Source organism: Bradyrhizobium monzae, assembly GCF_021458635.1.
GTDB lineage: Bacteria > Pseudomonadota > Alphaproteobacteria > Rhizobiales > Xanthobacteraceae > Bradyrhizobium.
Map to the genome: position 1 here is coordinate 1 of NZ_JAIRDQ010000019.1, position 57,671 is coordinate 57,671.

The 57,671-nt window shown below is 57.3% G+C and carries 37 protein-coding genes and 2 pseudogenes (1 of these 39 running past the window's edge); 23 read left to right on the forward strand and 16 right to left on the reverse strand.

The annotated features are described in order from the left end of the window. Positions 1 to 128 precede the first annotated feature (128 nt). The 4 genes and pseudogenes from K3F49_RS37815 (at position 129) to K3F49_RS37830 (ending at position 4,154) form a co-directional block, all read left to right on the forward strand. Positions 129 to 308, forward strand: a complete 180-nt coding sequence (locus K3F49_RS37815; RefSeq protein ID WP_234685942.1) for a hypothetical protein — start codon at positions 129 to 131, stop codon at positions 306 to 308. Between the two features lie 447 nt (positions 309 to 755). Then, positions 756 to 1,425, forward strand: a pseudogene (locus K3F49_RS37820) (IS630 family transposase); the annotation flags it as partial. 153 nt (positions 1,426 to 1,578) lie between these two features. Continuing rightward, positions 1,579 to 2,928 (forward strand): LLM class flavin-dependent oxidoreductase, encoded by a 1,350-nt coding sequence (locus K3F49_RS37825; RefSeq protein ID WP_234685943.1) that lies wholly within the window; start codon positions 1,579 to 1,581, stop codon positions 2,926 to 2,928. A gap of 752 nt (positions 2,929 to 3,680) precedes the next feature. Further along, complete coding sequence (locus tag K3F49_RS37830; protein ID WP_234685944.1) at positions 3,681 to 4,154, forward strand: Lrp/AsnC family transcriptional regulator; 474 nt, start codon at positions 3,681 to 3,683, stop codon at positions 4,152 to 4,154. Between the two features lie 542 nt (positions 4,155 to 4,696). On the opposite strand, the gene K3F49_RS37835 is transcribed toward K3F49_RS37830, so the two are convergent. The 4 genes from K3F49_RS37835 to K3F49_RS37850 all read right to left on the reverse strand — a co-directional run bounded on the left by K3F49_RS37835 (position 4,697) and on the right by K3F49_RS37850 (position 11,388). Next, positions 4,697 to 6,010 carry a cytochrome c gene (locus K3F49_RS37835; RefSeq protein WP_234685945.1) on the reverse strand — a complete coding sequence of 438 codons (1,314 nt, stop codon included), beginning with the start codon at positions 6,008 to 6,010 and terminating at the stop codon, positions 4,697 to 4,699. Between the two features lie 13 nt (positions 6,011 to 6,023). After that, complete coding sequence (locus K3F49_RS37840) at positions 6,024 to 7,790, reverse strand: GMC family oxidoreductase (RefSeq protein ID WP_234685946.1); 1,767 nt, start codon at positions 7,788 to 7,790, stop codon at positions 6,024 to 6,026. A gap of 2 nt (positions 7,791 to 7,792) precedes the next feature. Then, positions 7,793 to 8,485: a gluconate 2-dehydrogenase subunit 3 family protein gene (locus K3F49_RS37845; RefSeq protein ID WP_234685947.1), complete on the reverse strand. Its 693-nt coding sequence runs from the start codon at positions 8,483 to 8,485 to the stop codon at positions 7,793 to 7,795. Positions 8,486 to 9,111: 626 nt separating this feature from the next. Beyond that, entirely contained in the window at positions 9,112 to 11,388 is a 2,277-nt protein-coding gene (locus tag K3F49_RS37850) for a dihydrodipicolinate synthase family protein (RefSeq protein ID WP_234685948.1), read from the reverse strand. 1,057 nt (positions 11,389 to 12,445) lie between these two features. Here K3F49_RS37850 and K3F49_RS37855 point away from each other — a divergent pair. Then, entirely contained in the window at positions 12,446 to 13,882 is a 1,437-nt protein-coding gene (locus K3F49_RS37855) for an MATE family efflux transporter (RefSeq protein WP_234685949.1), read from the forward strand. 297 nt (positions 13,883 to 14,179) lie between these two features. Here the strand turns inward: K3F49_RS37855 and K3F49_RS37860 are convergent. Beyond that, positions 14,180 to 14,500 (reverse strand): annotated as a pseudogene (locus K3F49_RS37860) (IS5/IS1182 family transposase); the annotation flags it as partial. A 152-nt stretch (positions 14,501 to 14,652) separates the two neighbouring features. On the opposite strand from K3F49_RS37860, the gene K3F49_RS39340 reads away from it, so the two are divergent. After that, positions 14,653 to 14,784 (forward strand): hypothetical protein, encoded by a 132-nt coding sequence (locus tag K3F49_RS39340; RefSeq protein WP_276575465.1) that lies wholly within the window; start codon positions 14,653 to 14,655, stop codon positions 14,782 to 14,784. 244 nt (positions 14,785 to 15,028) lie between these two features. Continuing rightward, positions 15,029 to 15,172, forward strand: a complete 144-nt coding sequence (locus tag K3F49_RS37865; protein WP_234685950.1) for a hypothetical protein — start codon at positions 15,029 to 15,031, stop codon at positions 15,170 to 15,172. A 1,640-nt stretch (positions 15,173 to 16,812) separates the two neighbouring features. On the opposite strand, the gene K3F49_RS37870 is transcribed toward K3F49_RS37865, so the two are convergent. Then, positions 16,813 to 17,580, reverse strand: coding sequence for a CmcI family methyltransferase (locus tag K3F49_RS37870; protein WP_234685951.1), 768 nt, complete (start codon positions 17,578 to 17,580; stop codon positions 16,813 to 16,815). 1,178 nt (positions 17,581 to 18,758) lie between these two features. Here K3F49_RS37870 and K3F49_RS37880 point away from each other — a divergent pair. The 3 genes from K3F49_RS37880 (at position 18,759) to K3F49_RS37890 (ending at position 24,352) form a co-directional block, all read left to right on the forward strand. Continuing rightward, positions 18,759 to 20,051, forward strand: a complete 1,293-nt coding sequence (locus K3F49_RS37880; RefSeq protein ID WP_234685952.1) for an 8-amino-7-oxononanoate synthase family protein — start codon at positions 18,759 to 18,761, stop codon at positions 20,049 to 20,051. A gap of 994 nt (positions 20,052 to 21,045) precedes the next feature. Continuing rightward, positions 21,046 to 21,831: an SDR family NAD(P)-dependent oxidoreductase gene (locus K3F49_RS37885; RefSeq protein WP_234685975.1), complete on the forward strand. Its 786-nt coding sequence runs from the start codon at positions 21,046 to 21,048 to the stop codon at positions 21,829 to 21,831. A gap of 46 nt (positions 21,832 to 21,877) precedes the next feature. Then, positions 21,878 to 24,352, forward strand: coding sequence for a CaiB/BaiF CoA-transferase family protein (locus K3F49_RS37890; RefSeq protein WP_234685953.1), 2,475 nt, complete (start codon positions 21,878 to 21,880; stop codon positions 24,350 to 24,352). Positions 24,353 to 24,749: 397 nt separating this feature from the next. Here the strand turns inward: K3F49_RS37890 and K3F49_RS37895 are convergent, their stop codons facing one another. Continuing rightward, positions 24,750 to 25,004, reverse strand: coding sequence for a hypothetical protein (locus tag K3F49_RS37895; RefSeq protein ID WP_234685954.1), 255 nt, complete (start codon positions 25,002 to 25,004; stop codon positions 24,750 to 24,752). A gap of 909 nt (positions 25,005 to 25,913) precedes the next feature. On the opposite strand from K3F49_RS37895, the gene K3F49_RS37900 reads away from it, so the two are divergent. The 5 genes from K3F49_RS37900 (at position 25,914) to K3F49_RS37920 (ending at position 32,517) form a co-directional block, all read left to right on the forward strand. Continuing rightward, entirely contained in the window at positions 25,914 to 26,942 is a 1,029-nt protein-coding gene (locus K3F49_RS37900; RefSeq protein ID WP_234685955.1) for a radical SAM protein, read from the forward strand. A 159-nt stretch (positions 26,943 to 27,101) separates the two neighbouring features. Then, entirely contained in the window at positions 27,102 to 28,493 is a 1,392-nt protein-coding gene (locus K3F49_RS37905) for a Gfo/Idh/MocA family oxidoreductase (protein ID WP_234685956.1), read from the forward strand. Between the two features lie 160 nt (positions 28,494 to 28,653). After that, positions 28,654 to 29,142, forward strand: coding sequence for a class I SAM-dependent methyltransferase (locus K3F49_RS37910; RefSeq protein WP_234685957.1), 489 nt, complete (start codon positions 28,654 to 28,656; stop codon positions 29,140 to 29,142). Between the two features lie 566 nt (positions 29,143 to 29,708). Then, entirely contained in the window at positions 29,709 to 30,065 is a 357-nt protein-coding gene (locus K3F49_RS39580) for a hypothetical protein (RefSeq protein ID WP_346657401.1), read from the forward strand. A 1,234-nt stretch (positions 30,066 to 31,299) separates the two neighbouring features. Then, the gene (locus K3F49_RS37920; RefSeq protein WP_234685958.1) at positions 31,300 to 32,517 is read left to right on the forward strand and encodes an MFS transporter; all 1,218 of its coding nucleotides are present in this window, start codon (positions 31,300 to 31,302) and stop codon (positions 32,515 to 32,517) included. Between the two features lie 447 nt (positions 32,518 to 32,964). Here the strand turns inward: K3F49_RS37920 and K3F49_RS37925 are convergent, their stop codons facing one another. Continuing rightward, on the reverse strand, positions 32,965 to 34,557 hold the full coding sequence (locus K3F49_RS37925; RefSeq protein ID WP_234685959.1) for a hypothetical protein: 1,593 nt from the start codon (positions 34,555 to 34,557) through the stop codon (positions 32,965 to 32,967). Between the two features lie 921 nt (positions 34,558 to 35,478). Between K3F49_RS37925 and K3F49_RS37930 the strand changes: the two genes are divergently transcribed. Next, on the forward strand, positions 35,479 to 35,631 hold the full coding sequence (locus tag K3F49_RS37930; RefSeq protein WP_234685960.1) for a hypothetical protein: 153 nt from the start codon (positions 35,479 to 35,481) through the stop codon (positions 35,629 to 35,631). 1,444 nt (positions 35,632 to 37,075) lie between these two features. Here the strand turns inward: K3F49_RS37930 and K3F49_RS37935 are convergent. The 4 genes from K3F49_RS37935 to K3F49_RS39345 all read right to left on the reverse strand — a co-directional run bounded on the left by K3F49_RS37935 (position 37,076) and on the right by K3F49_RS39345 (position 41,557). Continuing rightward, on the reverse strand, positions 37,076 to 37,873 hold the full coding sequence (locus K3F49_RS37935; protein ID WP_234685961.1) for a phosphocholine cytidylyltransferase family protein: 798 nt from the start codon (positions 37,871 to 37,873) through the stop codon (positions 37,076 to 37,078). A gap of 980 nt (positions 37,874 to 38,853) precedes the next feature. Then, on the reverse strand, positions 38,854 to 40,044 hold the full coding sequence (locus K3F49_RS37940) for a pyridoxal phosphate-dependent aminotransferase (RefSeq protein WP_234685962.1): 1,191 nt from the start codon (positions 40,042 to 40,044) through the stop codon (positions 38,854 to 38,856). 354 nt (positions 40,045 to 40,398) lie between these two features. Beyond that, positions 40,399 to 41,334, reverse strand: a complete 936-nt coding sequence (aepX, locus tag K3F49_RS37945) for a phosphoenolpyruvate mutase (protein WP_234685963.1) — start codon at positions 41,332 to 41,334, stop codon at positions 40,399 to 40,401. Between the two features lie 91 nt (positions 41,335 to 41,425). Beyond that, positions 41,426 to 41,557, reverse strand: coding sequence for a hypothetical protein (locus K3F49_RS39345; protein WP_276575466.1), 132 nt, complete (start codon positions 41,555 to 41,557; stop codon positions 41,426 to 41,428). A gap of 983 nt (positions 41,558 to 42,540) precedes the next feature. Here K3F49_RS39345 and K3F49_RS37950 point away from each other — a divergent pair. Further along, positions 42,541 to 43,617, forward strand: a complete 1,077-nt coding sequence (locus K3F49_RS37950) for a cytochrome-c peroxidase (protein ID WP_276575467.1) — start codon at positions 42,541 to 42,543, stop codon at positions 43,615 to 43,617. Positions 43,618 to 43,935: 318 nt separating this feature from the next. Then, the gene (locus K3F49_RS37955) at positions 43,936 to 44,442 is read left to right on the forward strand and encodes an avidin/streptavidin family protein (protein ID WP_234685964.1); all 507 of its coding nucleotides are present in this window, start codon (positions 43,936 to 43,938) and stop codon (positions 44,440 to 44,442) included. A 632-nt stretch (positions 44,443 to 45,074) separates the two neighbouring features. Here the strand turns inward: K3F49_RS37955 and K3F49_RS37960 are convergent. The 3 genes from K3F49_RS37960 to K3F49_RS37970 all read right to left on the reverse strand — a co-directional run bounded on the left by K3F49_RS37960 (position 45,075) and on the right by K3F49_RS37970 (position 48,293). Beyond that, positions 45,075 to 46,316: a cytochrome P450 gene (locus K3F49_RS37960; RefSeq protein ID WP_234685965.1), complete on the reverse strand. Its 1,242-nt coding sequence runs from the start codon at positions 46,314 to 46,316 to the stop codon at positions 45,075 to 45,077. Between the two features lie 514 nt (positions 46,317 to 46,830). Further along, entirely contained in the window at positions 46,831 to 47,001 is a 171-nt protein-coding gene (locus tag K3F49_RS39780) for a hypothetical protein (RefSeq protein ID WP_452101160.1), read from the reverse strand. A 71-nt stretch (positions 47,002 to 47,072) separates the two neighbouring features. Further along, entirely contained in the window at positions 47,073 to 48,293 is a 1,221-nt protein-coding gene (locus K3F49_RS37970) for a hypothetical protein (protein WP_234685966.1), read from the reverse strand. A 142-nt stretch (positions 48,294 to 48,435) separates the two neighbouring features. Here K3F49_RS37970 and K3F49_RS37975 point away from each other — a divergent pair, with 142 nt between their 5' ends. The 5 genes from K3F49_RS37975 (at position 48,436) to K3F49_RS39355 (ending at position 56,824) form a co-directional block, all read left to right on the forward strand. After that, positions 48,436 to 51,768 carry a hypothetical protein gene (locus K3F49_RS37975; protein ID WP_234685967.1) on the forward strand — a complete coding sequence of 1,111 codons (3,333 nt, stop codon included), beginning with the start codon at positions 48,436 to 48,438 and terminating at the stop codon, positions 51,766 to 51,768. A 160-nt stretch (positions 51,769 to 51,928) separates the two neighbouring features. Then, the gene (locus K3F49_RS37980) at positions 51,929 to 53,263 is read left to right on the forward strand and encodes a hypothetical protein (protein ID WP_234685968.1); all 1,335 of its coding nucleotides are present in this window, start codon (positions 51,929 to 51,931) and stop codon (positions 53,261 to 53,263) included. Positions 53,264 to 53,326: 63 nt separating this feature from the next. Then, positions 53,327 to 55,585, forward strand: a complete 2,259-nt coding sequence (locus K3F49_RS37985; protein ID WP_234685969.1) for a di-heme-cytochrome C peroxidase — start codon at positions 53,327 to 53,329, stop codon at positions 55,583 to 55,585. Between the two features lie 34 nt (positions 55,586 to 55,619). Next, positions 55,620 to 56,156, forward strand: coding sequence for a GNAT family N-acetyltransferase (locus tag K3F49_RS37990; protein ID WP_234685970.1), 537 nt, complete (start codon positions 55,620 to 55,622; stop codon positions 56,154 to 56,156). Positions 56,157 to 56,704: 548 nt separating this feature from the next. Further along, positions 56,705 to 56,824, forward strand: a complete 120-nt coding sequence (locus K3F49_RS39355; RefSeq protein WP_276575468.1) for an avidin/streptavidin family protein — start codon at positions 56,705 to 56,707, stop codon at positions 56,822 to 56,824. Positions 56,825 to 57,074: 250 nt separating this feature from the next. On the opposite strand, the gene K3F49_RS37995 is transcribed toward K3F49_RS39355, so the two are convergent. Continuing rightward, positions 57,075 to 57,671: the 3' portion of an HAD family hydrolase gene (locus tag K3F49_RS37995; RefSeq protein WP_234685971.1), read on the reverse strand. 129 nt of this gene lie beyond the right edge of the window; the window shows 597 of its 726 coding nt (coding positions 130-726); the start codon falls outside the window, past its right edge; it ends in the stop codon at positions 57,075 to 57,077.

Sequence of the window (57,671 nt, forward strand, 5' to 3'; positions counted from 1 at the left end):
AATACTGGTCAGCCGGTTCGACCGTCGGAGGTGATGCCGGCGTTTGGAGAGCGGTGCGAATGCGCGCGAGCCCGGCGGCCCGGCCGGTGTCAGGAGTCCGAAATGGTGAATTCCGCGGAAGCCCTTAGGTGGAAGTGGAGCAGAAGGCGACGAATAAACTCATCGGCTTCGAGCGCCATCACTTTCGGCTTGTCGTGGTCACGATAGCCCTTCTAACGGAAGCGGACATGTCCATTCTCACAGGCGAGCAACCGGCTCTCGGCGATCGCGACCCGATGGTCAAGCAGTGGCAATGGCACATCAGGTGACTCAGGCCTTCAGCGAAACTGGTCCCTCGTTTGCTGACTTCTTCGCCGCGATCTAGCATTTTTCGGTCCGCTCAGTCCTGCTCCCCGGACACGACGGAGACCCCCGAAGTAAGTTAGACCCCCTCCATGCACGCCCGCTGGATTTACCACCCTAACAACCCTACGGGCCGGCGATATCGCTATGGACAATTGTCGGCCGCCTCGTGGGCAAGGAAATCCGTTAGTTCCTCCAATCCGCCTGAGCCAAGCTGTTCTTCCGGTCTAGCCAAGCTTCTACATCTCCTCAGAAAGGCTGCGGCACGAAACCGTCAACGCGGGCTGCACCGCAATCGGCGAAGTCCTACAAGCTTTCACAACCGAGGAATGTGCCGACCATTTCAAAGATGCAAGCGACGAACCTAGTGTCATCAGGCATTGGAGATGCGAGAGACTATCAAGGCCTACTGTCCCGAGTCACAAGTGACGTTCAAACTCTCGAGTGATCCAAACTTCGTGGCTAAGGTGCGGATGTCGTGGGACTTTACGTCTCGCCGCCGGAGCACGCCATCGTTCTCTGCGTGGACGAGAAGTCGCAAATCCAAGCGCTAGACCGTAGCCAGCCGATGCTGCCGGAGGCATGACTACAAAAGATATGGCGCCACATCTCTGTTCGCCGCCCTCGATATTGCGACCGGACGCGTCATTGGTAAGTGCTACGGCGGCGCCGCCGAATTTCGCAAGTTCCTCGACGAGATCGAAGCAAGCGTGCTGGCCGAGTTCGACGTGCACCTGGTCATAGACAATTACGCCACGGACCAGACGCCGTTGATCCAGAGAAGGTTGGTAAAACGGCCACGCTGGCACGTGCACCTGACCCCGATCAGTTCGTCATGGTCCAACCAGGTGGAGCGCTTCTTCGCGCTCCTCACCGATAAGAAGATCAGACGTGGCGTCTATCGCAGCTTAGCCGCCCTCATGGCAGATATCGCCTCGTTCATCGAACGACGCAACGCCCATCCCAAACCGCTCCAATGGACCATCCACCAATGACATCCTTGCCTCTATCGAGCGCTTCTGTCGTTACAGTGCTCCGGAAAAACAAGACGCGATGTTGCGAACTTCTGGTTCAGGACGCTAGCCGCGCACCATCGTGTAGCGGAACGCCACGATGTGCGTCAACTACCAACACTGGCAATTGATCTAGATAACAGAAGCATGCCACTTCATCGGCTAACGGAGCGGAAGATAATCATGGTGCGCTAAGATAGTTTAGTTAAAAAGGAGATACAGCATGCGGCGTAATGAGGAGATGAAGCTCGGGCTGTTCCTCGCTCAGGCGGGGTATCATGAAGGTGCATGGCGCGATCCGAGCGTGCCAGCGAATGGCGGAGTTGATATCCACCATTATGCCAATCTGGCAGCACTTGCCGAACGTGCGGCATTTCACTTCTTGTTTCTCCCTGATAGCCCAAGCGTAGTAGAGCAAGATCGGGCAAGCATAGCTCGCGCAGGTCGAAATGATAGTTTCGAACCAATCACGCTGTTCTCGGCGCTTTCGTCGAGAACACAAGACATCGGTTTTGTCGCGACAGCGTCGACGACCTACTACCAGCCTTACCATCTCGCACGCATGTTCGCCTCACTTGACCTCCTATCGCAAGGACGTGCGGCCTGGAACATTGTCACCTCAGGATTTAAGTTCGAAGCCACAAATTTCGGCGAAGAGGAGCTTCCGGATCACGACACGCGCTATACTCGAGCGAAAGAGTTCGTGAAGGTCGTAAAGGGTCTTTGGGACTCATGGGAAGACGACGCATTCGTGCGCGACAAGGAAAGCGGTATTTATGTTGATACGACGAAGCTGCATTTTCTTAATCACCGAGGGGACTACCTATCAGTCAGGGGCCCATTGAACATCGCAAGGCCTCCGCAGGGCTATCCCGTGTTGGTGCAGGCTGGCGCATCCGATGCCGGACAAAGGTTCGCTGCAGAGTTTGGCGAAGTAATATTCAGCGCTGCGCCTTTCTTAGAGGACGGTAAGCAATATTACGTAACTCTCAAGGAGAAAGCGCGCGCACTTGGGCGGAGGGATGATCAGGTGCTAGTCATGCCGGGCATTGTGCCGATCGTTGGGAGGACCAAACAAGAAGCGTCTGAGAAGCTTCAAATACTACAATCGTACACGCACATCGACGTTCAAATGGAGACGGCCGATCGTTGGTTGGGTTTTGTTGCCGACTTACGTTCAGTGAATCTCGACTCATTGGTCCCTGAATCTCTACCGCAGACGAATTTCGTCCGGAGTCGGCAAAAGGTGCTCCTCGATCTGGCCACGCACCAGAAATTGACCTGGAGACAACTGATCCGCTTGGTATCGGACTGCCGTGGCCATCTGATGGTTGTTGGAACACCGGACGAGATTGCCAACAGGATGGTCAATGCATTTGATCAACGAGCGGCTGACGGGTTCAACGTAATGCCAGCGACTGTTCCTGGCGGACTTAAGGACTTTGTTGAGCTCGTCGTTCCCGAATTGCGCCGACGGGGCAAATTCAGATCCGGTTACTCCGGAAGAACACTAAGGGAGAACCTCGGTCTCACGCGGCCGCTCAATCAGTTCGCGCAGGCAAGTCGTCCATGAAATGTTCACATCTGCTGAGCAGGCTAGGCGTTTGGCACAGTGATGAGTTTTGAGGTTGCGAGCTTTCGGGGTCCGGACCTCGAGAGCTTGAAAGTTTCAGTTTCGAGACTGACCGAAGCCGCTAGCGGAGGATTTGAGGAGATGACACCAATTCTGGAGGAACCCGCAGGAGTGCGTTCGTTTTACATATCCCGCTCAATTATTCATGTTAGAAGTTATGCGACCGGAGACCTCGGGCGACGTTGCTAATACCGCCGAGTTCGACTTGACACCCTATGGGTTGGCTGTGCATGAAAAGCGTCTACAGCTTCGCCGTTTGTGCCGGACTGATCGGCTGAAGCACATGAGATGGCGAACGCATCACAGCGATGCCGATTTTGCCAAATGTCTCCTGCGGGGTCGGGGTCGCGCTCGTTCGGGGGACGCAGCATTTTGGTTAGGCTGCTAATTCCGAGTCTCTTCACATCGCTCCCCGCGATCGAGGAAAGCTTGTCGACGAATGAAGATCGTAGCAGGCCGATTGCGGCTGAGGAGCTTGCCTGATGGAAAGCCAGCCGCCCGACCTTGGGAGTTGACTGTGCAATGGGGGCATTCTTACGCAATCGCCAGCCGTATCATTCACGGACCAAAGCCTCGATCCATCAGAAGTCTCTCATGTCCTTTTTCTCGAATTTGTGGGCCTTTCGGAACCTGCTCGAGGAAATCGGCCAGATGAGACGTGCAGAGGCGTGCTTAAGCCCGAGGCTGCGGCCATGAAGATTACCAACAAGGATCGGCAATTGCTCGCGTTGTTGCAACAAAATGCGCGCGAGCCGATCGCGTCGCTGGCGCGCCAACTGGGCGTTTCACGCACCACGCTTCAAGAACGCATTAAAAGGTTAGAGGCGAACGGCGTCATCGACGGATACGCGCTACGCCTTGGCAAATGTCTAAAGCAAGACGCAATTCATTGCTTTACCTTGGCTGCTGTCGATCATAAGTGCGATGCGGAAGTAGGAGGTCAATTGAAGGCCATTCCCGCTGTGCAGACCGTGTATGTAATAGCGGGTAGTTGGGACCTCATCATCCACATCGTCGCTGGAACGCTGGAGCAATTGAGCGCCGAGCTCACTCGGCTGAACCAGATTAGCGGAATTATGCGAGCAGTATCTCACATAATCATAGGGACGAAGTTCGATCGCAACATCTACCGAGATAGCGCCTCGACCTTAAGCGGCAAGGTTTGACGCTGAGTAGGCGGTGATGGACGCAGGCTACAGCGTTGATGCCATGCATCAAGACGGGGAGTTTTCGCTTTTCAGAATGAAAATGGCCTTGAAAGTTGGTTGGAAATCGGTCTGGCCAAGCGTTTGGCATGGACGTTATCGGTTCACGCAGTCACGATAAAGAAGTTGAACGGATGGTAGTCAGCAAAAGCGGTCGGCAACTATCGGCTGCCGACAACTGCGTTGTCCTGCTCAAGCGAGAGGGCTATCTGGTCAACCAGAAGAAACTCGTGCGGCTCGCATTCTCATCCTTCGGCCGCTTGGCATCAGACACTTCGATGTGCCGTCGTATTAGGTCTGCCATTTGTAGGATCTTGTGCTGCCGATCCCGTGTTTGGGGCACAAGTCGGCCGTCCTTGCCTCGGCTTCCTGCTCCCGTAGATATGTTCTGCCGTGAACCGGCTCGGCTTCGTTTCATCCCTCCGAGGTGATGGGCTCTACCCGTTTTTGGGAGAAGCTTTCCGACCCCAGGGCATAAAGGGCTTAGCGAGGATAAGATGGTCCTAGTGGGACGCCAATTTCTGGCGCCGCACCGCTACTGCTGTCTTATCGACCGGGCCTGCATTGTTCGACCAGCTCTGGCGCAGGAAGGTGGCGAGATCGGCTATCTCCTTATCCGAGAGGCGTTGGCCAAACGCCGGCATGGCCAGCCGCATCGGACGGCTTTCCGTCGAAGGCATGCGGGCGCCTTTGAGGATTACGTCGATCAGGCCTCCGCTCTGCCGGGCCACCACGATAGGGTTGCCGTCAAGTTCAGGAAAGACGCCTCTGGCACCCTTGCCGTTGGTGAAGTGACATCCATTGCAATTATCGAGATAGAGCCTCGGACCCAGATCCATCGAAGGATCGGCGGAGTTCAACAACGCGATAGTCCGCTTGGACCTGTCGTCAATGCGGGCTGGTGGCTGCTCGGCCGCGTAGCTGATATGGCGGAGATAGGCTACGATCGCGTCGAGATCCTTGCCGGTTAGGTATTGCAGGGAATCCTGCACTACGGGCGTCATCTCTCCCGTAACGCCCGAGTGGTTGTTGCGTCCCGTTGCCAGAAAAGCCCTCAGCTCCTCGGCGCTCCACTTGGTTGCGGCCGATGCTGGGCCACGCAGGCTGGGCACCGGCCAGCCGTCGATTTCACCGCCTGTCAAAAAACCCTGCGCCGTCGCGTCGGTACCGTCCTGCGCAAGAAAAAACTTGCGCGGGCTGTGGCAAGCGCCACAATGCCCAAGTGTCTCGACGATATAGGCGCCGCGATCGAGCACCAGATCATTGTATCGAGGCTTGAATCTAGCCTCATTCAGGGCGAACCAGTTCCAGGCGCGGATACCCCAGCGCTGGTTAAAAGGGAACGATAGTTGTGTTTGCCTAACTGGGCTTGAGACAGGCTCTACTTTGTTCATGAAATAGTGGTAGAGCGCGCGTACGTCGTTTTCGGAAATTTTCCGGTAATTCTCATAAGGCATGGCGGGATAGAGATGGGCGCCATCCTTCCGTAAGCCGTCGTAGAGTACCGCGCGAAAGTCGTCGAGCGTATAGCTGCCGATCCCGGTCTCTCGGTCCGGCGTGATATTCGTCGACCAGATCGTGCCAAACGGACTGGGGATAGCGAGCCCGCCGGCAAATGGTTTTCTACCTTCGGCGGTGTGGCAAGGCGCACAGTCGGCTAGACGCACCAAATATTCACTCTTGCCGCCATCTTGCGTGAAGTCGCTGGCCACCAGCTGCTGCGCGGACGTTTTCGCGACAGGCACAAGGACAATCGGCGCAATGGCAATAAGGCCGAGGACGACAAGAGCCAGAACCGCTACGAGAAGCGTCTTCATCGCACCGGGCCCCTCAGATCAGTGGTCGCGGGCGGGGAAGGTAGTGTTTCCGGATCGCGGCTACCGACCAGTAGGCAAGGGCACCAACCGTTCCAGTCGGGTTATACTGGATGTTCTGCGGGAATGCGTTAGCCCCCATTACGAACACGTTGTGCACGTCCCAGCTCTGCAGATACCTGTTGAGCGCGGACGTGTTCGGATCCGTCCCCATGATGGCCCCTCCGACATTGTGTGTTGTCTGATACGGCCGGACGTCGTACATCGCGCCGTCGGATTTGTAGTCCGAATCCATGATGTCCGGGTTCATACTCTTGGCGATCGGCTCGATCTGGTTCTTCATGAACTGTGTCATGCGGATGTCGTTGGGCTTCCAGTTGAACGTCATACGCAGCAGCGGCCGTCCGTATCGGTCCGTATAGGTAGGATCGAGGTCCATATAGGAATCACTGTAGGACATGTTCGATCCGTGTGAGCCAATCGACATAGAATGGCCATACCACTCTTTGATCGCCTGTTTCCACTGGCCTCCCCAAGAGTGCGTTCCTTTGGGCAGGCGCATGGAGCGGATCGGCTGGCCGTTGGTCGTGCCAGCGCAGATATAGCTCCCGCCGATGAATCCCTGAGCGCCGAAATCGATGCGGTTGATGGCGAAGTCGTCGATGACGGTACCGTTCGATCCAGCACCAACGAACGGATTGAAGTCGATGCCCTTGAAGAATAGCGACGTACCGCCGGTCATCTGATAGGCATAGTTCTTGCCGGTAACGCCTTCGCCGCTGACCGGGTCATAGGACTTCCCTATGCTCGATAGCAGCATCAGATGCACGTTGTGGAGCTGGTATGCCGCCAGAATCACCAGGTCGGCAGGCTGAATAATCTCCTCACCTTCGGCCGTCAGATAGGTCACTCCGGTCGCGGTTTTGCGGTCAGGGGAAAGCTCCACCCGAAGGACTTCGGAATTTGCACGGTACTCGAAATTCGGCTTCCGCTTGAGCGCATCCAGAATGCAGGTCTGTGGCGACGACTTGGAATAGTTGAAGCATCCGAAGCGATCGCAGAAGCCACAGAAATTGCAGGGTCCACGCTGCATACCGTATGGATTAGTATAGGTCTGAGAAGCATTCGCAGAGGGCAGAGGATAGGGGTGATGTCCGATGCTCCGCGCCGCTTTGGCGAACATCAGCGCATCCACGGTCTGCGGCAGAGGAGGCATAGGATATTCGCCGGAGCGCGGCGCCTCGAACGGATTGCCATCCTCGACGATTTTCCCGTTGATGTTGCCGGCCTTGCCGGCAATGCCGGCGACTTTTTCGAAACGATCGAAGTACGGCTCCAGCTCCGAATAGGTGACGCCCCAGTCCTGTATGGTCATGCCTTCGGGAATGATGCCTTGGCCGAAATTCTCCACCACATACGAGCGCAGGCGTAGTTCCTCCGCCATCGGCCTGAACGAGTTGCCGCTCCAGCACACGCCGGCACCGCCGACGCCGTCGCCCGGCAGGAAAGAGCCCAGCGAACGATACGGGAGCGCGGTTTCCTCGATCGTGCGGCGTATTGTGAGCGTCGAGTTGCGCGGCTTCTGCATGGCGGCATAGCGGACTCCGTATTTCAGTTCGTCGGCAATATTGGGGTACCGGAAGTCGGGGATCGTATCGCGATCGTCGCCGCGTTCCAGAGCGAGAACTTCAAGCCCTTCCTCACAGAGCTCCATCCCGACGATCGCGCCAGTCCATCCCAGGCCGACGATGACAACGTCCTTCTTCTTCGCGGTCGTCGCCATGGTTATGCCCTCTCACCTGTAATGCTGACTGGGCCGAGCGGATAGGGCTTGTCCACTCCGACCCATTCGCGGAAGCTCGCCCGCGCGCCAGGAAAGTCAATATGGACCCAGGCAGCCATTTTGTAATTGCCGCCATACATTGGATCGGCGAAGTAGCCTTCCTTGTTGCTCTGCAGCAGAAGGTCGAAGAAGTTGGCGGCCGGCGTGGAGGCGAGCGCGATCTCATGCTTCTCGAGGGCAGTCAGGATATCGTTCTGCTCCTCGGGGCTAAGCTCGACGAACGGCCCGCCATGTTTGGCGCGGCACCAGTCGTTGAGTTTCGCAATGCCGGCCCGGTAAGCCTCGGCGGGGCGAAGCGGCGATTGATAGCCGAGTTGCGGCGGCGCGTTCGGGTCATGCGGACCCTGCATATACCAGTCCGCGCCTTTGCCGAAGTCGTCGGCCAGCTGCAAGTCGATGAAGACGGGAACGCGCGCCTCGATAGCTCCCGGACCATCGCCTTTCGACGGAATCAGCCGGGCTGTGGCGGCAAGGATGAAGGCCCACTCATCCGCGGTGAAGAACTGCGGCTGGTACTGTTCGAGCGGCACTGGTGCTGGTTCCTGCGCGCAAGCCGGCAGCGCGGATATGGCGGCACTGGCTGCTGTTCTCTTGAGAAAAGTCCGGCGGGTTGTGCTCAAGATTTTTGTGTTCATACGCGGTAACCTTTCTGGCTGGGCGAGCGTGTCATAAAATGCGCGCACCGAAGGGAAAAATCGTAAGCGTGTGGGTCGCCCCGCTAGCGGTTGATCTCGATTGCCAGAGGATATGCTGGTGATTTGTCCCTAGGAGTTCATGTGAGCGAACATATGTCTGACAACGAGTTTTTGAGGTTGTCACCACGGCGCCGGAGCGCAAGAGAAGAAGGATCGGGTCGTGAAGGAAACGATAGCGCCGGGGGTGAACGTGTCGATCATAAGGGTGTGCTCTCATGGGCTCGATCCATCGCAATTGTTTCCGTGTCGACGCAAAGCAACGACCTCGGTGATGGTCGCGCCGCTTTCCGGCCGACCGGTCAAACTCGTGCGCTTTGATGCCGTGGCGGGGAGATGGAGAAAATTCCGATCGGCGATCTCCGTGGTATGCGTCGGTGGCGGTATGGAGCCTAAGCGGCCTGCTGCGGTAACCTGGTCCGTTCAGCAGGCCTGATCCCGGGTGGGGCGGGGTTCACGCGATCAGCACGCCGGTCGACTTCCGACAAGGAGCAATCGGTTTGACGTCGCTGGTGCGCGATGGTAGGGCCGACCCATTTAGCCGAGCGCTCAATAATATTTCTTGATGATTATTTCTTCTCATAACGAGTGACGGCTTTCTGGAGTACCTCCGCGGCATAAATCACCCCATCGCTATCCGCCCAGATGCCTTCCGCGCCGCTGCCGTCATTCTTGTCCGGATCGGGCGTGGAATCGGTTATGAATGTAGTAACTCTACCGTCGACCGCGCTGCCAATGCGGATGCCGCGCCGCCAGCCTGGATGGTGGCCGTAACCTTCCGGAGTTCGCGACTCCGAATCCGCGACATACAGCGTATCGTGGTCGTCGATGTACAGACCGCTGGGACGGCCGAACTGGGTCCAACTGTCGAGCAGGATGCCTTCCTCATCGTAGATCTGGATTCGATTGTTCCCGCGGTCGCCGACGAAAAGACGTCCCTTTGAATCCATCGCCAGCGCATGGGGCACGTTGAACTGGCCGGGACAGCCGCCGGCGCCGCCCCATTGCTTGAGGAAGCGGCCTTTGGCATCGAACTTGACCAAGCGGGACGGCTTGTTGGGGGTATGACCGTCCGCTACGAAGATGGAGCCATCCGATGCGACGATTACCGCGTTCGGCTCGAGGAGGGTATCCGCTCCCTCAGCACTGACTCCCGCACGGCCGAGACGCTGCAGCACCTTACCACTGGAATCGAATTGGAGAACCTGCGCTCCTTTCCCGCCGGCTGCGCGAGGGTCGGTGACCCAGATGTTGTCGTGGCGGTCGATATATAAGCCGTGCGGGAACACGAACATGCCGGCTCCAAATGCCTTCACGAACCGGCCGCTCTCGTCGAATTCCATGATCGGATCGAGCGGGCTGTCTTGGCAGTTGTTGGCGCCGCATCGTTCAGCGACCCAAATATGTCCCTTGCTGTCAACCGCTACGCCGCTGGTCGAGCCCATATTCCGCCCGGGAGGCATCTTTAGGAATCCGCTGATCGCTTGGTATGGATTCGGATAGGCACTTGAGTCTGCGTTCGCGCGGGACAGTACCTTAGCGGTAGTCCCAGTGTCCCCTTGTACAGCGACGGTCAATCCCTTGAGCGGTGCTCCAACATCCATGTGGATCGCGGCCAGAGCCTCGCTCGGATTGCCCAAAGCCGTCCAGGTCGCTGGGTATGCGTTGAATTTTTGGACATAGGCAACAACGTCGGCATGAGCTGCGCGGTGAAGGGTGACCGTCTGTCCCGATGGCGACAGGACCTGCGCCGCGGCCAGGGAGGATTTCAGCATCAGAGAGGCAAAGAGGATGCCTACGACATGGCGGGCCCCGATGCGGGCCATCGAATCGCCTTTCTTTGGCCTCGCGAGTTTACTCCAGTGACTAATCGAGCGCGCTTCACTGCGCGATCGCGTTGAACCGCTCGGGATTCGACGCACGCGAGAATGATTTCTGCCCATTGGTGAGTTTGATGTACGGCGCGCGAGATTGATCTGCGATCCCCCCATCTCGAGGCTGACGACGTACTCCTGAGTTGCATCGTAACTCGTGCCACCCGCGTCGTCATCGTTTGATTTCTGTACGTCGCGCAACTTGTCCATGGCGACCTCTTCAATCGCCGTTTTCACGATATACTGTGGAGATCTCGGCGCACTGCTTGCTGAAGAAGGCATTGCCCCCGTCGAGAATGTCCCCACGCCGTTCTCGATCACCATTTCGAGATTGTCGATTGTACCGGAGCGCATATTTCGCTTCGGAAACGCCTTCATGAATTCGGTGTAACCGCGGTCCCCACTCGAATTCTTAACGTCGGCGAGACGCGGATCGTACTGCAGGTTCTTAAGTGACTGGATGTTGATGGGAGCCTCGCTGGTTTTGGGGATGTGGCAGAGGCTGATCGAGCGCTGGACCGCATCGAGCAGCATAGAATAGTAAACTGCCAAGCTTTCAGCTGGACAGACGTTGAAATGGAAGGGAGGAATCACGAGAACTCCACGGACATCCTCGGCATGCCAGGTTAAATCGATTGTCTGGGCGGTATGTGGCATCGCTGGGCTGATGATGATGTTCAGGCCGTTCTTGTTCTTCAGCGCGGTCTCGGCCACCAGCTTGCGCTTGGCCAGCGAGAAGGAGGGAACTTCGCTGGTGATGCCCAAGACCACAATGGTCTCGGCGTCGGCCGTGTTGTGCCATTCCATAATGGCGCGCATCACTGCAGGATCGAACTGCCAGATCTTGTCGCAAGGAGTGACGGTTGCCATCCAGTATAATGTCTTGCTTGCTCCGCCAAGGCGGGGCGCAGCGGTCCCCCTATCGAAACCAGCCGCTATGGCCGTCATCGCCGCGCCGCCGATCAATGTCATGACCTCTCCGCAAGTCTTATCCATAAAGTTCTCCTTTGAAGGTTCATTCCTGGAGTGAGATTACTGCACGAGAAAAAGCGGGCATCCACCCGGCGAATCGTCAAATTTTTTCCGATTTCCGGCCGATTCGACGGACTACCTTGGCAACAGCCAATACTTACTCCTTCATAGCCATAGTGAATGCGCAGGATTCATGCGTAACCCAGGAGACCGCCTGTATTGCGGGCCAGCAGCCGGGTAAACGACCTCGTATCAGGGGAAGTGGGGGCGGGAAGTGATCGCAAGGAGGATCGGAGAACGTGATAATATCTGAAGCGCGAGCTCGCCGTGCCGCTCTATCAGGGGAAGATCCAATGGAGCCGATTCCGGCTTCGTCTTGCGAGCCGGCAGAGTTCTTGAACAGCCTGCCACTAGCCAATCACTGCGGCACAAAATGAAGCGTCTCTGATACTGACTGTCGGAGTTGCGACATGCTGTCAGGGCCCACAATAAATTTGAAGAAGATAGCCTTTACAAATAAAGCTCTCGCATTTGACACAAGCCTTGAACTCGCAATTGGCACGAGCCTTGAAAAGGAATTGTCACCCAGCATCCCGTACTCAAGGAATTTCAGTTATGGCTGATAAGATTAGCGCCTCTCAGTTCACGCCTGCGTCGCGTGCGAATTCAACTCCCCCAGGGTCGCTATCCGTCCCGGTGCGCGCTAGGGCACGAATAGTGATCGACCACGTCAGGATCGCGGCTTCGCGCGGGCACCGATACGAGATGCCGGTAGTCGATCGCTTTCCGCGCCGACGACCTCCTGCATCTTCCTTGCGCCTAACACTCGCGAAGATGGAAGGGCGGTCTAGGAACGGAGCTGTTCGTCAGAGGGCAAGCAGACGCTGACCCCGCTTCAACGGCAGATCCAAGCCAATGGCTCGCCTCATCGCGCTGCGCAAGGCTGCGCATGAACCCGCATCCGTGGGGCTATCACAAATGCAGTGCAGGAAGAGGATCCTCTCTCGGTGCAGCAAATATCGTTCCTCCGCCGAGGCAAACCGGGCAGCATGATTCCATGGACAAGACAGCAGAAACAGATCCGGCATTAGCTTCGCGGCAATTAGTGACGAAACAGGCCGTTGGCCGTCACTTGGCCGTCGAGCTCAGCGAAACCGCGAAACTCGCGTTGCCTATGGCGCTGACGCAACTTGGGCAGATCGCGATAATGACGATCGACCTTGCCATCATCGGTCGCGCCGGCTTCAAGGCGGTTGCCGCGGCGGCGCTTGCCGGCAGAGTCTATTTTGTTGGCGTCGCCTTCGGCATAGGCCTGCTGGGCGCGATCGCAGCGTTTGCGGCGCAGGCGTTTGGGGCCGATAATCTGGGCATGGCGCGGCGCTCGCTGCGCATGGGGCTGTGGGCGTCGCTGGTGCTATCGGTCCCGATCGTTGCGTTTGGACTGTGCGGAGAGCAAATACTGCTCGCCCTTGGCCAAGACCCCGAAGCGGTGCGACTCGCGCAGCAATATCTGCTCGGACTGGCCTGGGGCGCGGCACCGGCGCTATGGTTTCAGGTCATCCGCAGTTTCATGGGCGCGGTCACCCGGCCGGAGCCGGTCTTGTGGATCACGCTCGCGGCCGTCCCCGCAAACGCTTTGCTGGTATATCTGCTGATGTATGGCAAGCTCGGCCTGCCTCGCCTCGACCTGTTTGGGGCGGGTCTTGCGACCACCCTGGTGAACTGCGCGACGTTTTTGGCCGGTTTGTGGTTCGCCACAATGCGCCGCCCCTTCCGTGACTACCACTTGTTTGCACGTCTCTGGCGTTTCGATTGGCCTTTAATGCGGCAGCTGATCGCGATCGGGATTCCGATCTCAATTGCCTCCTTGATTGAGTCCGGATTATATTCCGGCGCATCGCTCCTGGCCGGCCTGATCAGCACCAGCGCACTCGCCGCCCATCAGATCGCCTATCAGGTCCTCGCGATGCCGTTCATGATCTCTTTCGGCATCAGCATGACGGCGGCCGTGCGTATTGGCCATGCGGTCGGCCGCAATGACGGTCCCGGCATCAAGCGCGCAGGTTTGGTCGCAATGCTCCTCGGTGTTTTGATCGCCGCGATGCTGGCGCTTGCGGTGATCGTTACGCGTTTTGAAATAGCCAAGTTGTTTCTGGGCGAATCGACTAGCGATGCCTCCGCTACAATCGGACTGGCCGCAACGCTCCTTTCGGTCGGCGCAAGCTTCTTTATCATTGATGCCATGCAGATCATTGCGGCGGGCGGCCTGCGCGGACTGAAGGACACGCGAGTCCCCCTTCTGTTTGCCGGAATCGCTTATTGGCTGATCGGTTTGCCTGTTAGCTACATGCTTAGTTTGAAGATAGGTCTTGGCGCGATTGGTATCTGGATTGGCTTGGCAAGCGGGGCAAGTGTCTACGCGGGGCTTCTCGTCCTACGTTTCCGGCTGCTCGCAAACAGGTTTGCTCTTCACAGCCAAACTTTCATCGCGTAGACGCACGAATTTCGTAGATGTTGTCGGTCCTCTGAGAAGATCGTTGATAAAAACTTCCGCGGCATTCGCGCGACCCCTTAATCGGTGCGTTTCGATTGCTATCAACTCTCCAGTCAAAGCGATGCACACCGCGCTGATATGCTCGTGAAGTCTTGATCAGATAGAGCGGATCGAGCAGACTGAAGAGGTGATCTTCATTGGCCCTATAAGATCGCGGGTGATCGGCGTGCTGCCTGGATTTTTCAATGTTGGGTGCCGCATTGCAGGCGTGACCGTCGTGATCCAGCCGAATGCCTACTTGATGCGCTTGCGGATGCGCTGGCTGACGGCCTAACGGCCGCGCCGGGCGTTCGCCCCTCAACCGCAAAGCTGCGACCGCTGGTGTTGTTGTCAACATGGGGCGTCACGTTGGTCTAGCGCAGCTCGCTGACGGAGTCTTCTGCATAAGGCTTTGTCGGCGCCAAGCGTAATTGCTGTCGGTCGGCTGGTACGAGGCTCGACAACGTGCACCGCGGCCTTCGGTATGCAAGCCCGCCAGCGTCAGACAGGTGTCAACCAGCAGGCCGTGTGGTTTTTGATCAACTCATGTCCGACGAAACACAGCTTCGTCCTCTTACCTTACCCTTACGGCGTCGAGTTCGGTTGGCTCGAGAAGGCGACCAGTATCAAATTAAGCGTCCGACTTTGTGTATCTATGCGGTGGTTGATGCCGATGTCGCGAACCCGACTGAGCATCGCGGTCATTCCAGCGATATGCAGGCAAGAAAAATGTGTTCATCGAAAACTTCGATGGCGGCTCGCGCGATGAGCCGTCGAACGAAACGCCGTTAAGCCCTATCGAGCACGGCGTAAGCAGCCGGCGCAAGATTGTCGAGATCACTGGCGGTCGGATCGTGTTGTAGTCGTTCCTTTCAGAACGACAGCACCTCGCGGGCGATTGCATCAATCCCGACACCCAACGGCGGGACGATGAGCTACATTCTGGGGTTTCACGCCCCGTCCCAATCTTCACCAAGCCAATTGGGCTCACAACGCAGTCCTATGTTCGCGCTTTAAGGTGACGGGCGGCCCGCCCCTCGGCAAGCTCCCATCGAGGGTTGCGCCGGATGAGCTGGTGCCGAGCCTCAAGCATGGGGAACGGGCCTGATGGACGATAAGATTGTCGAGGGACTGGATGTGCATAAGGCGACGATTCCGGTTGCGTTCGCTGAAGGGACGCGTGGTGGTGAAGTCCGCCAGTTGGAGATCATCCCCAATCCAATCAGATCGCCAAGCTTGCTGAGAAGCTGACCAGAGGCAAGCGGCGAAGTTCAGTCTTGCTACGAAGCTGGCCCCTGTGGCTATGGCCTGCATCGGCAACTGACGGAATTGGGTGCAGAGGGGCAGATAAGGGTGCATTCTCGACGAGCTTTGCGGAGCCACCGGCTGACATCGCAAGCACGCGGTTCGGGCGCTTGCTATGGATGTCGCAATTTCGCTGGCGGCAGCGAAGGCTCGATCTATGGCGCCCCGATCGGGGATACGCTGGTGGACCCCTCCGATCGGATCTGCGGCAAGCGGCTCAGGGGAACGATTTCCGACGTTGCTGCCTTCGCTGAAGCGGCATGGTCGGCTCAAGCCCGACCAGGCCGATCGCTGGTACCCGGCGTCAGCGCAACCTCGATTGATCGCCTGCTGGTCGATAGAAAATTGCCGCGGCCGGCGATAAGCGCTGGCGGATTGTCTTCTACTCGACGGCGCGGCTTGAAGTGCCGATCCGGACGTTCAAACGACTGGCACGATCCGCCGCCGGGGTTCTGCGAGGCCGACATGGTGGCCCATGGCGGCACATCCGCGGCTGGCTCGTCCATTCAGACTTTGACGATGATCGACGTCGCTACAGTTGGACCGAATGCATGCCGCTGGTGACGTGCGAGAGCGGGTTTGTCGTGCGAGTCATGGAACGCGCACAGAACCTGTTCCTCTTGCTCATTCGCGGCGCCCACTCCGAAACGACAGCGCGTTTATGAACGATGTCGTCTTTCGCTGGTGTGGCACGCAAAAGATCGAGGTGAAACACTCGCGCGCCTACAAGAAGAATGATCAGGCGTTCGTCGAGCGGAAGAATGGCGCGGTCGTCCGGTCGCTTGTGGAGACGTTCGCTTTCATGGCGTCGAGACGGCCCGCGTGCTGGAACGCTTGTATGCCGCATTCGCGACTGCACACCAACCTCTTCCAGCCGTCCTTCAAACTGAAGGACAAGCGACGCGAGAGCGCGAAGGTGATTGCGCTATCATGTTCCAGCCACGTTCTATCAACGCGCTCTAACGCGTCCGAGGTCGAGCAAGGCTATCAAACGGCGGCTTCGAGAGCTTATCGCACGCTCGGTCCTGTAGCTCTGCTACAAGATGAGAGACGCCCAGACGGAGCTTGGCCCGCGCGTCGGCGCCTCCGCGGGAAAGCTCGCGGCAGCACTCCGGCGACCGAACGCGGCAGCGTTCGCGAAGGGGCTCGGCAATGATGTACATCTGAGGGAGCCGCGCATCATCCATCGGCGCATGCACAAGCCATACAAAAATCGATGCTCGATCCGCACCTCGCCGACATCGAGCGCTGGCTCGCGGCCAAACCCCGTCTGACCGCGCTGGCCATCCTCGGTCGTCTTGCCGAACACTGCCCAGTTCGGGCCGCCGCAGCACACAATCGTGCAGCGCTTGTTTGCGATCGCTCCGATCCAACGCAACCGAGGTGATCATAGCGCGCATGGCCTGGGGTGTACGGCACCGGCCACCATTGGTAATCTTGGGACTGGAGTCGGCGCCGCGTTTGATGGGTACTCCGCGACGTCTCCAGTCTGGTCGCTGGTGAAGTCCGGAGCCGAGCCTCGCCACATCGATCGACGGCACAATCAAGGCGACGATGTTCCAAGGCGGCACCCCACCAGCCCAAGCTCATGATTTTCGAAACCATGCATTTGTAGCGGCGGTAACATTGGTCCCAAACGCGTCGGTGTAATAAGTATCGACTAAAAATCCTGCATGCTCGACCGACTGAAAGCCATCTAGCAACTCCTTATTTAGCATTATCATAACATCTTCAATTACATAATAATCTCCTGACAGTAGAAACTGGCTGAGATAAGTAAATATCGGAAATACTTGTACGTGCGCGTCGTCAATTACAAGCCATGGATGAGGTAGCCTCATCAGCAGGTTTTTGTCCAAGGTCTTAGCGTCCGAAAGGTCAACCTGATGAAAGGTAAGAAGTGGATGTTTCGCACTTTCATGGATACGTTTCGTGTGCAAATCAAAGGAGTGAACTTCACCTGGATTTTCACAAACGATTGACATCTGATCAGCAAACCACAGTCCGCTGCCACCTTGAAAGGAACCGAGCTCCAGAATTGTTCTCGGCTGAAGTTCCCAAATGAGCCTGGTGTACATAGCCAGATCATAAGGGGTCTTGTAGTTTATTAACCCTTTGTATGTGTGTGCCAAGGCACCGACTGTTGTGGAGCGCTTAAAGCCCCATGGGTCAATAGATGATCTCCATCCTCGTGCTGTTGGCTTTACAAAGCGGCCAGAATGGTCAGCATTCACGACACTGCTCATTTCCTCAAACGCCAATGCATGACTAAGCAGTCCGACCACCCCTGTTTGACCAGGGTAATTCGTCTGGGTGGCCTCCCAAAGGGCCTTGTATCCGGAAGCGAGTTTCATAGGTCTATCTCCGTATTTACGCCTCTCGTTGTCTCACGAAAGTGCGTGGCCTTGATCAGTTTGACCGCGGTGATGCGGCCGCGTGATCTTGTTGTAAAATTGTCAGCCGGCGACAAGGCTCAACGCTGTCTTCGAGCTTGCAGCAATCTCTTGGTCGGCTCGAAGGTGACGGGCAGCATCAGGGTGGATTGACCAGAATCAATCGGGCAAGTCTCATCGGGAACTCCGGCGACGAGAGGCGCCGCGATCAATGCCGCGGAGGCTCCTTGCTCCTCATCCCAGCAACCGGCGTGCCACTCGCGGAATGTAGTGTTCGCCTGCTTGACGAGAGCAAAGCACGCATATGTGCTAGCAAGCTCTTGGAATGGCCACGACGCTTCGAAGGGTTCTCGACATCGGCGTCATCGACTAGACATCGATGGTACGATAAAGATCATGCGCGGTGACAAGTCGAACAACGGCATCTGTCTGACACCTGTTGCGCCGCATTGCATGCCGCCTGCCGCTCGGCGGCCGACCTGAGCAAACAGGTGACCGTCGACACGCTACGCGACGCAGCTTCGCGAGGCATCTGCAAACATTGTTCTTCGATCTCGATGACGCCCGCGCCAAGGCTGCTAACTTGAGTTGCCGACCACAATCGGCGGCCTCACTCGTTGCTGAAATACCCCTTCGGCCTATGCCGCCCACTTAACCGCAACAGACGACCAGCTACGCAACCCCGACCAGCTCCGCTGATCGTCCGTGCTCTAAGGAACAACTTACGCGCTTCGTCGCGGAGAACGGCATCATCTTGCTGCATGGCGACAGCCGCTTCGATCTCGACAAAGATTACTCGCGCTGAAGCCGAATTCTTCGTTGAGGTATTCACAAGCTGTCTCGATCCTTACCGAGACATGCTGGACGCTTTAAAGGTGTGCGCGACACTTGCGCAATACGTTGTCCGCGCCTTGCGGCGTGATGCCGTCATGGTGATGTTCCGTTTGCCCCATCCGATCTGGTAGCTGCCCAAACGACACAGCCAGTGGTTTAGTTCGTTTAGATAAGGGGGCCGAGAGCCGCCTGTTAGATGTATAAAGAGCATCCAGTCCGAGCCCAATGTCGTCAAGTCGCCTATTGTGGCCCACCTCATCTAAACGATCGGCGGTGCATGCTTGCCAGATGAAATGGGGAATGAAATGCAACAGCGGAGCCTGCTCTCTAATGGTAGTCGGCCGACCGGAAATTTTCGCAACACAGCCTACATGATCAACAAGAGTCGCCCGTATTTCGATGCAGCCCACGCGGCTGGCCTGATGGCCGTCCAAGGACGTTCCACCACTGGGCGCACCGTTGTCTTGGGTACTGGCCCACTTGACAGTCGACCGGAGGTGATCGATTTCGTGCGATGCTCCTACTTGGGCTTGGACAATCACCCCTTGATCGTCGCTGGCGCGATCGAGGCGATCGAGGCGCATCAGTCGTTGCACTGGTCCTGCGCACGAACGCGGCTGAATTTCGATCTTCTAGCAGAGCTTGAACAAACCCTATCCGAGATGTTCTGCGCACGTGTGATCGCGTGTTCGACCGTAATGCTCGCCAATCTAGGCGTGATGCCTCTTCTTGCTTCGGGCCAGTTGACGGGCGGAAGGAAGCCGGTCGTCGTCTTCGACCGCATCGCGCACATCTCGCTTGCTTATCACAAGCCGGTAGTCGCCGATGAAACCCGGGTGGAAACGATTGAGCACAACGACATGGAGGCTCTTGAACGCTTGTGCCGAGAGCATCCGGTGGTCGCCTATGTATGCGATGGTGTTTACTCCATGGGAGGGAACTCGCCCATCAAGGAACTGCGCCGGCTCCAAGAACGCTATGGCCTCTTCCTCTATATCGACGATGCTCACGGGATATCGCTGTTCGGACGCCAAGGCGAAGGATTTGCTCGCTCTCAGTTTCCCGAAGTACTGGGTGACCGTACGATCATAATAGCCTCGCTAGCCAAGGGCTTCGGCGCATCGGGCGGCATGGTGATGCTTGGAACGGCCGATCAGGAGGCTCTCTTTCGACGATATTCTATTCCTTATGCGTTTTCTGTAGCCCCCAACCTGGCAGCGGTGGGCGCCGCGCTTGGATCGTGCAAGATTCACTGCTCCGCAGAACTTAGCGAACGGCAAAAGCGTTTGGCTCAACAGATCAAGGTCTTCGACCATCGTATTGCAACCGTCGAGCGAGGAAATCCATTTCCGATCAGAATGATCCCGATCGGATCGGAAGCCGAGGCAATTGCAGTCGCTAAAGAGCTCATCGATGCCGGCTTCTATACTTCGGTGACGTTCTTCCCGACGGTCGCACAGGGAAAAGCAGGAATTCGGGTGTGCATTACGGCCGATCATGAAGAAAGCGATATAGAGCGGCTCTGCGACTGCATCCTGGAAAAGCTGCCCGACGCAACAGCCAAGCCTCATATGCCATCTGCCCCTGCCCTCAGGTAACGACGGGCCATTCATTGGAGCAAATCATGGAGCAGCGTGGTACGACCAAATTGCGATCACTTCATGCGGACAAGCAGGATGTAGCCTCGGCAATCGGCGATCCAGGATTCACTCCGAAGGCGTCTCGCGATCATTGAGGCCGCCGTCCTCGGCGCGTGCGTACGCCGGCACTAATATTCTTGCAGAGTTCACCTGCACCCAACTGAGATATACACCTGTGGTAGGCCAGCGAGCACTAAGAAAACATGTCAAGCTCGCGAGATTAGCGCGATGCATTGGCACTAATATCACGCTCGCGCGCCATCCAGCTTGTCAGCTCGTCGCAGCCGACGCAATCCGGCGATCCGGAATGGTCGTAAGGGGGGGCGAAGCCAACCGAATTCGGCGAGCTCCTGACGGGAGGCCTCGCGCTCGAAGGTTCGCCTCTCTCGATCTTAACACCACTTCATGTCAAGTCCGACTTCGGGGGCGTCAAAAATCTTCCGAAGGTGTGGGCGTTCCGAGTCGCCATTCTCGAGCTCATTCGGCCGGATTTCCTGGCCTTGTGTGTTGGCCGTATCTGTGCCTGCATCGGGCGGATCATCGCGCTTATTGCTGTTGCTGTATGCAGGCTGCACTGCATCACGAGCTTTCGAGAAGAAATGTTGGCGACTGCTGCGTGCCGCAACCTCCAACAAGCCCGCAGCTGCATGCTCCGAGAAATCCTCGCAGGGATCGCTACCGGTTTCACTACTCTCGACGACAAACCGCCCGTCCCACCGCTCGCGCCGATTGCTGCGCTTTCATCGGGGCGAATCCGAAGCACAGTGAATCCACAAATGGCGATGGCTAGCCAATGGAACCGAACACGCGAGGGATCCATCTGGGGCAACGTTTGGCCGTTTGGCAATGGATTGACGCAACTGCAAGAATACCTCCGCCTGCTGCGGTCGCCTCTGTGCGTTTCCAGCGCTGTGGGCTGGCCCGATACGGGTGTTAGGACTTGTTGGTGATCATGATGACATCAGGAAAACTGAGCGGCGGAAACCACCGACGCGTTGCTCTCGTGACCGGAGGAGCACGCGGGATTGGGCTTGAGATTGTACGTCGGTTGTTGGCCGATGGATATCAGGTTGCTTTCGTGGCGACGAAAGCAGCGCACGTGGAGCGGGCGCTTGCAAGTCTTAGCTGCCCGGAGCGGCTCTATGCTGAGGCGGTCGACGTGACGCGACAAAACGAGGTGGAGCGATTTGCTGATCGAATCCGGTCGCGCTGGGGCGACATCGCAGTGTTGGTGAACAATGCAGGCATCTCCCCGAAGCGCGCGGACCAGGATGCTCCCTGGCTTTCGCAGATGCCCCTCGAGGAATGGGCGCGTGTCATCGATGTCAATCTCAAAGGCCCCTTCATTCTTACAAGGCTCTTGGCACCAGAAATGATCGCGAACGGCTATGGTCGGATTATCAATATCGGGTCACTCGCTGGCCGTGCGATGCCGTTGATCGCAGGGCCGCATTATGCCGCTTCGAAGGCCGGGCTGGTTGGGTTAACCCGCGCTGCTGCGCGAGATCTGGCCCCACATGGTATTACGGTCAATTGTATCGCTCCAGGAAGGATCCTCAGTGATCTGACCGGGCCACCTGAGGCCGCGGTCAATCGTTCCGCGCTTAGCCGGATTCCGGTCGGCCGCTTTGGAAAGGCCGAAGAGGTAGCGCACGTCGTAGCCTTTCTGGCCTCGCCAATGGCCGGCTTTATCACCGGCGCGACCATCGATATCACGGGCGGTGAGTTCGCCGCATAGGCGATGGAGATCGCGCCTGCCGCGAAAGCTTAGGTGCTCGAATAGAGTGGCTGAAGAAGAGGAACCCTCGATGGGAGTGTTATCGCATCTGCGGGTGATCGAGATCGGTAGCTCGGCCGCCACCAGCTATTGCGCGCGCTTGTTTGCCGATTTCGGCGCGGACGTTCAGAAAGTGGAGCCGCCAACCGGCGATCCACTGCGCCGCAGCGCCCCACTCACGCCAGGTGACCAGAGCGCGTGGTTCGCATTCCTGAACTTCAACAAGTCGAGCATCGTCATAGATAGCGCCGAACCCGGCGCGATCACACGCCTAACGGCGCTGATCGAGGATTGCGACATTCTGATCGATGGCCGCGATGTTGATCCTGCGAATTGCCCGTCCTTAGATATCGCGGCAATCCGGTGGCGGCATGCCGGGTTGATCTACCTCGAAGCAAGCTGGTTCGGCCGCTACGGCCCGTACGCGGGATTTGCCGCAACCGATTCGACCGTCCGCGCGCTCGCCGGCCTGATCAAGCTGGTTGGACCGGCCGAGGGTCCGCCAGTGCACGGGCCGGATTTCCAAACGGGTATCCTGGCCGGACTGTGGGGCTTTGTTGCTGCGGCTTCATCGGCGGTTGCGCGAATGCAAGGTGGGGCAGGGCGGTCGTGGTCGCTCAATATTTTCGAGTCGAACCTCGCTCTGTCCGAGTATCTCATGTCCGAAGCGTTTGCGCGTGGCGATGTGATGCGCCGCATTGGCGTTAACCGCTTCTGGCCGATCTTTCCGGCCGGCATTTACGAAACCAAGAAAGGTTGGCTCGGCGTTACCACGATAACGCCGGTACAGTGGCAGGCGTTCTGCGATATGCTCGATCTGGCCGAATTGCGTGATAATCCGGCTCTGGTCCTCGGCGAGGATCGTCTGCGACAGATGGAGCCGATCGAACGACAGTTTATGCCGAGATTGCAGACGCGGACAGCGCAGGAGTGGTTTGCGGAAGGCCTGAAGCGCAAGATCCCGATTGTGCCGGTGCCCGAAATATCCGATCTGGTTCAGGAGGCGAAGAAAAAGCTGCACGGCGCAGTCGTGCCTGTCCTGCTCGGCGACGAGGAGGGCTTGACTGCTGGTTCGACGCAGCGACTGACGTTGACGCCGCCGCGTCGAGGCGGCAGGGTTCCGGCGCCGGGCGAGCAGCAGTCTTTTGCCGGCCTTCGAACACAAGGGGCATTCACTTCGCCTGGGCAGTCCGTCCGCATCGATGCCGACGGACTGCCCTTGTCTGGCGTTCGCGTCATCGACTTCACGATGGGCTGGGCGGGCCCCTTGTGTACGCGCACGCTGGCTGATCTCGGCGCGGATGTCATCAAGATCGAGGCCATCCAGTATCCTGACTGGTGGCGCGGCGTCGACCGACGGCCCGCCTACGTCGATAGTCAGATGTACGAAAAGACGCTACGCTTCTGCATTATGAACCGCAACAAGCGCGGCATGACGCTCGACCTGACACGGCCGGAAGGCCTCGCTCTTGCCAAACGGCTCTTGGCCAGAGCGGATGTTGTCGTCAACAATTTTTCGGTCGATGTTCTGCCAAAACTTGGGCTCGGTTACGACGTGCTCAAAACGCTCAATCCTCGGCTGGTCATGATGTCGATGTCAGCTTTTGGTGCGGACAGCGTCAACCGCGATTGCCGGGCCTACGGCTCGACCCTCGAACAGGGATCAGGCTTGACCAGCGTGATCGGCAAGCCTGATGGTCCCCCTGTCATGAGCCACGGTGCCTTTGGCGATCCTGTTGGTGGATTAAACGGCTGCGCTGCAGTTCTGGTCGCCCTGATCCACGCCCGCAGCACCGGGCAAGGACAGTTCATTGACCTGGCGCAGATCGAATGCATGATGCCGTTCTCGGCGCCGTGGATCACCGTCAACTCGATCGCCGGTGTGTCGCCGCCGAGATACGGCAATCGGCACCCGCAGTTCGTGCCGCACGGCTGTTTCCAATGTGAAGGGCTGGACAACTGGATCATGGTGGCAGCCACGGACGAGGCTATGTGGCACAGGCTTGCCATCCTTATCGGCCGGCCAGACTGGGCCACAGACGCATCGCTGACATCTGCGGAAGCTCGCCGCGGCATCGAGGACATGATCGAGAGAGCCATCGAAGCCTGGACGCTCACCCGGGATGCGGATCAGGCTATGTCCGAATTGCAGGCCGTAAGCGTTGCGGCCGGTGTGGCCCGCCTGCCCATTGACCTACTCAAAGATCGACATCTCCAGTCTCGTGCATTTCTGCAGGAAGTCGAACGCGCGTTCATTGGCTCGCATCCGCAGCCCTCGATGCCCATTCGCGAAGGTGCAGGACCGTATGCGATCCGCACACCGGCGCCGACACTGGGACAACATAACAATGAGATCCTATCAGGTTTTCTCGAACTCTCCGACGCCGCGATCGCAAACCTGGTGAGAGAGGGCATCATCGGCACGCGGATGCTCTCGCAAGCGGAGCTTTCAAAAGCAAAGAAAGTGTCGTCAGACCGATAAATCGACGTTAGCCAAAATTCGCGAACCCGCAGACTTCGCAATCCGACCGGACGGCCAGCAATTCATGCGGGGCAAGGCAGAGTCAATCGTTGCGTTAAGGAGCCGTGCGCTCGTATCCGCGTGCGATGATGCGGGGTAGACCGGCGCGGCGAGCGCGTGAGCCGTGGGTGACGTCGGGTGGGAATTGCCTCAGACTTAGACCACTTTTGTGATTCTGCAATCGCAAGCGGATGTTGCGTATCGCAGGTGTGGGCTTGCGTGGTGTTGATCGCACCAGCGCCCACGTGGCACGAGCGGAAGTGCGTGGCGCACCAGACGCTTTGGGCACGCCGAAACGTTATTGTATCCGTCAGTCAAGCCTCATGCGGTCGCCCTGCTCAATGTACGCGCCGGGTGGTCAGGCCACGCGCCTCGTGCCCGCGCCTTCCTGACTGGCGGAGATATCGAGTTCGATTTCCTGCGACAGCTCGATGATGGCTTCTGGATGATGGCCATTCTTGCGCAATGCGTATTTGAATGCCTGGGCGCGGTTCACGAAGAGGCCGCCAAAAAGCCCGGTCTGTTCGCAAGCAATCCAGTTGCCACGGCGATTCTTGCCAACAAAAACGGTCGGCGCTGCGGGCCGGCACGAAGGATGTTCGTCGAGCTTCATAATCGTCACCCGTCTAAGCTCGAATAATATGCTCCTCAGCCGATCTCTGCCAAATCCATAGCATTCGAAGGTCGTCAGCGCAGGATCGTTGGGTTACAGCGCTCGAATATCGGCCTCTCGTTAGAACTGTCAGCTTACGCCGACGTGCAACACCGCGTCGTAGTCCGTTTCTACGTGCGAACGGCAGAGATCGGTTCGGATTGACGAAGGGTGCGGCGACAGTGACATCGATATTCGTTGCTTTGGCGTTGCGACTTACAAGCCCCGTCAGCGCATTCATCAGGCTCGACCAGGCGACTCTCATTTTGCAGCTCCCGAAATAAACTCACTGTATTGGCGGCGGCTCCTTCGCTCTCGTTTCAGCAATCGGCGTGCCACTTGCGGATCCTAATGCTGGCCTTCCTTTGCGAGCGCGTGTTTGACGCCGTCCCTTGCGAACGCTAAGTGCGTCAACGGCTTCGCGAACTCTGGGAGCAATGGAATGTCGGTTACGTGACAAATTATTCTGGTTACACCGACGTGACGGATTGCCATTAGGGTCAGAGAAGTGGTTGCGCGATAACGCATAGAATAAGAAGAGCTGCGCCGACGAGCCGCCGACATACCGCCGCTTGCCGACCGTGCTTTGCTCACCGGATTGATTCGTGGTCGGTAAGGACAAATGACGCACGAGCAGCGCCGCGGCCAACAGCGCCGTTGTGAGCCGGGCGGTCTGTCGCGGGGTCGTAGATCGGCTCGGCGACCGTGGGGCGTGCTGTGCGTCTGTCTGAAACCAAACGCGCTTGATGTCGCGAATCCGCCAAGCTGATTGGAATGCTACATTGCACCATCAAAGTCGTCAGCGATTCGGCGCGCCGCGTTGGCATAAATCCTGCTGCAACCTTTCTGGGAGAAAGCTAGGAGGATGCCATGCCGAGCGACCATCCGCTACCCATTGTCTTCAACCACGCGAGAATTTGCGTATCTTTCTACTGCAATCTTCATTGCGAGCACTGCTACGTTCCCGAAGAGTATCGAGATCAATACAAGAGGCTCTTGGAGCCATCACAATTATCTATCGAGGAGATGACGGAGTTCGTCGACCTTCTCGTCGACAAATATTCGCTGAAAAAAGTCTCTTTGACGGGTGGCGAGCCGCTCCTCAAGCGCGTGTTTCCGCGCACGGCAGCCGTGATAGCCCATGCGAACAAGCGAGGCCTTCAGGTGCAATTGAACACAGGAGGGCTCGGCCAGGTGCCAATTTATGACGTCGCCTCGTTCTTTGACGATCGCGAGAAGCTGACGTTCCAGTTCAGCTTTGACGGTGCGAAGCGGAACACGGTGGACCGCTTCCGGGGCAAGACGGGTGTTTATGATTCTGCGCTCCGGCAGATGGCTGAGGCGGCCAATTGCGGGGCCTTGGTGCAGGCCAGGATGACTGCCAACCGGCACAACATCGGCGAGGCACTCGACGCCTACCGGCTCCTGTCGTCAATCGGCGTCTACTCCTTCAGGGTCAAGCCGATGTTCGCCTCGGGCGTTGCCCTCGGCAATGAGGATGCGCTCTTGGGCTCGGCTGACGAAATTCGAGAGCTGCAGGAAGCCTTGATGGAGATTGCTGCGCAGCCCAGCTCAGCGCGCCTCGAACTGCCGCCGCCGATTTTCGTCGATACGTCGCAGACGCGGCCAAACGTCCGATATACCGAATGCGACTGTGGTGCCACGGCGGTCTATCTCTCGACAAACGGCGATTTGTATCCCTGTTCCTTCGTCGTCGGGGATCCCGATAGCCGCGAGTTCCTCCTCGGCAATGTCCGATCACCGGAATTCGACCTGGAGAAGGTTTGGCGCACCTCGCCGGCCCTCAAGAAATTTCGGGCGAACAGCGGCTGCGGCCAATGCCCGAGCCAGGTCGCCCTCCTGAAGAATGTCGAGAACCGTGCGCATGCCTGTGCATGACCAAGCGATCGATGAACGGAAGGCATCTCCATATCGGCGGTTCTCGGTGCGCAAGGAGGCAGTATCCCACCTTGTCAGCGTCCGTCAGGTCGACTCGGTGTCTGCCCTCATCGCGTCAGAAGTTCTGATTGAGGCAGAAGCGAGAGAGTATCAGAAGGCATGCGAGGGGATATCATTCTCGTCGGGCTCGGTGCTTATGCCCGGGCGAAATATATTCCTCTGATCGAGGATGCCGTCGCCAGCGGTCGAGCATCGGCCTTCCATATCGTCGAGCTCGACAGTGCACGAGACGACGTGGATGCCTTTTTCCGGACCCGCACCTGCAAGCCGGCGAGCCTCTCATGGGTACCCGATCTCCGGCGACGGGCGATCTGGTATTCCGGCCATGGGGAGGACGTCCTGACGGCCTTGGCACGTCCAGGCACGAAAGTGATCGTCTCGACCGAACCCAAGGCTCATTTGGGCTACCTTCGCGCGGCTCTTGGACTTGGCCTTGATTGCCTGGTCGACAAGCCCATCGTTCTGCCCATGGGGTCGAATGGACGCCCTGCAGCGGACCGTCTGGTTGGTGCGGTAGTCGACCTCAAGGAGATCTGCGATCGGACTGGCGTCCGTTGCGTGGTCATGGCGCCGCGCCGCTACAACGCAGTGTACGAATTGATTGGACGCTATACGCGCCGCGCCTCCCGAAACCTTGGCACGCCGGTCACCTATATTGGTATCGAGCATCACGCGGGAGTGTGGAACACGGAGGAGGAGATCCTCTCCCGGGAGGACCATCCTTACCGCTACGGCTACGGAATGCTTTGCCATTCCGGTTATCACTACATCGACATTCTCTCCGGCCTCCTGGCTCACAATGAGGACCACTTCGGGAGGCTAGCGGTCGAGCTGAATGTCCACCGGGCGACCGCCGCCGACCACGTCGGGCAGATTGGCCCAGATCCGGTGCGCAAGCTTCGCGGCGCTGCGCCAGTCGCTCGACTGTTTCCCGCGCCCCCGTTCTGGGGTGAGACGGATATTGTCTCGTCCGGAGCCGCAAGGCGTACCGGAAGCCGCGATACCGTCTGTCTGTTTCGGCTCGACCTTCTGCAGACCAGCGTGTCGCTTCGCAATTGGCGGCAACTGCCAACCGATGTTTACAACAAAAACGGACGCTACGGGTCCGAGACCATTCGCTTAAATATCGGTCCCTTCGCAGCGATCGAGGCCAGGATCTTCAAGCGCGCACATTTGAGCACGGAAGCTCATCCGCAACTGAGAAGAGAGGCGCACATCACGCTCTGGCGGAATGCCCCTTTCCTCGGCGGCGCAGCTTTACGCGAACGGGTTTATCCCGCGCGGGACACACTTATCCGAAACGCTGATCTGGGCGCTGGCCGTAAAAGGCTGTTTGACGATTGGCTGGCGGGACGGAGCGACAAGAGTTCCCTCGATTCGCACGCGCGGACGATATCGCTCTTTGCTCACTATTTGGCAGCGCTCACGACGGATGGAGCGAACAGAGATCAAGCGCCCCCATTACGCACTGTCAGCAAAGTGCCGGCATGAATGTCGTCGCTTCGGCTTCAGCGCGCCGTCGGCATTCTGGGCTCGCCGTGTTCGCCGGAAACGGTCTGACCTTGGCCATCGTTGATGGTGACCGGGAAGGGAAGGCGCTTGGCCGTGGGTACGGCATGCCAGATGTATTGTCCGACCAACTGCGAGACGAATGATGAATAGTGACCGTCACGACGTCCTATTTGACGATAGCCATCCTCTGCCCAGCAACTACCGGGCATACAGGCAGTCTGTTCATGTTCGGCTGGTCCAGTTGCTTCGACAAAATCCGGGGTACCGCTTTCTCGAGATCGGCGTAGGACCGACGTTCAGGCAGGAGCGGTTCAGGGCGATCAACAAGCTCGACATCCGCTATGTGGGCCTGGACTTCGAACATGTCTGCACCCAACGCCGGGCCGACCTGGTCGCGGCCGGCATCGCCGATCGAAACATCACCTTTCTGGGAAATGCGTTAGGAACATACCTGTTCAACCTGATTCGGCTCGCCAGGAATCGAGAGACTTTTGACATCGTCTATCTCGATGGTAGCCATTCAATCTATGTTGATTTGGCGGCCGCGATTGCAGCAGTGCGGATGTTGAAGCCTGGCGCCTTGTTCCTTTTCGATGGCGTGAGGTTTTGCTTCGGAAGGAGATATTGACCCAGCCCACAGCTCAATATGCGGATGCCAATGAGACCGGGCACTTGACCGCGGATGGGGCCAGCGAACCTCACGTCACGATCATCACCCGGGACTATCTGATCCCTTTATTCAGCTTTGGGGTGGAGCGGTCGTGGTCGGATCCTGATTGGATCGCACTCCGAGCGCCCAAGTCAGCTCTGTGGATGCAGATTAGACTGTGTTGCGCCATCCGCCTCCCGATGGACGTCTGCGGCACGTCAAATCACAAACGGTGCCGTTCGCCATTTTGGTACGCGCGAAATTGTGGTCGCAGTTGCTTCGATATTAGACCGTCCGTCCGTCTCCACCGGTCCGATGGCTCGCCTTACACCGCGCGGTCGGAGGGGTACCCGAACGATCCGAACTCAGACTTCGATCAGGCACTCGGAGCGTCGCGAATCGTGCAAATCAGCAACTAACATCCTACGAACGTCACCGGCACGGCGCTTGCTATTGACATGCAGCACCACCGCGATGCCCTCCTGCTCTACTAGCGTGCTTTGCTTCCCAGGAAGAACTCAGGTTCCGGCGCCGGGAGCACATCGTTGCCGTCGTTTGATCGAGAACAATATGTTTTCACTGACAGATCCCGCCTTATGGCAACGGCGATCGGCGGGTTCACCACCGTCGCGGAACATCGGTGCGCCCGCCTGATGGGCCACCCGAACCTGATAGTGGATTGTGCTTGCAGCGGAGCCAAGGCGGCCAGCGACGAATCGCTTTCCGCGCCGCGCCGTTGGGCAAGGCTCTGCGACCGCCATATTTTTCATTCGGGTCAGGTCTGGAGCCTTAAGCAAGCGGTTAACGTAATGGCCAACATCCAGCTTGGCGCCAAACCTAGCGACAGCGAAGCGAACGGTATTGTCGCATTTCTGGAAAAAGCTAGCCGGCCGGCTGTCTAAGGTCGAGTATCCCATGCTGCCTACGCGCACCAACGCGACGCCACTGCCTTCCTTAGGCAAATGGTACGGTTCATCACGGTAGCGGTTTTGCGCGCTCTTGAATGGAAGGAATACGGCACTCGCATTCGAGCGTCATTTCTGCATGAAGTCGCAAAGGGGCGCACGGTGGGAACACGGCACGAAAGCAAATGCCAGTCAGAAGCCCGACCAGCGCGCAGTTGTGACCAAGCGCAGGTCGGCTACACATGAAGACTGACTTATAACAGCGCCCTAACGTGGGTGAAAAGTCGCTCACCTCGGCCCTCTCAGCGCAATCATGGCGCCGAGCGCCATAGTCCGCGCGTACAGCGGGACATGGCCCCCAGCGTGCTTGCGCATAAATTGGAGTCCGCCGCGCCGCCGTCGAAGAAGATCTGTTTTTGCTTGTCAATATCGGCGAGAGGTCTGCTGCCTTTCACGAGTTTCCGCAACAAATACTTGCATACCTGACTCATAGACCAGCACTCAGCGTTCAGCATTTCCAAATTTTTCTCGTCGTAGAAGGCGAGGTCATCGTAGTAGCGCCCATCTCTACTTCCTCGACGTGAGCAGGGGCCTTCCTGCTCCTAGCGGTTCGACGGGTGCGTTGGGCAAACGCTCATCGCCGCGTCAGACTGGCTCAGCGACGTCATCTGTCGTGAAGCCGCGGCCGCACCGACACATATCGCTCAGAAGCGATCTGTCGCAGTTACGTCCGGTCAGCCTCGCTTACTCAATCATCGAATACCAATATTCCTCACCAGAGTAGGTAGTGTTTCCATCCATTGTTGGTGCTGTACCATCGGTTACGAACGTGCCGCCTGGGCGCGATGCAGCTCATTACCCGGGGACAAGTAGAGTAATGAAAGACTTATTTTCCGGGACGGGATTGATCGAGCCATCTCTACCCGGGGCATACCACTATGCGTGACTGGAGCCTCGCTCTTTCGCGTCCATGCCATCATGCAATTCCCTGATGACTATCGTGACGTTCTTCCCGCGTCGGCTGGAGCAACTCCAATGGAGCGGCTTACGTGCTTGGTTGGGGAGAAAAGCGCCACTTTGCCGGATGGCGCTGCCACTTCGATCGCGGCACCGCTGAACCGTGGCGGCGCCGAGTTGATCTGCTCACAGGCTCTCTCGACGCCTATCGGCGTATGCAGGGAGGTGCGCACATGATGAGCGATTCAATAATCGAGACATGCGGCCGCCAAATATGAGAGCTGAACCGAGGAGAAGCTTAGCCACGACCTGGAACGGGAACGTCGTCGCGGCACTTGGTGCTGTCGAAATTATCAGCTACGGCACGCTCTATTATTGCGTGTCTGTTGTTGCCGAGGATATTGCACGTGATCTCGAAATCACACGCGAATGGATATTCGGTTGCTTTTCACTCGCTTTATTTGCGGGTGCGCTGATGTCGTTGATAGCCGGCCGTCTTATGGACCGATACGGCGCCGGCAGAACGATGGAGCTCGCCCTAGTTGCGGCGGCTGTTAGCCTAGGAATGGCCGCCGTTTCCTGGAATGCGGTCGTATTTGCCATCGCGCTGTTCGGTATGCAGATAGCCGCCACCTTTCTTTTCTATGAGGCTGCCCTTGTGTTCTTGGTCCAGCGAGATGCAGGTCATGCAAAACGGCAAATGACTTTGTTGACGTTGATCGTTGGGTTCTCGTCAACACTATTCTGGCCGCTTACCTCCTTGTTGCTCACTTTGGTATATTGGAGAGGAGTCTTTGGGATCTATGCCGGCGTCAACGTTTTCATTGCCCTCCCGCTTATGTGTGCGATTAGCAGGCGTTCTGCGGGCCCTGGAGATCAGAATGATGTTAGGGAGTTGCAAGTCAGCTCGAACGCCTCTCCCAAGACGTTCGATCTCGTCCTGATGACGATCGGATTTTCGCTCACCGCGTTTGTCTTATCAGCGCTCCTTGGCAATATGATCGCAATCCTCTTATCCATTGGTTTAGGTCTGGAGGGAGCTTTATTTTCAGCGATCTTCGGGCCGTCACAGGTTCTAATACGGCTTTTGGCAGCTTTCACCGGAAAAATCTCCGCAATTCGACTCACACTTCTTTCGTGCATTCTGCTCTGCTCGGCGACGATGATCGTGGCGCTGATATCACATTCTATCCTTGGAGTTACGGCCTTTCTGATCTTGCTTGGGTTCAGCTCCGGTCTAAACAGCATCTGTCGCGGGACGCTGCCTTTATGGATGTTCGGGCAGGTTGGGTACGGAAGTCGAGTTGGGCTAATAAGTGTCTTCCGGTTGTCAACGGCATCTTTTGCGCCGCTTCTCTTCAGTGTAATCCAAAATCGATATGGCGTCTCGGTTGCTTTGGCATCCCTTTCCGTCTGCGGCGCGGGAAGCATCCTCGCTTTTGTGCTCGTAAGCATCCGATCAAAACGACATTCGTCGAGCTTGAATGAATGAGAACGGGGCGCGAATTTTCAAGAGAGAGTCCGCACGAACCCGCCGGCTTTGAGTGAAGACGATCGTTCGGGGGATAACAAACAGGGAAGTCCATCCATCGTTGGTAATCACTCGGCTTTGGCGGAGCAACGCTTCTCTGACACCCTTGAGGAGGCGTCTTGCCACGGCCGAAAAGCAAGGACTTGAGCAGATAGCACTTCGTTTCCAATGAAGAACTTGAGCGAGCTCCGTGGTGATACGTTCCAGGCTAGCCGTGTTTCACCCTCGTTGTTCAGACGTTTCAACCAGCGTTTTCGATAGGCCGTGCACCATTGAATCTGAAGTTGGAGTAGTGATCTGATGAGACGGATTGGCTCTTTGGTTGCAGGACTACCGTTGGATTTGCGCGGGTTGATCTGCTTGAACCGTACGGCGCGGTCCGCGGCCACACCTCCATGTTGCGAAGAGTCATTTCAGGCCCGACTCCCCTGGTACGACAACCGTGACCTCGGTCTGTTCCTGAGGAACGAAGAGCTGTCTTGCACGCCATTCAGCGAAGCCGTACTGACCTTTGAACACAGGTCCGAGATGTTCTTTGGCGGCGCCGCCCAACCGAACGTTTCCAACGATGGATCCGTCGCCTGCGAACTCGCCCTCGAACCCGTAGAACAGCGAAATCGGTATCTGTACGTGCGCCGCCTCGAAGTGGACGCGGCGGCCATGAACGCAGCCTGATACGACTCCGCTGGACGATGCAGTGTGGTGCACGCCCGAGATGAACTCGCCTTTCTGCTGAATGTTGAGATGGTGTGTCGCAGAACCATGAAGGAATTGCATTTCGACGCACCAACTCCCTGAGACATTGACGTCCGCAGGCGGGTTGGGAGTCGGTTGAGCGATGGACTGGGGATTACGAAATGCGGCTGCCAAAGCGCGGCCGACGATCTCGGCCTCGTCGTCCGAGAGATTCACGGGATCCAGTATGATGGAGGTTGGCGTTGACCAGAAATCGTGGATCAGGATCCGCGGTCGCTGTCGCAAGAGCGCAAGCCTTAGCTCCTCCGCATTAAACGGAATGAGGTCCACATTCCAGATGACCCGAAGCCGAGTAGCTGCCACAAAACCGGCCCAAGACAGCACATCCGTGGTAACACCTTGCAGCAAGCTTAGGCGCGCCTGAATCCGCATCAATCGCGGAAGCCACTGGTCGCGCTCGTCTTTTGCCGACTGAAAATTGATCCAGCGGTCGAGCGCGAGTGTGGCCCCGACCACCTCCTCCTTACCGATCTTCATCGATCGGCCGAATGCCTGGTGAGGCGCTCCATTCCACCAGATCGCTTTGCAAAGCCGCTTCTTGCCAATCACGAGAGCGGTGGATTGTGGTCCACGGATATACTTGCCGCCTGCGTAAACCACCAGGTCGGCTCCGTTCTGGATCCAGCGATCCGGATTTCCAGGCGAAAGGCCAGCAGCATCCACGAGAATGGGTACGTCATGTGCGCGCGCGAAAGGGAGGAGCGAGCGTAGGGGCAATGCCGATGCATCATCCGCGCGACCGAGCAGGCAGATCATGGCGACGCTCCCATCCAATGCCTGCGCCAACTCCGCCATCGTGGAAACGCCGGCAATCTGGGCGCCCGCGCCGCGGATGGCCTGTTCGTAGGGAAAACGTTGATCAACGGGAATCAACACCTTGTTCCGTAGCCCTGCGGTGTCCGGTAACCGCAGCATGAGCTCTGGATTATTTCCGGCAATGCACGCCGCGGTGGCTAACGATAGTGATGCTGCAGTGCCCGCGGTGACGACACCCCATTCGGCGCCAGTAAGTTCAGCCATCCGTTGACCTACGGCTTCGGCCAGCTCGTCCATGTCGACGAAAGCCGCGGCAGCAGCAGCCATTGCGGAGATGACCTCGTCGCTCGGATTGCTTGCTCCATAATTCGTACGCACACCCGCGCATTGAATAAATGGCTCGACGCCGAGCTCTCGATAGATCCACCCGCGCGGGCGGTCTTGGTCCGACCGATCGGGTGATTGCAGGAATTCAGACCGCGTATTCATGCCGGCCCGCTCGTTGGAAGTACGATGAATGCCGCAACATAAAGTGAAGTGTGAAGGGCAAGATGCCGGACGCAAGACGTCTTGGGCACTCGAGGGTGCAAAGTACTGGACAGCAAGCGAGGCGAGGACGAACGCAAACAGCCCTCAGGAAGAGCAGCTGGGGGATCGAGTCGCCGACGACGCAACGGGACGATGCCGCGTATACATAGCCGTGTTCGGCAAGGGCACCCGAATAAACGCCACGTGAGCGACAGCGACCTGCAAGATGCAGATGCTGACGTCGCCTGAGACCCCCTAGGCTGGGATGAGAAGTTGGAGAAGCGGCCATCGGACCACCTTCCGGACTTCGCAAAGCAGCGATGCCGCATTGCTCTGCCAAGAGTAGGGTGGTTGTGGCCGCCAGAATAGATTCGTGACGGAGCTGAACTAAGATTGCTGCGGGCCTCCGTGGACAATGCCACCGAACTCGTCGAGGCTCCTTCCCATTTTAGCACCATCTGGGTCCCAATCCTGGTGATTCGACGGCCCAAAGCGACCGCGGCTACGGCCACTCAAGGTGCTCAGAGCGTGAGGAATAGGCCGGCGGAAGGAAGAAGAAGACCGCCGGTTGCCATGATATTCGCTGGATCCCAACGGTATTTCAGCACGAGACCCTCTAACTTCGTGGTGCAGGGCCATACGGCAGGAAAGCAGCTATTCGCTCCTGTGAAGATGCGCTCTGCTAAGCGTAGATATTCGGCGCCCTCAATTTCATGCCACTTGCGATGGCCAGATGGCGCTGCGAGCTGCAGCCCATGGGTTTCACCAAATAGGCAAGAAGGGCCGTCCCCCGATGACACCGTCCGTTGCTACAGCGCAACAGGTTCATCCGTCTTGAAAGGCTTTGGGGCAATCCGCGACAAGGTTCCTGGGATTTGCCTCATGCGGAAAGCCGAGGCGAAGCCGCCACAAGTTCGCTTGGCCTATCACCAGGTCGCGCAACGCATCCTCCTCGACATACGGCTGGCTCAGGCGGAACAGATTGACGAACTGGTTGTGCGGTTGCGCCAAAATGTTGTCTCATCCTATGAGTGATGTTGCATGCTCAATTCCTCGCAGCTGATGTCTGATGCGCTCCAAAGGTCGCTGGCGCACCGATGCCACGCGGCCGCTATCCAGGTCAATTCCGGTCCTTGGTAGTTGACTGCATTGCAATTTTCTCCGTCTCAAAAGATGGCGCAGGAGACGCGAACAAGCGCTGACGATCACAAGATGCTTGATTGATCGTCATCGGTGGCACGACATTCAATGACGTATTCTTAGGCCGCTCGATGGCTGCATCCATGATATGCTTCGCACTCAAGGCGCCGCGCTCCAGGCAAGTTGTGCCTTGATGTGCTCGGTCATGACCTTTGGTTTCCGGTCCGTTTTCAAGTTTTGCAACGCTGCGCTACTTGCTAGATTGAACGAGGCCCATACCGACTCGGGTCGGCGGCTTTGACGTTCCGAGCTCCAGGATGGCGTCGCTGGTGAGTTCGCTGCTGTCATAGCTGACCACTATCTTCGACCTGCCATGTCAATCGGCCGTTCCAGTTCCTGCGGCCATCCGGCTGCTGGAAAGCGAAGCGGCAGGCGCGTTACCTTGTCGGGGAAGGGGCATCTCTGGAATCCTGCGTAATCGCGCAAAAAAGAACTGGATTTCTGCGTGATGGGCACTGCGTTGCGGGCTTGCAACCAAAGGAACTGCTATTCGGATTAGGAAAGTTTCTTCAGGTGAGATCGCTAAGGGGCGGTGCGGCCAAGGAAATTATGCTGCACGCACGTATATCGTCTGGCGTTACGCGCCTGGAGCACGGGCTTGCTGAAAGAGATTTCGCTCACGAAGTCAAAAGATCGAGGCGGTCCATCAAGGCTTTCTGAGAACCCACACCGGGTGCGCATGGAACCAGTAGACCGGAACAGCAAGCCGGCGCCGCACAGGTTTGGCTGTGGATGCAACATGCAGACTACGGGTGGAGGTTATCTGTTGAGGGGCTGAAGCCATGTCTGATCGATTTCCAATCTTCGACGTTGTCTTGGAACAGCGCAGACGAAGGTGGGTATGGTCGGTCCGCACGACCGGAGGCACGCTGGTCATGACAGGTTCAAGAAGCAGCCAATCCGCTGCTCGTTATGAAGCTAACAGGGCGCTTTTTCTGATGCTGTTGAGCGCACCATACCGTTCGTGGCCCTCGGGACGAGACATCCGGACCAATCAGCAGGTTCGCGCGCGGCGTTCGCTTCCGCCCAAACTTTAGCGTTGCTTGATCTTCGGGAAAGGCGCGCTCGTAAGCCGTTTCCTTTGGATCACCCAGGTTTTAGCGCTCTAACCAGACCAGCTCCCGCCGGTTGTTAGAGGCTTCTCTAAACAGCTCGATATGGCTACCGCTGCAGGTCTGAGGCCCGACAATGGCATCGTTGATAGCCAGCGCCGAGAGGCGCCAAGCCTAGCTGGTGTGTGCTGGATCGACAAGTTGACGAAAGGTTCTAGCCTCACGTGTCAAACAGTCCGATGCTCCAACTGCTGGCTGACGACAGGCGACGCGAACAAGCGTTCAGCGGTTCGCAGATCCTCCGCGCTGTCTATCTCATACCAACGAATATCGTCACAACGCGCGGCAGCGAGCTGTAGCCCGCGCTTTTCGACAAGATAGGCGAATAGCTCCTCAGTGTACGCCTGTGTGGCACCCGAAGCGATCATGTCATCCAGGGCAGGGACAATCATCCCTGTCAGTGTAACGAAACTAAGCCGAAATAGATTCATTGTCTTGAATAGACCCGGGCCGTTCCCGTTGAGGTCCGCGGCCGTCTGCCTCATTCGAAACGTGGAAATAAATCCGTTCTCCGAGAGCACTACGGCGGACCCCTGCATGCTGGAATCGAATGGGGCAACCGCAGCAACGTCCATAGAATCGGCAAGGTTAAGATGGCGGAGCGCGTCCTCCTCAAAGAAGACATCACCTTCCAAAAGATAGCAGTCATCACAAAGGAGCGCATCACGCGCGAGCCATAGGGAATAGGCGCTGCCGGTACGGTCAAAAACGGTTGACTCGACATAGTTGATCTCGAGCCGGCTGAAACGGCTGCCGCAAGCGTATTGGATGGCGTCCTTACGATAGCCAACGACGATCGTCACCTCTTCGACCCCGACGGCTTCCAGGTTACGCAGCGCGTTGTGGAGAATCGGAGTGCCGTTAACTTCGACCAGGGGCTTCGGCCGCAAATCCGTTAGCGGCCTGAGACGAGACCCGAACCCAGCGGCGAGAATGACGGCTCTCTTGGGAGGAGTGATGATCATTTTCTTTCCGTTCATTCGTTGCGCGAGACCGGGACGATTCCGCCGAGGAGCGCCCGGATCGAAGAGACTGACGCCCGGCGCAATCTTGAATCGTGTGTGCTCGCGGATCCCGGCAGCGTCGCTAGATGCGCTTCCATGATGAAAGAGAGGGTGCGCTTGAAGCAAACCGCAGCGCGCAACATTCTACAGGTAAATAGTTGACGCATCGATCAGGCTCGTTAGCAAGAACTGATCGTGGTCGAGTTTGCATGCCGAATTCCCAGCTGGAGATGTATGCCGCATTGTCCGGACATCACCAATAACTGGCATGCGTGTGTCATCCGGATCAACGACTAGCGCTGGTAGTTGACTGCGATGCTAGCCTTCCTTGTCACTGAACAAAGACCCGGTAGATGTTGCCAACCGTACAATCCCTTTTCTTGTAATGATGTAGGCGTTTGGTTAAACGAGCGAAAAGTCTTGTGGGTCCCGCGACGGCAGCGGGCGTACCGCATCGGAAACAGTTGGCTCGCTGCGATCCTGCCTTCAATTGCGTATTTCGCTTTAGTCTGTCCACGCCCCGCTAAGCCGACGATCAGGTAAGGCTGCCGATCACGCGACAGCGGAGACGCTGGGGCCGCATACATTGCTTGCTCGGCGATGGCGAAGACAGATATCGCGCCGTGACAGAGCGGAGCAGATGTCTACCAGGCTGCAAATTCGTTAGCACCGATAATAGGTGCGGTTCAATAAGAGGGCGGCCTATCGCGCCACATTGTATGAAGAACATCCCTCAAAAAAGGGCAAAACGACGCAAGAAGACTCAACGAAAAGACGTAACGTAGTTAGGCCAATTGCCTTCGTCGCGCGTCAGGCAGTCGCGCCGTCAGAAAGATGGGAGCTTGGATCAAGAGTGCTGATGCCCAACAAGCGCAGTGCGCGGTTTGGGATGTGGCGTACCTTTAGCCTCTTGAATTGCAGGCACCTTGCCGGGTCGCTGTTCAGTTCCACGCGTTAAGAGCCACGGTCAGACGCCGCAAGCCTTGGTCGAGTAATTCCAGGTCGATGCCGTAGGAGAGGCGGATCCCGGCGGGGTCGCCAAAAGTTGTGCCGGAAACCGTTGCGACACCAGCCTCCATCAGCAAGGCGTTTACGACGTCGTCTGCGTTGATGTCGCGGCCATTGCGATTGGCACATCGCTGCAATTCGGTAAGATCAAGATAGAAGTAAAATCCGCCCTGAGCGGCCGGCCGAGGCACCAATGTCAGCGCTGAAAGGATGGATAGCCCAAGCGATCGCGCTTTGGCGACCTGGCGCCGGAGTTGCAGTTGGAAGGCAGGATCGCCGCGCTCCAGGAAGTGGAGCAGCGCATGCTGTGCAATGACATTGGGATTGGAGGTCGTATGGCTTTGCAGCGCCTTAACCGCGCTGATGACAGGCGCGGGTCCGGCGAGATAACCAATCCGCCAGCCAGTCAGGGCTAACGACTTGGAAAACGAATTAACGATCAAAGTGCGATCGCGTACCCCTGGCGCTACCGAGACGATCGAGTGATGGGTATGTGGGTCGTGGGCGAAAGCCCCGTAGCACTCATCGAAGATGATCCAGAGGTCCCGGTCAATGGCGAGTTGGGCAATGCCAGCCAGCGTGCCGCGGTCATAGATCGCGCCGGTTGGATTGTTTGGCGTATTGACCACAATCGCCTTAGTCTTCGATGTCACCGCTGCCGCAAGGTCCACAAGCCGCGGCACATAGTTACTATTCCGGGTCTCGATAAAGACGGGTGTACCTCCAGCAATGACGGCCTGGGCTGGGAAGGTGGTCCAGTAGGGGGCAGGAATCAACACTTCGTCCCCGGGCGACAGAAGAGCCATGGCCGCATTGAAGAGCGCTTGTTTGGCACCGCTCGTCACCGCAATTTCGTCGGCCGACCAGGGCTGAGCGGTCTCCGCTGAAACCTTGCCAGCAAGCGCTTGGCGTAACTTGAGCAGCCCGACCGTATCGGTGTAGCGGTTGAGATTGCGATTTATCGCGGCGATAGCGCCAACGCGCACCGATGGCGCGAGCTCGCTCCAGATCTCTCCAGCGGTCAAATCGATGATGTCCCTGCCGCTCGCGGCAGCTGCCTTGGCTGCGATCCGCGCCGCGGCAGTGCCCGAGGATTTAAACAAGGCTGCTCGTTGCGCCAACATGAGCGCCTTCCTCTCAACAACCCGCACCTATGGTTGCGGCAGTGACGTGAAGTTCGCTTGGGTCATCACCAAAAGCGAGAGCTGCGGCTCACCAGAGGCAATTCACCCCTCTGGGTCGGCCGTTCTCGGTGGGCGAAATGAGCACGACGTTCGTCTTTGGCGCCGGGCCAGCGAAATTGATGAACTGTTCGAGCATGATACGGTGGTGATCGTGAGGGCCATCGCGCCGTCGCGCTCCTTAATGATGCCTCCAGGATCAGGAAGGCCAACAAATACTTTGATCGAGACTGTATGTGGGTACGATTGCATGACAATTGTTTGTCCAAAACGAGTATCTTGCTGGACGGATGAAACCTATTGCTGTTGATCAGGAGGGAGATATCTCGCCTCCGCACAGGCGAGTTCGTCGTACCTCAACAAATCGAAAACCTCGTCGAGTGTCGCGATGTCCGGTTCAATGCCGGCAATACTTTCCTCGGCGATAATGCGGCCGCACACGTTCCCCATTGCCGCTATTGCGGCACGCATGGAGTGGTTGGCCCAGATCACGGTGGAGATGCCGGCATCGCGGTATGCAGAGACAGGTGTTCGATAGTATCTCGTTGGAACGATCACGACGGGCAGGCGATTTCGCCAGGCAGCTGCAAAGGCGATGATCTCGTCCGCGGTGTTCTTTCTCGAATGAATGAGGATCGCGTCGGCACCGGCCGCGGCGTAAGCGCTGGCTCGCAGAATAGCTTCGTCGATGCCATGCCCGGCTATCAGCGCTTCGGTCCGGGCCACCAGGACCAAGTTGTCCGCGACTGTATCTTTCACGGCCCGAAGGCGGCCGGAAAATTCATCGATGTTCGCCAGGGGATGCCGATCGCCAACAAACGAGTTTATTTTTGGGAAACGGCTGTCCTCCAGCGCGATCCCGGCGGCGCCACGCTGATGGAGTTTGCGTGCCAACAGGCGCGCATTGTTGAAATTCCCAAAACCACCATCGCCGTCAACGAGCACAGGCAATTCGGTCGAGTCCACTATGCGCTCAACCACGTCGACGAGTTGGCTCCAAGAAGCCTCGTTGGCATCGCGGTAGCCGAGAGAGCTGGCAATGGACAGGCCCGAGGCCCACAGGCTCTTGAAGCCCGCGCGCTTGGCAATCGCGCCCGAAAGCGCGTCATGAGCTTCCATCAAGAATGAGATAGCGCTCTTGGAGCAGATTTCATCGCGCAGAATTTGTGAAGGTGAGGAGCCTGCGCTTCGTTCAGGGCGATTGATGACAGACGATCTTGGTTGATATTGCATGCCGATTCCTTGCAGGTGCGTTGACCTGTCGGGCGCACAGTGCGTCCTTATCCAGTTCTCTATGGCTAAGTTGTTTGGGCAATCCCGCAGCTCAGTCGACAGGTGACATGCTTCTGTCATCTTGATCAATCACCAGCGTTGGTAGTTGACCGGCGCGTTCTGTATTCGATCCTCGATCTTCCACATAAAATAACGTTGCAGCCAAGTACAGCATATTGGTCATTGATTTCGCCGTGAGTAGAAGAGCGATCAGCGCGCGGCTTTCTGCGTTGCTCGGTCCGGGTTAAATCCGAGCCTCCTAGACGTCGCTCATGGTGTTGCAAGGCATCGTCTATGCAATCTGCTGGACCTCTTTATATCCCTGGTGAATGCTGCGATCGTTGATTGCAATATGTGCCTCGCTCTCGCACCTCTGTGTCGAGCAAAGACATCCCAAGTCGCGTTCGTTTGATATCGACGAATGTCTCAGCTGCTGCAAACCGTGACGTCCCATTTCCGACATAGGTCGTGATTGCTTCAATCGCGTGATGCGCCGCAATCGCTCGTCGAGTGTCTCAAGCGCTTGTTTTTTGCTCTGAGTGCGGCGGGTATCGCAACTGGTACGAGGCTTGCTGGTCTCATCTCAGGTCCTCCGAAGTGATGGAGGACCGGGTGCGCGGTATCGTCTCCATCAAGCAGGTTGTCGGCTGCTCGCAGATCGGCGTGCGCTCGTAACCTATAGCCCGTAGATTAGAAGGAAGCGGACCATTACCAGCGTTATCCCAACTGGAATTCCTGCCTGGTGCAGTTCGTCTAAAAGGCGCCGGCTGATTCCCCCGATGATATCGAATGCTGCAATGATCCTCGACGTCGCGCATATTGGCACAGGAAGCCACATAACCGGCCGCTGGTATCACGTGACGCGCTTTCGCGCAGGCCGGAGTGCTTTCGCGCGACTGGAGTTCAGCCAAGTGCAGCACAAGGTTCAACTGCAGGAGCCGGGCAAACGCCGCGCAGATCGGCCGCATCTGGTGCCGGCGAACAACTCGGAAAACGAGGCGGCTTTTCGAGAGAACGAGCAAAGACTGAAGCGCCGCTCTTTTGTGATGATTTGCTGCGGCGCCTCGAGCATGAACGTTAGGTGGTTTGCAACTGCGCTAGCGCCAGGGCGCCGAACACGGCGTCATGCTATCCAATTCCCCAGAGCATCGATGAGAACTGGTACCGATGATACTTAAGAAGTCCGCGACCCTGGAATTCCGCTTTGTGCGCAAGCTATGTGTTGCGGCTATTGCGATACTGGTCTCGTCACAAGCTGGCGCAGACGATGATTTGATGAAGGCTGCTAGGCGGGCGTTCAAACCGATACCCTCGGTCGTTCCTGCGGTGAAGGACAATCCGGTCACCCACGAGAAAGTCGAACTCGGTAGGATGCTGTTCTTCGATCCGCGAATGTCGGCTAGCGGGATCATTAGCTGCAATAGCTGTCACAATCTTGGTACAGGCGGAGTCGATGCCGGTCCGACGTCGGTTGGTCACGGCTGGCAACGGGGGCCACGTCGGGCCCCAACCGTCTATAACGCAGTCTTCAATGTGGCGCAGTTCTGGGATGGGCGGGCGCCGGATCTCAAGGCGCAAGCAAAGGGCCCCGTGCAGGCGAGTGTTGAAATGAACGCGACCCCAGATCATGTGATCAACACGCTGAAGTCGATGAGCGACTATGTGGGCATGTTCAAGAAGGCGTTTCCAAGCGAGGTCTCGCCAGTCACCTTTGACAACTTCGCGAGGGCGATCGAAGCCTTTGAAGCGATTCTCATTACGCCCGCAGCCCCTTTCGATCAGTACCTTGAAGGCGATCCAACTGCTCTCAATGATCAGGAGAAAGCAGGATTGAAGCTATTCATGGAAACGGGATGCTCCTCCTGTCACAATGGAATCAACGTCGGCGGACAGGACTATTTTCCATTTGGCATGGTCGAAAAACCAAGCACAAACTTGCTTCCAACCACCGACAAAGGCCGATTTGCGGTCACAAAGGTGGCCAGCGACGAATACGTTTTTCGTGCAGCGCCGTTACGCAACGTCGCCTTGCGAGCGCCATACTTCCATTCCGGTCAGGTTTGGACTCTTAAGCAAGCTGTCGGCGTGATGGCTGAAGTTCAGCTTGGCGCCAAGCTTAGCGATAAGGAAGAGAACGATATTGTCGCGTTTCTAAATTCGCTGAGCGGGCAGTTGCCCAAGATCGAGTATCCGATACTGCCAACCCGGACCGACACGACGCCACTGCCGTCGACAGGGAAATAGTATGCTCCATTGCTGTAGCGGCGCATTTTTGTTTGATGAATGGATGGCGCAGGGAATCGCGCGTCCGCCAGCGTCCAAGTGCCGCGCAAAAGCCGAAAATATGGTCGCACCCGTCACCTCTTGTTCAACTAGGGAAAGATCTCGGTGCCTGGGCCGTTCCATATGGGGAGCAGACTCATGCGTCTGCGCCGATTGACGTTGCGAAAGAATTCTTTCTTGATGCGAGTGTAATAATAAAGCACACGTATAGATTGCTTGTCCTGAAAGAGAGGTTTATAGGGCAAAGCGCGATCTTTCTGAAGCGACATGGAGTCGGCGATGCATCAAGCAAACTGGAAACTCACAAGATGGATGGCTTTGGCGGCCCTTGGGCTGCTATTGGCGGCACCCGCACGGGCGCAGCCCATCTGGACCTGGAACAACCAATACGGCTCGGTTCTGGCGGTCAACAGCTACGACCAGAGCACGGGCGCGATTTCCGGCACCTATACGAATAACGCAACGAATAGCTGCGACGAAGGCGTTCCTCAGGCGATGACAGGCTGGCTTGCCCAAACCAATAGCGGCGCAGCGATCAGCTTTACAGTCAACTTCGCGGGCTGCGGCTCAACGACCGTGTGGACGGGACAGCTCAATGCCGCATCGGGTTTTCAAGGGCTTTGGCTCCTTTCGCTGGCCGAGCCCGTGGTATGGAATGGGATCAGTGCTGGCGCCGACGCTTTCACGTTCGGCAGCGGCGACAAGTCGAAATTGATATCCGCCAGTAAAGGGGCGGCCAAGGACGGGCCAGGCGAGAAACTCTCCAACACGAAAGACCGCAAATAGCACGATCTTTCGCGTGGCGACGCTCAGCGTCGTCACGCTCACGTTGCGAGATGAACTCGCTTTTGTGCCGATGGCGCTGGCGGCAGTACACTCATACAATACGCGGCAAGAGTGCACCTGGGACATTCGCCGGCGCTTTCGAAGATGAGCCCAATCAAGCATGTTGCCCTCAGCTGCACGATCGGCGAGCAGAATCGATGGATGCAAGAGATCAGCCAGGCATCAGATGAACGAGCGCTCCTGATATTCTGTCCCGCAAATTCCTGGCAATATCATTGTGTCCTTGATGCGCGATACTCACCTATAGAGGGCGTGGCTGCTTGTCCTCCTATTCCGGTCTGGAGGCCCAAATGTAAGAGCAGACGGGGGCAAGATCACGAGCCCAAGGCAATAGAGCACACATCTGGCGGCGTTCCCGTAAAGTCGCCCCCAAACTGGTCAACGCGCCTCCTCGAATTGAATGTCCTCGCTGCCGCCCATCGGCTTGTCGACGGAAGTGTGAGAGGAGCATCTGAAGCCAAAATGCTTGAGGGCCACTGAAAGAACCCCTCTCGCAGCGCAGGGCTGCTCGGATGGCTAACGGTCGCATGCTCCGGCTCATCTCAGATCGATTGCAAGGAGGAGCCTCCTCGCTAAGCTGCCATCTGCACTGGGAGGGCGGAATAACCGTGCACGAAGTTGGATGCGACTCGTTCCGGCTCGCCGACCACCTTGATGTCGAGGCGCCTGATCAGCATTTCCTCCCAAAGGATCTTCAGCTGCAGTTCCGCAAGGTGTCTTCCGACGCAGCGATGGATGCCGAACCCGAACGAGAGATGTTGCCGTGCGTTCATCCGATCGATGATAAAGCGGTCGCCCTGGTTGATGACCTCATCGTCCCGATTCCCGGAAATGTACCACATGACGACCTTATCGCCTTGTCTGATATGCTTGTTACCTATCACGATATCGACTGCGGCGGTGCGGCGCATGTGTGCGATTGGCGTCTGGTAGCGTATGATCTCGGAGACGGCGCTTGACACGAGCATAGGATTCTCGCGCAGCTTCCGCAGCTCGGCCGGATTCTGGTTCATGAATAATACGCTTCCACTCATCGAATTGCGCGTGGTGTCGTTCCCGCCCACGATCAGCAGAATGAGGTTTCCGAGGAACTCACGTGGCTCCATATTCCGAGTCGCCGCTGAGTGCGCCATCATCGAAATCAAGTCGGCGCGGGGCTCGACATTTTTACGCTCGTTCCAAAGTCTTGTGAAATAATCCAAGCACCCGGACAGGACTGCCCGTCGCTTCTCCCAGCTGTCGATCTCGTGGCCAGCTCGCGGAGTTGTGGCGGCGACGTCCGACCAATAGGTCAGCATCCGCCGATCCTCAAATGGAAAATCAAACAGCGTAGCCAACATTTGCGTCGTCAATTCGATCGAGACCTTATCGACCCAGTCGAAGGTTTCATTGCGCGGCAAGCCGTCCAGAATGGCCTCGACTCGCCGACGGATCAAGCCCTCGAGCCTGGCGAGATTCTCCGGTGCCACTATCGGACTGATCGTATTGCGCTGCTCGCCATGTTTCGGAGGGCTCATCTTAATGAAACTCGGAGTCCAATATTCCTCCGGTAAATCGACGATCGTGACGCCTTGCTCTGACGAGAACACTCCGTGCGTCATGTCTACTGCAATGATGTCGTGGTATTTTGTTATGGACCAATACGGACCGTAGGGGCTATCTTTGCAGTAGTGGATGGGATCTTCCCTTCGTAACCGCTCGAAATAAGGCCATATGCTGTCGTCCTGAAAGCGCTTGACCTCGCTGACATCCAGATCGCTCAGCTGAACATCATATGCCCCCTCGCGCGCGTGACCTGCCAATAGCGTATTCATGATTGCCCTCCGGCCCTAACCTCTCATCTTGCTTTCGCTCGCCTGGGTGAATTCCCTCGGCGGCTTTGAGAGCTTCTCGCCATTTTTCAATGGACCGACCCATCATTCCCCGCCTGCTGCAGCGCTTTCGGTTGCGAGCGATTTATCGGGTCGAATGGTCCAAGAATATCGCAAGCCGGAGCGTAGCTCCCCTATCAGGATTGGGAGGGGCGTGAGCTCGTGTTCAATTCTATAATCGCTCCTCCCGCAATCCCTCGGCGGTTGCAGCTTCGTCGCGAGCCATCGCTCAATTTTACTGACGGCTTGGCGGCTCAGGTGGCGACGGCTATGGGCAGACTGACCTCGACTCCGTCGCTGATCGTCGGACCGCGTACGAGTTTTGGCGACGGATTGTGGTCATCGAGACGGCACCAGCGGTCTTACGAAGCTTCAGGCGGTTGAAGACGATCGCAAGCGCCGTCCTTGGCGACCTTTCAATCGCATCGTACGACGGTGCCCGCTAGCGAAGGTGCGTTCAATGGGAGAGGTCGTCCGCAGGCGCTTCCTGTGCTCGGCCGGGAAGTCGCAGAACGCCGGTTGAGTGTCCCGGTCCTTGCTCAGGGTTGGCCGCCTTCGCGCGTTTGGGCGTGGAGCTCTCGATGAAGTCATCGAGCGCCAGTTCGGTAGCGGCCATGATCTCGGCCATCCAGCATCCTGGTCAGTCCCATCGACGTGGTCGATCCGATACTCGCAGCGGGTCCGCAATCGATCTGTTCTTCAGCGAGCGCAGCGGCGTATCGCCGCGTCGTAAGCCGCGGCCAATTCGGTGGCCCCTGGCAGCATGCTCTCGACATCCATTTTTGCATCGATGGCAGCAAACAGGCTCGCTGCGGTGTTGTGACGAATGGCGACGGGATTGCGCTCATACCCTCCGCGCTGGAAGAAGTTCGAAGTTGGAACTTGCTCACGCGTGTCCGGCGGCATGCTAACCAGGTCGTATCCGTTACCATCCCCAGTCAGGTTCATCATCTCCAGTTCGGACGCGGACAACTCGTGGAGCAATCCCTTAGTTCGTGCGAAGATCAACGAGTCCAGCAGCTTTTGCGTTTGCAGCAAGGGCCCGACGTCAACGTCGAGGTTCATTGCGTGGATGCCCAGGCCCTGCGGCGTGTTTGCAAGAGTCTCGTGCTGGCCCCATTCGTCGGGCACGGAGCGCGCGAATTCGATCATTCGGCGCAGAGCTTCGATTTTGCTGTCCAGCGCCTTCCGGTCCTCACCGCGGAGGGATACAGACTTCCTTCTGAGTGCTGTTAGAAACTGGTCGCCTTTCTCCGCCAACAGTTCGACGCTGTTGGTGTTGAGCAGTTGATTGTAACCCAGTGCCGTTGAAATGGGGCGGCCATCCGGCCTGTCATACTCGAGACCAGCTTGGACGTCGTACCTCCCGTTGCCCCCCGACTCGAACGCATAGACCCTGACGATCTGGCTCCGTGTTAGACCCGCTTCGGCTGCGACCCCGGCATAGCTGGCTTTGAATTCGAGCTCGGAAGTAGGGCGCTCGGGCACAAACTGAAATTGTGTCAAGGCGTTGCTGAGAAAGTCCCCAACAGTGGGTATGGCTGCCCGCGTTACCGGCGCCTGAGCCGCTGGGGCAGCGGGGTCTACCGGCCTGGGCGGGCCCGCATAGACAGGTGGTTGGGCGAGGACATAGTCGTCGACGACAACAGGCTCGCCGTTGCGGCGCTTGGCGTTGCGGAGCTGGCGTTTGTCGCTGACGGATTTCCAATAGGGAGCTGCCAGCGTCTCATATTGCTGCCGAGCAGCGTCATACTCCGCAAGCTCCCTTTGGTAATTCGCCTGAGCTTGCTCGAGCGATGCCGGCCCGATCTGAGCGAATGCCGCGTGTTGGGCGGCCGGCGGGGCCGTCGTTCCGACCGCGAGCGCAAGCCAGAAACAGCAGCATGCTTGGTCCGAGCGGCCTCTGCGATTTATGAACATGCTATTCTCTCAAAGAAAACAAATGCGGCACGTTGGTCTCGGTCGCCGGTGGTCGAAAAATCTCTCGCGTTCAATAGAACGTCTCGACAAAGCGCCGACACTACTATAGGTGTCTTCGCGCCAATATACTCGTAAATCAAGAGTGCGCTCTCAAGACATTTTCATCGGCTGCCTCGATATTGAGGAGTTTTACGCTCGGTTGCAGCGATTATCGCCAAAATTTGCAGCCGATCATCGCATTGCTGTTGGTAGTGATATGAGCCGCCTTTGGTGCGCGGGAAGGGATACTATGACTGGGCGCGAGCACTTTTTTGCGTTGATGCGTGATCTGCGGTGGATCATTGTCCTGTCCTTGGTGCTTTCGTTCTTGCTATTTCTACCTGATCAGATTCGGGAACTATATCGAATAGCGGCCGACGATTATGGCTGGGTGACACTCAGGGAATTTATCGCCTTCGGTGTGATCGCGATCACTATCTGGCTGAGCGCATTTCAACTTACCACCGAGTCGCTGTTACGAACACCAAACGCTAGCGACCATCCTCTCATCCACAGGCTTGCTCCTGTTGTTCTTGGTGCGCTGCCCATGGCGGCTGCGATACTAGGTCAGTTCCTGTCGCGACCGGCATATCCGGCGGGCGCGGAGGAGGTAGGCAGCATCTTTCGTATCGAGAACCAGGCGTTGGCGTTCGAGCGGAATGTGCTCGCGCTGCTTGCGGGCGGAATCGTAATTTTATTGATCTCTTTCGTCTTGTTCGCGTGGCGGCTGGGCGGGAAAAAGCGCCTTTTTGAGCTATCGAGAAGAGCAAACGAGTCTTATTTCCACAGCCTCGGATTTTTCGCGCTTACCATTTGCGGCATAGCTCTGCTGACAACCGTGTTCGTTCTCTCTCCGGATAGGCTCGCACAGTTTGTCGGAGCGTTCGGTGTCATAGCTCTGTTTACGATATGCGTGGCCGGAATCATGACCCACTTTGCACTTTTGACTATCAGGAGAGGCTTTCCATATATACCACTGGTTTTCGGCTCCTTGTTCGTAGTTGCCTCCCTCTCCGGAAGCGACGACCATGAACTTCGTCCGGCAGTCGAGGCAAAAGCAGGCGATGCGCGGATCTCCGCTGCGACTGCCTTTCATGACTGGTTGTTGCAGCCGGCCCGCCTGGCCGAGGCTGAAAGGCTCGGTGAGTACCCTGTCTTCATTGTGACTGCTCAGGGCGGAGGCATTTACGCCGCCCACAATGCGGCGCGTTTTCTTGCGCGCATGCAGGACCTCTGTCCGGCATTCCGGCAGCACTTGTTTGCAATCAGCGCTGTGTCGGGCGGCAGTGTCGGCGCCGCCACCTTCGCTGCCGCACTTCATGCCGAGAATGCGCCGCTGAATGCCAACGCTCCTGCAGGACAAGCCTGCGACAAAATTGCAGCGTTTCTGGCCGGCGTCACACGGGCTCAGGATCTTGATGTCCCTGGCGCGGTCGAGCAACGCGTTGCGAGCGTTTTGACGGCAGACTTTATTTCGCCTTTGGTCGCCGGCGTTCTGTTTTCCGATTTCACACAGTTGTTCTCTCCGATCACCTTCAGGTTCTTCGATCGCGCGCGCTTTCTGGAATATACCCTTGAGAACGCCGGAGATCGCATGCTCAAAAGCCAGAAGAGCAGCGGCGATGGATCCAATTTGTTGAGGGCCGACTTCCAATCCCATTGGGCGCCTGACAACAATATGCCGGCGCTGCTCCTGAACACCACAGATGTCGGCAGCGGCAAGCGGGTCGTTATTTCTCCCTTTGATATTGATCCGTCTCACCCAAAAGACAACGACCTGTGCATTCTCGCGAACCTTAAGCGTGGTAAGAATGGAACGAGCGAAATTGTCACGAGCCAGTCGTTGCATATTCCACTGAGCGCTGCGGCTTTTGCGAGTGCGCGGTTTCCTTGGGTGACCCCGGCAGCGACGGTAACCTTGAAAAACGACTGCATTACCGCCAATCCGCGCGCGCGGTTGGTCGACGGCGGCTACGTGGAGAATTCCGGCATCGAAACGGCGCTCGATCTGATTGCGAAGCTGAAGAGTATTCAGGGGACATCGGACGCGCCAAAATTCCGAATTTATCTGCTTTCTCTGGCCAATGGTGATTTCGCGGACCATGGTTCGTTTCGGTTCGGCGAGCTCATGGAGCCGGTACGAGCGCTGTTTAGCACGCAAGGTTCGCGAACCTATATTGCGCTTAACCGGGCCGCTGATGTCGATCGCTTAACAGTCGAGGATGCCGCGCCGAGCCCGCCCCGGTTCTCAACATTCGGCCGAACTAAAATCGCCGGCTTGTTCTATAGCTTGCCGCTTGGCTGGACGTTATCGGAGGAAACTGGAAACATCATTTCGCTCAGCAGCGGTCGATTCTGGGATTGCGTACCGAATGACAGCTTTGATCAATCTCGCGCAAAGCAAAGCAATGCGGATTGCCTGCAAGTGAAGGTCTTCCATCTTTTGAATGGAGACGTCGCAACGGCGTTTCAGACACTGAAAGACTCCAGACTTGCCGAGGCAGCGTACGCGGATCAACTCGCCAAGGAGAAGCCGCCTGCCATAAAAATCAATCCGCAGCCGCTCCTTGCTTGTTATGAAAAGAAATGGCTGCAAGAGCGTGGCTATCAAAAATATCTGGAGAGAGTGGAAGCGTACGAGAAGGAGCTGGCGAAGGCATCCAAAAACGATCTGCCCGTGCCGGCACCCGTCCCGCCCTATCGAAAGAGCTATCTGGCGTATTTTCAGACCGAACAGGTCGAGGCTTTGTTGCAGGAGTGGGATCGCGTCGACGAGACCGACCCTCGCATCCTTGCTTACATTCTGGGTTCTGTTTCTTACGATAGTGCGGACTTTACCCACACCAGTGAGAACTTCTGGTTTGGCGCTGTCTCGCAAATTCCAAAGAATTGGAGGCAGCGTATCGATCAAAGCAACGCGGCGCTTGTTGCCGCCGGCAAGCCGCCGATTGATATGGCCGCGCTGCTGGCTCATCCCAAAGAGTTGGCGAACGCTGTTCTCGGCTACGAGGGCAATCAGTTTGGCAACTGGCCAGGGACAGACGACGGTTGGGTTTTCAGGCTGCGCGGCATGTATCAGCTGGTCGGGCGTGAACAGTACCAGGAAGCGCAGGTTCAGATGCAGCAACTCGGTCAACTGCCGGGGCTCGATTTGATGACGTTCCCCGATGCGCTCTGGGACGCGAAGATCTCTGCCAAGGTGACCTTCGCTCACTTCAGGAGCCATCTTTACGGTCACCGAACACTGTTTGAAATGCTCAAGGACAACTCGCTCGATTGGAAAGCCGTGCGTTCGCTGCAGACAGATATGGATCATGGTCCGGCCGACCAAAATAATGTCGATGCGCGAAGCGAGATGTTCCTCAGCTGCATCAAAGCCGTCCTGCATCCGTCTCAGCTGGAGACCTGGGCGCGCGGGTTCAGAGGCGAAGAATGAGAAGGGGAATCTCGCTTTGTCCGCGAAGAAGGCGGTCCGAAGGGACCGCGGGCGGCTAATGCGGTCGACGGGAAATATCAGAGCTTTCGCTTAATTTGTGGCGTGCCCACTTACGAGGATACAACCGATGGAACTATGGCGCGATGTTTGGAGATTGCCCTTGTTGTCACTCACGCTGGTGGCAGCAGGCTTGGCGATAGAGGTTGCGACGGGTGCTGAAACGGTTGCGGCGCAAACGGTATCGAAGCCGCTTTCGGCCAACGATCTAACCATCCTTTTCCCGCCACCGCAAAATGCGGCCGACATGGCCAATTTAATTGCGCTGTCAGATCTCGCAGGCCCGACTGGATCGCCTCAGCGGCTCTGGTCGGATGAAGATTTTGCACGCTTTCTAGCGAACGCGGAAAATCCCGAACGTCCTGGCGCGCCAGATTCCGGTGTAAGCAGGATTGCTCTGCCTGATGGCGTAAAGAACATTAAGGCGTGGTTCGTTGCCGGTATCCGGATCGATCCAGGGGCGCCTGGCTTGTCGAATGACATTATCGCGCAGTTCGGCCGACAGCCGCAAATCCGTCTCATCGTCCAGCCGGTGACCAACGGACCGGATGGGTTCAAGGTCCACGATATCGCGGGGCATCTGATCTTCAGTTTCACTCTCTCCCCACCTGACCCTCCGCTCAATGGTTGCGCACCGTTTCCCCGATCGAAGCCGGACGATGAGACCTTCAAAGCCATCATTCGCGATGTGGCCGCGCTGCGCGATCAGCTGGCAGCCGGGACGTTTGGCGGCGTGAAGGTTGTGACCGCGGGTGACTTGAATGTCCATCCAGGCTTGCGCGGCGCCTCGGCCAAGCCATTCCGGGTCGCGTTGAAGGCGATGCTCGAGAAGCATCTGTCTCCGCAGCGCCTCCAGACCATGGCCGTCATGGGCACCCGCCCGCCAGAGCCCTGGATCTTCGTATCGATGCTGAAGGTTCCTCAGGCAGGCCTTATAACCGTACCTGGCCCTACGCTTGATGGGATGCATGTTGCCCAGATGCTCAGTTTCTCTGGCGCAAAACAGGTCGTCCCACAGCCGTCGACGAACAATCAAAACCCGATTACGTGCCGTCACGCCGCGCTTCAAAGCCCGCCCCAGCCCACAGCCGATCGCAGGGGCGTGTCAACCTCTGCATTCCTCGACGCCAAGGCCGACGACAGCCGCATCAATGAGATCGTCAAGATTATCGCCGATCCAAAGCAGAGCCATTTTTTCAATACCGACTGTGTGAGCTGCCACACCGAGACGGCGCAACCCCTGGCCAGGAACGTCAAGAATTTCACGGTGCCCGGCGTCAGCAATGCCGTGTGGCCAAAGGAAAACTGGAATGTTCGCAATTTCGGATGGTTCCCCTCGTTTTTGCACGGTGGGGTCGCGCCAACGATCACGCGGCGCACAGCAGCTGAAACGGCGGACGTGGTGTCCTTCGTCAACAACCAGTTGCTCAACAAGTAGTGGGCAGTCGCTGTAAGCCGCGTTTTCAGCGCAGTTGAAAGTCGGGGGACGATGATGAGGTGGTTGCTTACGAAGCTGCGTTTTATCTTCTGTGGTCTTTATTATTGGATGAGAGGTTGGCCTTGTTTGGCGGGCCTGCTCATCGTGACCGGCATTACCGTTGCGGCAGTGGCCGGAACGGCATACTTCGTGCCGGAAAAGCTCCGCGACGTTGCGCTCTCAATTGAAGGCAAGGCCAGCCTTGTCGCTAAATTGCTGCCGGCCACCTTGCCGCAGCCGTCGAAGATCGAGCAAGCCTACTGGTTACCGCAAAACTGGAGCGCACAGCAGCGCTACTGGTTTCATCATACGTCGCAGGGGACCGCCACAATTCCTGTCCCTTATCAATGGTTCATGGCGTTGGAGCGACCGGAGCTGTCCGTATTCTACACCAGTTTGACAGACGACGAGTACCTGCGTCGCCTCGGATTTATCCCCAGTCCCAGCTCGAAGGGCTTTACCGGCAACGCACCCAAATATGGCTATCAAGATGATACGCCAAAGGCAGACGCGGCTCAGCTCGGCTGGGTCCCAAACCCGACGGACAATCCGAATGGATTGCCCGTCGGCTTCGCAATTCTAAAAGCAGGTGTCGACCCGACGACGGGCGAGCCATATGAAGACCAGATCGGGCTGACCTGCGCTGCCTGTCATACCGGGCATCTTGAGTACAAGAATGTGAGCATCCGATTCGATGGCGGCCCGTCGATGGTCAATCTCGGCGAGGTCGAACGCGTAGTCGGATTGTCGATCGGCTACACACTGCTCTTCCCCTGGCGATTTGAGCATTTTGCCAGCAAGCTGGAGGAAATCAAAGGTCAAAGCGTCGATAGGGAAAAGCTTAAGGAGGGCCTGAAGCTCGCGCTCGAAAAAATCAAGAATCAGAAAGCGCAGACAGATGGTCTTTTGGCGGCGCAGGGCGTTGTCGATCTCGACGAAGGCTTCGGTCGGCTGGATGCACTGAACCGGATCGGCAACCAAGTCTTCTACACCAATTTTCTCGATCAGAAGACCGGCAAGCTCCCGGATCCGCTGCTAAAAGGCAACTTCGTGCGCAACGATGCGCCCGTGAGCTTTCCACCGATCTGGGACACTCCGTATTTTCTATGGGCACAATACGACGCCTCCGTGCTCAGTGAACTTGTTCGCAATGCGGGTGAGACGCTCGGTGTCGCAGCCAAGATTAACATGACAGCGGCCGCGCCCGATCGTCCGCTCTTTGGTTCGTCCATTCATCTTTCGGACGTTGCACGGTTCGAAGAGCTTTTGCGCGGTACCGACCCCTTCTCAGCGACCAACCCTGGTGACAAGAAGTTCAATGGACTGATCGCTCCGCGATGGAGGGATGCGCAGGAAAAATTTCGAGGTGACCCGGCTTGGGCCATCGACCAAAAACTCGTCGAAAAAGGCCGCGACCTTTATCGAGCGCATTGCTTCGAATGCCATCGAGGCCCAGTCAACGATCCCGAGTTCGACAAGAAGTGGCCGGAGGATTCGTTCTGGAAGCCGGAGAACCCGGATCGTACCGCGAAGAACGAGAAAAATTGGGTCGAAATCGGTGGACGGCATTACTTCAACGTTGTCCAGCTGCCGGTGACCGAGATCGGCACTGACCGTCAACAGTCCCGCGTCCTTACAGAACGTCGGGTTCATCTGCCGGAGTCGCTTGGCGTGAAACCCGTTGACGATCTCAACAAAGCGTGGGGTTGTGGTTTGTTGCCGGATGAGGCAGATCCGCTGTTCGTGCTCGCACTGATGGATGTGGTCGGTAAGACGATCGACCAATGGAACGTCGCGAACGGCACTCCCGACAAGATCAAGCAGCAGATGTGGGGGCCGAGGAAAAATTGCCAAAACCAGCGCGCATATGTCGGAGCACGCGCCAACATTAACGGAAAGGACAAAGATGTTCTTTCTCTCGAACCTCGCTATCGGGCACGTCCGCTGGACGGGGTCTGGGCGACAGCGCCGTATTTACACAACGGATCAGTCCCGACCTTGAGAGATATGTTGCTGCCCCAACGCGAGCGGCCAACGTCGTTCTGCGTTGGCAGTCGCCAATTCGATCCAGTCAATGTCGGGCTTGTCACGAAAGCGCACGCGGACGAGGCTTGCGCGGCAGGCCTGACCAATTTCGACGTATCGTTACTCGGAAATAGCAACCGTGGACACTCTTTCCAGGGCAAAGAGATTGACGTAACGAAGCTACCGCCTGGCGTCATCGGTCCCGAACTGAACGAGGACGAACGGCGGTCGCTCGTCGAATATCTGAAAACGCTGTGAGATAAACGTACTGGCAGCGGGGAATCATCATCGCGTGACACACGCCGCCGATTTTTCGTTCAGATCCGCGCGCCTGCAGGACGCCGAATCGGTCTTCAACATCACGAAGGCTTCGATCGGCGGCCTCGCCAGGGCGTCGTATTCTCCGGGTCAAATCGAAAACTGGATGGGGGAGCGCACGCCATCATTTTACGAAGAACTCATCGGCAACGGACGGATGATGGTCTGTCTGCGTGGCGGCGTTGTGGTCGGATTCGTTGACGCCCTGCCGGGCGAATTAACTCGGTTGTTCATATTGCCTGAAGTCGCCGGCGTCGGACTAGGCCGGCGGCTGCTCAAGATCGGGATCGCCCAATCGCGTTTGGGCCATAGCGGATCGATAAAGCTCGAGGCGACGGTCAATGCCGTAGGCTTCTACCGAAAATGCGGCTTTCGAAGCAAAGCTCGAGGTTATTTCTCTCACGGTCGCGGCGGCGAGCCTATCGAGATTGTACACATGGAATTGTGGATTCCGAAGTTTGCGACCAGAGATGCATCGGCCCTCTACGGCCCGATTTGCTGGATATTTTGATCGGTCATCCGTGGGAGGTCACCGAGGCGGTTGCGCAGGGCCGACCGCCGTCTCGCCTGCCGCTTCACGATGGTGGGCCTCCAACTGAGGCTGCCCCACTTTTGTTGGCCTTCTTGTTCGGATTTTGCTCGATCGGCCAGCTTATCACCCTTTGCAGTGTTCTGTAGCGCGTCCGGCAGCCGTGCGCAGATCACCAAAGTGGGCCAGAAGCTCACCGACGACGTAGATGCTTATCCAGCTTGGCTTGGCCCTGATATCCTTCGGAGCGTCGATAACGGATGCGGCAAAGGGAGCTTTATAGACACCTTTCTGAAACGACATGGAGTCGGCGATGCATCAAGCAAACTGGAAACTCACGAGATAGATAGCTTTGGCCGGCCTTGGGCTGCTATTGACGGCATCGGCGCAGGCGCAACCCATCTGGACGTGGAGCACGCAATACGGCTCTGTTCTGGCGGTCAACAGCTATGACCAGAGCACGGGCGCGGTTTCCGGCACCTATACGAATAACGCGACGAATAGCTGTGACGAAGGCGCCCCGTCAGCGGATGACAGGCTGGCTTGCCCAGGCCAGTAGCGGCACAGCGATCAGCTTTACAATCAACCTCGGGGGCTGCGGCTCAACCAATGTGTGGACCGGACAGCGCAATGCTGCTTCGGGTTTTTAATGGCTTTGGCTCCTTTCGCTCGCCGAGCCCGTGGTATGGAATGGGATGCCGACTCCCAAAGGATCTTCAGCTGCAGTTCCGCAAGGTGTATTCCGACGCAGCGATGGATACTAAACCCGAACGAGAGATGTTGCCGTGGATTCTTCCGATCGGTTTCGCAGTGCACCAACTGTAGTGCTCAATCTGAGCGTGGCGCAGAGACGCCCGGAGTCACAAACGCTTCCTCTAGAAATCAAATTACCGGTACTGCTTATGCGCCCTTGCCGAGGAGCGAAATGATGTCATCGAGCGTCGTCATGACAGCGACCGAGTCGTCTTTTGGCAACGAGGCGTCACGGCAAAACCAAACTGCTCGGCATCCCGCGCCGCGTGCGCCCAGAACATCCGAGCGAAAGCTATCACCTACCATGATGACCCTGTCTGGCGCCTCACGCAAAAGGTCTAAACAGGCTTCAAAAGCGGCTTGGCTGGGCTTGCGATAACCGAAATCGCCGCAGAACATGACAAGATCGCAGTTGCGGCTGACATTTGTGTGCCGAGCTACCTCGGCTCGCCATAACCTGTGGCTCGTTCCCCAAGGCGTATTAGACAAGATCGCCGTCCGGTAGCCCGTTTGGCGAAGGGTAGCAATGACGTTCTCCGCGTCTGGCATGAGCTGGCCACTAGCAAAGATTCTTTTGCAGAGGCGCAGCTCGAGTAGCGTTGCATCCGCGTCATCCATGTCGGGTGCCAGTGCGCATCTCAACCGGTCGGCGAACGAGACCACGCGACAATCCTCGCGCTCTTTGTTCAGCGCCTGCAACGTTGCGCTAGCGATGGATCTCGGCGCTGTGACAGTGGCCAAATC

What these genes read in the sequence shown, in the direction of transcription:
- K3F49_RS37825 (WP_234685943.1), top strand. Translation starts at nt 1,579, where the DNA reads ATGCGGCGTAATGAGGAGATGAAGCTCGGGCTGTTCCTCGCTCAGGCG.
- K3F49_RS37830 (WP_234685944.1), top strand. Translation starts at nt 3,681, where the DNA reads ATGAAGATTACCAACAAGGATCGGCAATTGCTCGCGTTGTTGCAACAA.
- K3F49_RS37835 (WP_234685945.1), bottom strand. Translation starts at nt 6,010, where the DNA reads ATGAAGACGCTTCTCGTAGCGGTTCTGGCTCTTGTCGTCCTCGGCCTT.
- K3F49_RS37840 (WP_234685946.1), bottom strand. Translation starts at nt 7,790, where the DNA reads ATGGCGACGACCGCGAAGAAGAAGGACGTTGTCATCGTCGGCCTGGGA.
- K3F49_RS37845 (WP_234685947.1), bottom strand. Translation starts at nt 8,485, where the DNA reads ATGAACACAAAAATCTTGAGCACAACCCGCCGGACTTTTCTCAAGAGA.
- K3F49_RS37850 (WP_234685948.1), bottom strand. Translation starts at nt 11,388, where the DNA reads ATGACATTGATCGGCGGCGCGGCGATGACGGCCATAGCGGCTGGTTTC.
- K3F49_RS37855 (WP_234685949.1), top strand. Translation starts at nt 12,446, where the DNA reads ATGGACAAGACAGCAGAAACAGATCCGGCATTAGCTTCGCGGCAATTA.
- K3F49_RS37865 (WP_234685950.1), top strand. Translation starts at nt 15,029, where the DNA reads ATGGACGATAAGATTGTCGAGGGACTGGATGTGCATAAGGCGACGATT.
- K3F49_RS37870 (WP_234685951.1), bottom strand. Translation starts at nt 17,580, where the DNA reads ATGAAACTCGCTTCCGGATACAAGGCCCTTTGGGAGGCCACCCAGACG.
- K3F49_RS37880 (WP_234685952.1), top strand. Translation starts at nt 18,759, where the DNA reads ATGCAACAGCGGAGCCTGCTCTCTAATGGTAGTCGGCCGACCGGAAAT.
- K3F49_RS37885 (WP_234685975.1), top strand. Translation starts at nt 21,046, where the DNA reads ATGATGACATCAGGAAAACTGAGCGGCGGAAACCACCGACGCGTTGCT.
- K3F49_RS37895 (WP_234685954.1), bottom strand. Translation starts at nt 25,004, where the DNA reads ATGAAGCTCGACGAACATCCTTCGTGCCGGCCCGCAGCGCCGACCGTT.
- K3F49_RS37900 (WP_234685955.1), top strand. Translation starts at nt 25,914, where the DNA reads ATGCCGAGCGACCATCCGCTACCCATTGTCTTCAACCACGCGAGAATT.
- K3F49_RS37905 (WP_234685956.1), top strand. Translation starts at nt 27,102, where the DNA reads ATGCGAGGGGATATCATTCTCGTCGGGCTCGGTGCTTATGCCCGGGCG.
- K3F49_RS37910 (WP_234685957.1), top strand. Translation starts at nt 28,654, where the DNA reads ATGATGAATAGTGACCGTCACGACGTCCTATTTGACGATAGCCATCCT.
- K3F49_RS37920 (WP_234685958.1), top strand. Translation starts at nt 31,300, where the DNA reads ATGAGAGCTGAACCGAGGAGAAGCTTAGCCACGACCTGGAACGGGAAC.
- K3F49_RS37925 (WP_234685959.1), bottom strand. Translation starts at nt 34,557, where the DNA reads ATGAATACGCGGTCTGAATTCCTGCAATCACCCGATCGGTCGGACCAA.
- K3F49_RS37930 (WP_234685960.1), top strand. Translation starts at nt 35,479, where the DNA reads ATGCGGAAAGCCGAGGCGAAGCCGCCACAAGTTCGCTTGGCCTATCAC.
- K3F49_RS37935 (WP_234685961.1), bottom strand. Translation starts at nt 37,873, where the DNA reads ATGATCATCACTCCTCCCAAGAGAGCCGTCATTCTCGCCGCTGGGTTC.
- K3F49_RS37940 (WP_234685962.1), bottom strand. Translation starts at nt 40,044, where the DNA reads ATGTTGGCGCAACGAGCAGCCTTGTTTAAATCCTCGGGCACTGCCGCG.
- aepX (WP_234685963.1), bottom strand. Translation starts at nt 41,334, where the DNA reads ATGCAATATCAACCAAGATCGTCTGTCATCAATCGCCCTGAACGAAGC.
- K3F49_RS39345 (WP_276575466.1), bottom strand. Translation starts at nt 41,557, where the DNA reads ATGACCAATATGCTGTACTTGGCTGCAACGTTATTTTATGTGGAAGAT.
- K3F49_RS37950 (WP_276575467.1), top strand. Translation starts at nt 42,541, where the DNA reads ATGATACTTAAGAAGTCCGCGACCCTGGAATTCCGCTTTGTGCGCAAG.
- K3F49_RS37955 (WP_234685964.1), top strand. Translation starts at nt 43,936, where the DNA reads ATGCATCAAGCAAACTGGAAACTCACAAGATGGATGGCTTTGGCGGCC.
- K3F49_RS37960 (WP_234685965.1), bottom strand. Translation starts at nt 46,316, where the DNA reads ATGAATACGCTATTGGCAGGTCACGCGCGCGAGGGGGCATATGATGTT.
- K3F49_RS39780 (WP_452101160.1), bottom strand. Translation starts at nt 47,001, where the DNA reads ATGGCCGAGATCATGGCCGCTACCGAACTGGCGCTCGATGACTTCATC.
- K3F49_RS37970 (WP_234685966.1), bottom strand. Translation starts at nt 48,293, where the DNA reads ATGTTCATAAATCGCAGAGGCCGCTCGGACCAAGCATGCTGCTGTTTC.
- K3F49_RS39355 (WP_276575468.1), top strand. Translation starts at nt 56,705, where the DNA reads ATGACAGGCTGGCTTGCCCAGGCCAGTAGCGGCACAGCGATCAGCTTT.